This is a genomic window from Litorivivens sp., from assembly GCF_041624475.1.
Taxonomy (GTDB): Bacteria; Pseudomonadota; Gammaproteobacteria; order Pseudomonadales; family Spongiibacteraceae; genus Litorivivens.
Genome location: NZ_JBFJUX010000002.1, coordinates 1 through 57,671 on the forward strand (window position 1 = coordinate 1; position 57,671 = coordinate 57,671).

The 57,671-nt window shown below is 54.4% G+C and carries 34 protein-coding genes, 2 tRNA genes and 1 pseudogene (1 of these 37 running past the window's edge); 20 read left to right on the forward strand and 17 right to left on the reverse strand.

The window, feature by feature from the left end; translation table 11 throughout:
* Positions 1-374, forward strand: a pseudogene (locus ABY734_RS02775) (patatin-like phospholipase family protein); the annotation flags it as partial.
* Here ABY734_RS02775 and ABY734_RS02780 read toward each other — a convergent pair.
* Positions 371-1,105, reverse strand: coding sequence for a molecular chaperone (locus tag ABY734_RS02780; RefSeq protein WP_372777449.1), 735 nt, complete (start codon positions 1,103-1,105; stop codon positions 371-373). The pseudogene ABY734_RS02775 and the gene ABY734_RS02780 sit on opposite strands and share 4 nt — an antisense overlap.
* A gap of 241 nt (positions 1,106-1,346) precedes the next feature.
* Here ABY734_RS02780 and ABY734_RS02785 point away from each other — a divergent pair, with 241 nt between their 5' ends.
* The 3 genes from ABY734_RS02785 to ABY734_RS02795 all read left to right on the forward strand — a co-directional run bounded on the left by ABY734_RS02785 (position 1,347) and on the right by ABY734_RS02795 (position 4,886).
* Complete coding sequence (locus ABY734_RS02785) at positions 1,347-1,898, forward strand: hypothetical protein (RefSeq protein ID WP_372777450.1); 552 nt, start codon at positions 1,347-1,349, stop codon at positions 1,896-1,898.
* 128 nt (positions 1,899-2,026) lie between these two features.
* Complete coding sequence (locus tag ABY734_RS02790; protein ID WP_372777451.1) at positions 2,027-2,560, forward strand: hypothetical protein; 534 nt, start codon at positions 2,027-2,029, stop codon at positions 2,558-2,560.
* Between the two features lie 103 nt (positions 2,561-2,663).
* Complete coding sequence (locus tag ABY734_RS02795; protein WP_372777452.1) at positions 2,664-4,886, forward strand: TcfC E-set like domain-containing protein; 2,223 nt, start codon at positions 2,664-2,666, stop codon at positions 4,884-4,886.
* Between the two features lie 4 nt (positions 4,887-4,890).
* Here the strand turns inward: ABY734_RS02795 and ABY734_RS02800 are convergent, their stop codons facing one another.
* Entirely contained in the window at positions 4,891-11,946 is a 7,056-nt protein-coding gene (locus ABY734_RS02800) for a CocE/NonD family hydrolase (protein WP_372777453.1), read from the reverse strand.
* Positions 11,947-12,117: 171 nt separating this feature from the next.
* A complete protein-coding gene (locus ABY734_RS02805; RefSeq protein WP_372777454.1) occupies positions 12,118-12,552 on the reverse strand; it encodes a PaaI family thioesterase in 435 nt (144 codons plus the stop codon).
* Positions 12,553-12,661: 109 nt separating this feature from the next.
* On the opposite strand from ABY734_RS02805, the gene ABY734_RS02810 reads away from it, so the two are divergent.
* Together ABY734_RS02810 and ABY734_RS02815 are read left to right on the forward strand one after the other, a co-directional pair.
* Positions 12,662-13,525: an LLM class F420-dependent oxidoreductase gene (locus tag ABY734_RS02810; protein WP_372777455.1), complete on the forward strand. Its 864-nt coding sequence runs from the start codon at positions 12,662-12,664 to the stop codon at positions 13,523-13,525.
* A gap of 53 nt (positions 13,526-13,578) precedes the next feature.
* Positions 13,579-13,914, forward strand: coding sequence for a TfoX/Sxy family protein (locus tag ABY734_RS02815; protein ID WP_372777836.1), 336 nt, complete (start codon positions 13,579-13,581; stop codon positions 13,912-13,914).
* On the opposite strand, the gene ABY734_RS02820 is transcribed toward ABY734_RS02815, so the two are convergent.
* The 3 genes from ABY734_RS02820 to ABY734_RS02830 form a co-directional block, all read right to left on the reverse strand.
* Positions 13,911-14,552, reverse strand: a complete 642-nt coding sequence (locus tag ABY734_RS02820) for a TetR/AcrR family transcriptional regulator (RefSeq protein ID WP_372777456.1) — start codon at positions 14,550-14,552, stop codon at positions 13,911-13,913. The two genes, ABY734_RS02815 and ABY734_RS02820, sit on opposite strands and share 4 nt — an antisense overlap.
* Positions 14,553-14,743: 191 nt before the next feature.
* Entirely contained in the window at positions 14,744-15,235 is a 492-nt protein-coding gene (locus tag ABY734_RS02825) for a response regulator (RefSeq protein WP_372777457.1), read from the reverse strand.
* Between the two features lie 157 nt (positions 15,236-15,392).
* Positions 15,393-15,977 carry a hypothetical protein gene (locus ABY734_RS02830; protein WP_372777458.1) on the reverse strand — a complete coding sequence of 195 codons (585 nt, stop codon included), beginning with the start codon at positions 15,975-15,977 and terminating at the stop codon, positions 15,393-15,395.
* Between the two features lie 186 nt (positions 15,978-16,163).
* Between ABY734_RS02830 and ABY734_RS02835 the strand changes: the two genes are divergently transcribed.
* Both ABY734_RS02835 and ABY734_RS02840 read left to right on the forward strand, forming a co-directional pair.
* The gene (locus ABY734_RS02835) at positions 16,164-18,695 is read left to right on the forward strand and encodes a TonB-dependent receptor (protein WP_372777459.1); all 2,532 of its coding nucleotides are present in this window, start codon (positions 16,164-16,166) and stop codon (positions 18,693-18,695) included.
* 51 nt (positions 18,696-18,746) lie between these two features.
* The gene (locus ABY734_RS02840) at positions 18,747-20,210 is read left to right on the forward strand and encodes a M20 family peptidase (RefSeq protein WP_372777461.1); all 1,464 of its coding nucleotides are present in this window, start codon (positions 18,747-18,749) and stop codon (positions 20,208-20,210) included.
* Here the strand turns inward: ABY734_RS02840 and nhaC are convergent.
* Positions 20,205-21,695, reverse strand: a complete 1,491-nt coding sequence (gene nhaC, locus ABY734_RS02845) for a Na+/H+ antiporter NhaC (protein WP_372777462.1) — start codon at positions 21,693-21,695, stop codon at positions 20,205-20,207. The two genes, ABY734_RS02840 and nhaC, sit on opposite strands and share 6 nt — an antisense overlap.
* A 152-nt stretch (positions 21,696-21,847) precedes the next feature.
* On the opposite strand from nhaC, the gene ABY734_RS02850 reads away from it, so the two are divergent.
* From ABY734_RS02850 to ABY734_RS02860, 3 genes are all read left to right on the forward strand, one after another.
* Positions 21,848-22,600 carry a glutathione S-transferase family protein gene (locus ABY734_RS02850; RefSeq protein ID WP_372777463.1) on the forward strand — a complete coding sequence of 251 codons (753 nt, stop codon included), beginning with the start codon at positions 21,848-21,850 and terminating at the stop codon, positions 22,598-22,600.
* A gap of 83 nt (positions 22,601-22,683) precedes the next feature.
* Positions 22,684-23,457, forward strand: a complete 774-nt coding sequence (locus ABY734_RS02855; protein ID WP_372777464.1) for an SDR family NAD(P)-dependent oxidoreductase — start codon at positions 22,684-22,686, stop codon at positions 23,455-23,457.
* A gap of 247 nt (positions 23,458-23,704) precedes the next feature.
* On the forward strand, positions 23,705-24,733 hold the full coding sequence (locus tag ABY734_RS02860; protein ID WP_372777466.1) for a GAF domain-containing protein: 1,029 nt from the start codon (positions 23,705-23,707) through the stop codon (positions 24,731-24,733).
* A gap of 95 nt (positions 24,734-24,828) precedes the next feature.
* Here the strand turns inward: ABY734_RS02860 and ABY734_RS02865 are convergent, their stop codons facing one another.
* The 7 genes from ABY734_RS02865 to ABY734_RS02895 all read right to left on the reverse strand — a co-directional run bounded on the left by ABY734_RS02865 (position 24,829) and on the right by ABY734_RS02895 (position 44,243).
* On the reverse strand, positions 24,829-29,115 hold the full coding sequence (locus tag ABY734_RS02865) for a hypothetical protein (protein WP_372777467.1): 4,287 nt from the start codon (positions 29,113-29,115) through the stop codon (positions 24,829-24,831).
* On the reverse strand, positions 29,108-34,732 hold the full coding sequence (locus tag ABY734_RS02870; RefSeq protein WP_372777468.1) for an SPOR domain-containing protein: 5,625 nt from the start codon (positions 34,730-34,732) through the stop codon (positions 29,108-29,110). The genes ABY734_RS02865 and ABY734_RS02870 overlap by 8 nt, the downstream gene beginning before the upstream one ends.
* A 47-nt stretch (positions 34,733-34,779) precedes the next feature.
* Complete coding sequence (locus ABY734_RS02875; RefSeq protein WP_372777469.1) at positions 34,780-35,676, reverse strand: hypothetical protein; 897 nt, start codon at positions 35,674-35,676, stop codon at positions 34,780-34,782.
* Positions 35,666-38,086 (reverse strand): hypothetical protein, encoded by a 2,421-nt coding sequence (locus tag ABY734_RS02880; RefSeq protein WP_372777470.1) that lies wholly within the window; start codon positions 38,084-38,086, stop codon positions 35,666-35,668. Before ABY734_RS02880 ends, ABY734_RS02875 begins: the two co-directional genes overlap by 11 nt.
* Positions 38,059-41,217, reverse strand: coding sequence for a poly-gamma-glutamate biosynthesis protein PgsC/CapC (locus ABY734_RS02885; protein WP_372777471.1), 3,159 nt, complete (start codon positions 41,215-41,217; stop codon positions 38,059-38,061). Before ABY734_RS02885 ends, ABY734_RS02880 begins: the two co-directional genes overlap by 28 nt.
* 12 nt (positions 41,218-41,229) lie before the next feature.
* A complete protein-coding gene (locus ABY734_RS02890; RefSeq protein WP_372777472.1) occupies positions 41,230-43,770 on the reverse strand; it encodes a hypothetical protein in 2,541 nt (846 codons plus the stop codon).
* 397 nt (positions 43,771-44,167) lie between these two features.
* Positions 44,168-44,243: transfer RNA gene (locus tag ABY734_RS02895), tRNA-Asn, on the reverse strand.
* 146 nt (positions 44,244-44,389) lie between these two features.
* On the opposite strand from ABY734_RS02895, the gene uvrB reads away from it, so the two are divergent.
* The 9 genes from uvrB (at position 44,390) to ABY734_RS02940 (ending at position 54,441) form a co-directional block, all read left to right on the forward strand.
* Positions 44,390-46,414, forward strand: a complete 2,025-nt coding sequence (uvrB, locus tag ABY734_RS02900) for an excinuclease ABC subunit UvrB (RefSeq protein ID WP_372777473.1) — start codon at positions 44,390-44,392, stop codon at positions 46,412-46,414.
* 18 nt (positions 46,415-46,432) lie between these two features.
* Positions 46,433-46,585, forward strand: coding sequence for a hypothetical protein (locus ABY734_RS02905; RefSeq protein ID WP_372777474.1), 153 nt, complete (start codon positions 46,433-46,435; stop codon positions 46,583-46,585).
* 184 nt (positions 46,586-46,769) lie between these two features.
* Positions 46,770-46,846, forward strand: a tRNA-Val gene (locus ABY734_RS02910).
* A 222-nt stretch (positions 46,847-47,068) separates the two neighbouring features.
* A complete protein-coding gene (locus ABY734_RS02915; protein ID WP_372777475.1) occupies positions 47,069-49,174 on the forward strand; it encodes a caspase family protein in 2,106 nt (701 codons plus the stop codon).
* A gap of 9 nt (positions 49,175-49,183) precedes the next feature.
* On the forward strand, positions 49,184-50,341 hold the full coding sequence (locus tag ABY734_RS02920) for an LPP20 family lipoprotein (protein ID WP_372777476.1): 1,158 nt from the start codon (positions 49,184-49,186) through the stop codon (positions 50,339-50,341).
* Entirely contained in the window at positions 50,319-51,356 is a 1,038-nt protein-coding gene (locus ABY734_RS02925; protein ID WP_372777477.1) for a hypothetical protein, read from the forward strand. The genes ABY734_RS02920 and ABY734_RS02925 overlap by 23 nt, the downstream gene beginning before the upstream one ends.
* 23 nt (positions 51,357-51,379) lie before the next feature.
* Positions 51,380-51,964 carry a hypothetical protein gene (locus ABY734_RS02930; protein ID WP_372777478.1) on the forward strand — a complete coding sequence of 195 codons (585 nt, stop codon included), beginning with the start codon at positions 51,380-51,382 and terminating at the stop codon, positions 51,962-51,964.
* Position 51,965: 1 nt separating this feature from the next.
* Complete coding sequence (locus ABY734_RS02935; protein WP_372777479.1) at positions 51,966-53,228, forward strand: murein transglycosylase domain-containing protein; 1,263 nt, start codon at positions 51,966-51,968, stop codon at positions 53,226-53,228.
* 25 nt (positions 53,229-53,253) lie between these two features.
* On the forward strand, positions 53,254-54,441 hold the full coding sequence (locus ABY734_RS02940; protein ID WP_372777480.1) for a hypothetical protein: 1,188 nt from the start codon (positions 53,254-53,256) through the stop codon (positions 54,439-54,441).
* 40 nt (positions 54,442-54,481) lie between these two features.
* On the opposite strand, the gene ABY734_RS02945 is transcribed toward ABY734_RS02940, so the two are convergent.
* The 3 genes in view from ABY734_RS02945 to ABY734_RS02955 are tightly spaced (at most 20 nt apart) and all read right to left on the reverse strand, a layout consistent with a single transcriptional unit that may run on beyond the window.
* Positions 54,482-55,234 carry an MOSC domain-containing protein gene (locus tag ABY734_RS02945; RefSeq protein WP_372777481.1) on the reverse strand — a complete coding sequence of 251 codons (753 nt, stop codon included), beginning with the start codon at positions 55,232-55,234 and terminating at the stop codon, positions 54,482-54,484.
* Positions 55,235-55,251: 17 nt separating this feature from the next.
* A complete protein-coding gene (locus ABY734_RS02950) occupies positions 55,252-56,916 on the reverse strand; it encodes a ShlB/FhaC/HecB family hemolysin secretion/activation protein (RefSeq protein WP_372777482.1) in 1,665 nt (554 codons plus the stop codon).
* 20 nt (positions 56,917-56,936) lie between these two features.
* Positions 56,937-57,671 carry the 3' portion of an OmpA family protein gene (locus ABY734_RS02955; RefSeq protein WP_372777483.1) on the reverse strand. The gene runs 300 nt beyond the window's last position, so the window shows 735 of its 1,035 coding nt (coding positions 301-1,035); its start codon lies off the right edge, out of view; its stop codon occupies positions 56,937-56,939.

Consider the following 57,671-nt stretch of genomic DNA (forward strand, 5'->3'; position numbering starts at 1 on the left):
CCAATGAGCCCGGCTACTACCGGGACGGGGGCATGATTGACTACCACATGGATTTGCCCCTGAGTCGGGATGGGCTGGTGCTGATGCCGCATTTTTCCAAAACGCTCCTGCCGGGCTGGCTGGACAAGTTCAGGGCCTCCCGGGCTTTTCAGCATGGGGACAATACGCTCGTGATTCACCCCAGCGATGAATGGATAGCGACGCTCCCGAACCGGAAAATTCCCGATCGAAGCGATTTCAAGCGCTACCGCACCGACGATGCCGCGCGCTTTCGGGATTGGTACACCGTGGCGGGGCGCAGCCAGGAGCTGGCTGATTTTCTGGACGAGCGGCTGGTTAGGCAGGATCTGGCTGACTACATTGAGCCGCTTTAGCGGCTCGCTTTTATGGTGCAGCTTTTCAACGGTTTGCCGCAAAACTCCAGCAGTTTCGCTTCGTCAGAGTCTTTGAAAAGAAAATGCACGTAGCGCGTGTCGGGAGCCAGTTCAAAGCTGTGGCTGGCGCCTTTATAAAGTCGTTTGGCGGGCAAGGGCTGGCAGTTTTCCTCAGACTGATCCGGACATTGTCGACCGGCATACAGCAGGAAGTTGCTGTTACCCGCATGCTCAAAGGTCAGCTTTTGTTCGCTTGTAGAGACGTCATAGCGGGAAATCGGCGCCGGCGGACGATAGATCACCAGTAGCTCGTAATGGAAGACCACTTTGATCATGCTCGTCTGGTCTGACTGATCACCTTGTGCAGCATTGGGCTTTACCCGGATCCGGTAAATGGAGTCCGTGTCTGCAGGCAGGTGAAGAAAAGACAGCCGGACTTTTCTGCGCTCACCGGGTGCGAGGGTAAACTGGCGCGGGGTTGCAAGCAGCCCCATCTCCCGAGGGTTATCGGGAGATATACGCTCTTCGTCCGGCAGGCCTGGGTTTACTACCCGAGAGACGTCTATTCTGACGTCTGATGGGCTATCTCCTTGATTTAAAATATGAAAATCGCTTCTCCGGGTCTCTCCTGCGACAACGTCGATAACGCTCCTGTCCACCAGAATGTCGGACGACACACAGTGGGAAAAGGCGAACAACAGGCAGGTCGTCAGAGTTTTCAGCTTAGGCATACTGCAATAATTTTATTCTAGGTTGGGAGGCTAAACGTTAGCACAGGTGGCGCGTTATGCCACTGTTGCACAGACTGTTGACATTGTGACGTACTTCCGTTACTTTTTCCGCGCTCCTTCGGGAGAGGGGACAGGTGTCTATGAGTAAGCCCTGTCATGAATGGCGGCCACTACATTACTCAACTTCTAAATAAACATGAATCCGCATGATGCGGTGTCATAAAATTTAAAGGGGTTGAATATGAGTGTGTCGAAGCATTTTTCTCGTGTTGTATTGCCTGCAGCGTTCGCTGCGGTTTCTCTTTCCGGTTTTGCTGCAACACAAGATGGCACCCGGGGTAACAGCTCTCAAGCTAAAGTCGATGTGAACGCTCAGGTTGCAGCCAAGGTTCAGATTACTGGCGCTACTGCCATTGATCTCGATAGCCAGCTGGCTAGCTGGACAGGTGGGGATGTATCCGGGCAGGACGCGCTTTGTGTCTGGTCTTCTACCGAAGCTTATAACGTCACTATCACTGATAATAGCACTGCGGCTGGATTTAACTTGACGGCTGCTGGCCAAAATGACCTTCCGTACTCGGTTTCCTGGGCTGATGAAAGCTCTCCCGCTGATATTATTACTTACGGTTCGGCTTTGGCGGCGCAAGGAACAACCGCCATCAACAAAAACTGCAGCAATATTACTGGCGGAACAAACGCGATCCTGGCGGTTACACTGGCGGAAGCTGATCTGGAGGCCGCCCGCGCTGCGGACTACACCGGCGAGCTCACCGTCGTCGTAGCGCCGGAATAACCTTATTTTCAGTTAGTTAGCTAGAATAAGTGGGGTTTTCGAGCCCCGCTTGAAGATGTTTTTCGCCTTGACTTCGCTGGGCGGGCTTGGTCTTATGGGGCTAACAGAACTGTTTTGGTGTGTTCATTATGCGTTTTCTGGAACGCACATTGTTCCTTGCGGTCTTCGGACTTGTTTTGGGCGTTTCTGTGTTACCACTGGGTGCACATGCTCAAGACAGCTCCGATTCAGTCAAGGTTCCTGTCAGCGCGTCGGTTCCAGCCAAGGTCAGCGTCACTCAAGTTCAACCCTTTGCTTTAGGTAACTGGGCTGGTGCGGGCGATCTGGAGGCGGAACAGCAGCTGTGTGTGTGGTCGAGTACGGGAGGTTATAGCCTCACCGCAACAACCACCGAAGGCGGCAATCGCTTTGGCATGCTGGGCCCAAAAAGTCGCCTGCTGGATTACGATGTGCTTTGGAATGATGGCAGCGGTTACCAGACTTTGTCATCGGGACAAACCTACGCCGGTCTCTCTACCAGCGCGAGTTCAATTGATTGTTCTTCGACTGCTGACGCCAGCTCACGGCCATTTATCAAGGTCTCGGTCGCTGAAGCAGACTTGTCAAAGGCAAAAGCGGGTTCTTACAGCGACGTGCTTGAAGTGCTTATTGCGGTGGAATAATCCGCTACCGTCAGCTTTATTCTTCGCTTTCTCCGCCCTGCTAATCTCCTCCCCTTTAAATGCCCTCGAAACCGCCTTTGTTGATGTTTACTATGACGGGCGATTGCTGGATTCCTTTCTGGCGGACTTCGACGAGCGCGTTATTGAATTTGCCGATTCCGGCGAGATTATGGCCCGGCTCCCGGAAACCACCAAGCCTCAAAGTGTGCAGGCCTACTTTGATCGTGCCATTGAGTTTGCCAATCCATCAGATTGTCACTCGGCCACGATCGGTGATTGTTTCGCCCGGACAGAGACCAACGTAATTGTTACGTATGACCCCGGTCTGTTTGCAGCTGTTATTCACCTGTCACCTGATGTTTTGCCTCTCTACGAGGCGGAATTCGATCATTTTCTACCCCCTTATACAGGCGGATTGTCCTATTTGGCGGATTTTCGCTCTGTTTACCTGTATTCCGACAGTGACTTGAACGGTTCTGCGAACTCATACAATCTTGCTCTCGACCAGGTGGCCAGTTTTGGTGATCGTCGCGTTATCGCGCAGCTCGGTGTATCGGATGGGGAAGATTACTATGCCAGGGAGGTGTTTTTCTCAGCCGATTCCCGGCGTGATCGTTTTATGCTTGGGCGCTATGAGTTGCCGGGCAACCGCTTAATGCCCGGCGCGATGATTTATGGTGGTGGCATCCATACCACTACAGATCTGCGGCTAGACCTCGACCAGAATGGCGCGACGCAATTTGACTACTTTCTGCCCCAGCGGGGCCGAATCGATATCTATCGCGATGGCCGGCTGCTCAGTACCCGCAACTACCCCTCGGGCAACCACCGTCTGGATGTCTCGGACCTGCCGAATGGCGCTTACGATATCGATATTCGTGTGGTTGTTGACGGTGTGGTGATCCAGGAAGAGCGTCGTTTTTTTACCAAGTCGACCACGCTTCCGCCTGTTGGAGAAAACCATATCAGTGCGGACGTGGGTATGTTGGCAAATCCTTCGAAGTTTGAACGCGTCAATAACTCCGAGTTTGCAAGGCTTGGTTATGGCTACCGCCTGAACGATCCCAGCTACGTCGACCTGATGCTGCTGGCTACCCATCCGTGGCAGGCCTTGCAGGCTTCCTATCGCTGGATCTGGCGGGATTTTATCGGCGTGGCAAGCGTGCAGCAGGCCGATGATGGCTACCGGGCATCGGTGCTGTCTGCTTCCTTGTACACGCAGAAAGGTTCTGTTGGTCTGGATTGGTTTAAGGGGCATGCCGGGCGTTCAAACGAGCTTATCCGTTTGCGACGGTTCAGCGTCGACAGCGAAGAAGTCGGCGCGCGCTATACTTTTTACCGGGCACCCTGGTCATTTCGGGCCAATGCCCGCTATCTGGAAACCGACACCAATCATGGTTTGGTAACGTCCTTGTCGGCAGGGTATTCGCCAAACTTTGGAAGTAGCTCACTGCAATTGTCCGGCACACTAAACTATGACGAAGTGGCACACTTTTCTGCGACCTTTGATCTTTCATTTCGTCTGTTTCGTGATCGCCGTTCCTACTGGGTTCGCAGTGGTTGGCGGAATTTCGGTGACGAGCGCGTGCGAACAGCGATTGGTATCGACGGTGAAGCGGCAAGGCGCGGTGCACTTGAGCGAGTAACCTACTCTGCACTGGTGGAACAGCGGGACGATGATAATTATATGGAGGGAGACATCGAAGTCGACCACAGTCGCTTTCGCCACGTATCGTCAGTCAGCCTGTTGAATTCAGACAGCAGCACAAAGGTGTACTCGGGGAGTTTAAACACCTCGCTGAATGCAACGTCGCAGGGAGTTCAGGTATTTGGAGGCAGCGGCGTGCGATCAGGGGTGCTGGTTTCACTGCCGGCTACACACCGTTCTCCCGCGGTGATCACTATCAATGAGGGCCGACATATTTCTGTGGAGTCTGGTTCCGTGCAGTTTATACCTTTACAACCTTATGAGGTTTACCGCATTGCAGTGCTGTCAAAAAGCGGAAGCCTGCTGGACTATTCAGGCCGAGTAGAAGAGGTGGTGCTTTATCCAGGGCATGTGCCGGTGCTGGAATGGATTGGTGTGCAGACGGTGTCGGTGTTTGGACAGGTGAGGGCGCACGATCACGCGAAAGGTAAAAGGATTACAGTGGTCACCAGTCGTGGCCGCGATCGTATTGAGAATGGTGGCTTTTTTGCAGTCGACGTGGCGAGTGATACTCCGCGAATACGGGTAGAGGTAGACGGCGAAGTGCACTGCGAGTTGGTCGTCGAGATTGAGGCCAACTCGCAGGGCGTTCTTGATCTGGGTGAGATCGATTGTTAACCCTTTAATTTTCGGGTGATACAGGCGCCACTATTGTTTGCAGAGGCGCTCTGACAATATTGGCATACGGAGTGCCCACATTTTTGGGCTTATCTGTAGGTACAATGAACTGCCACTGCTGGCCGTCAATTTCATTGATCGGTTTGCCCAGCACAAAGGCATTATCCACATCCCCGGTGAAGAAGTAGTGAATGCCGTGTGCGCCGTAGGCTCCCTGTTTTTCGCCGTCCTGGCAGTTGGCCTCGCCGTCAGCTGCCATAGCGTCGTAGGCATGCACCACCTTCGCTGAATCGGAGCGATCCCCGGGGTAAGGGCGGCGAACCGGGTCGTCACCGGTGCCATCGTCGAGACAGGCGTCGTCTCGGTAGTAGGGCACAACCACAGGTGTCATTAGCGACGTGGCTCCCTTCAACTCAAAGCTGTAGACCAGCGAGCCGCTGTCGCCTTTGCCGGATACCTGTTCCCAGTTGTCGAACGCCAGCGGCAGGTTGAAAGTTGGGTCGGCAGTATCGAAGAATACGGGGCAGCGGCCGCTCGGATAGGCTCGGGGCCCATCGTCGGTGAAGCAGAAATTGCCGATGGCCGGCACCGTATCCATTTGCCCGATGTCGTCGTTCTGACCGTCAATAGGCACACCCTGCGGGCGCAAGGCTGTGTAGTAGCGTCCGGGTTCGGCGGCTTCTCCAGGCTCAGGAAGCATCGCGCTGCGATTGTAATCCCAGGACGTGTAAAGACCGTCAGGTGGAATCGGGTGTACCCGCACCCGATAGCGGTAGGTAATGGCGTCGCGGTAGAAGGTCTCGGTTTTGGTTACGTTGGTGCCCGAGTCGGCGCCCCATGTCTCACGGATGCAGCGCACCGGTCCGCAACGTTCACCCAGCAGGGCGGCGTTGGCTTCCCAGTTCACCTGTTCGTCTTCAAAACCAACCACGGAGACCGTTGAGTCCGGGCTTTGCTGGAAGGCACGACCTTTCCATCGGTCGATCAGATCCGGACGGTTCTCCCAGTAGCTTTCGTCAGCTGCGGATTCGCCCGGTTTTCTGATTTTCAGGCTGCGCACCATCCAGCGACCGCTGGCGTACCACTGGTAGTTCTCAGTGGTGACGGTGACACCGTCGCGGGTAAAGCGGTCGCCGTCGCCAATTCCGTCATTATCGCGATCGAGCCCTTCCGCAACAGACTTTTCAGGCGTTCCACTGTTGGTCAGAGGGTCAAAATTGCGGCAGATGGTGCCCCCGAGGTTAGGACCGTAGTTGTCATTGCTAGAGCCGAGTTTTTCGGGATCATCAGAAGTAAAGAAACTCCGGTCGATCCACTGCTTTGCATCAGGGTCGCGAACATAGGAAATATAGGGTTCGAGCGGAGTCGGCCCAGTGCTGCGCAAGCCCAGATAGACGTACTTTACGCTGGACGGATCAAGCGGGTCGACGATGCGTACTTCCTGCAGGTCGCTGATATTTGGGGGCAGGCTGCTGTCTTTTTGCTGGCCTGCATCGGAGGCCATAAAGACAATTTCGTCATCGTTGTCGAGCCCGGCAATCGGGTCGGGGACCGGGCCGGTCAGGCCGCGATTACGGCGTTCTTCCTCTGATTGAGGCTCGTAGCCCAAATTGTCCCAGCCGTTTGGATCATAGGCGCGCTCACAGGTTCCTTTGGTCATTCCCCAGACTTCTTCACCAAAGTAGCTATCAGGGTCGTCATTACTGTGCCAAACATAGGTTAGCTCTTCGTCTGTGCCGGAATATACGGAAAAGGTGGAATTGGCATTGGCAAGGAAGTAGGGCATGCGCTCATCCACCTGCACCGGAATTTCGCGCCATTCGCCGTTATCGAAGCTCCAGCCAACAATCTGGTTAATCGGCTTACCTCCACCCTGTATGGGTTTCATTCCCGGTTTCCATTGGTGCGGATGGAGCATTGTGCCATTGTGCGCATTGCGAATATCGCTGCCGCCCGGGATTTGGCCCACGGTGGCGGTAAAGCCGGGGCAGGCTGCCCCCAATTGGCTGGGACATTGTTTTGTGTCTGCACCTGAGGGGTAAGGTTCAGGGTAACCATAGGCACTGGGAGCACTCCATTGCGGCAGTTTATCGCCGGTCAGGATGATTGGCTCAACTTCGCGATCAGCCGTGTGCAGTTCTGTCGCGACGGCATCCGGTGGCGTGTGTAGCCCCACCAGTGCAGGAATATCTGAAGGGTCATTCGCACCCAGTGACGTCAGGTTTGTTCCAAGATTGGCAAAGGCACTGGCGAAGGCGCTCCGGGCTTCTTCTCCATTGCCTGACAGCATATGAGTCAAGACCTGATTCATATCACTGCCAAACTCTGCAAGCATGCCCGTGATGCCGCTGCCATAGTCTGGTTGGTAGGCTGTTTCGTCGGCTCTGGTAAACCAGATGGGTGCGCTTACCATCAGTAGTTTTTGCTTGTTCTCTTCGGGGGGAAGATACTCCCCGCATTGGCCCTCTCCGCTTGGACAGATCGCAACGAAGTACCAGTCTTCGCCAAGAGCAGGCCCGTTAACGGTATGCTGGCCGCTGAAGGAACCATCGGCTGAGACCTGTCCCAGATTAATTGGGGTATCTGATTTGTTGACCAGCCTAACTTCGGCGCCTTCGGGTAGCCCGGTGGCTTCGACGTACAGGGTATGTTCGCTGCCAGAAGAATTGACGATTGCCCCCAGAGGTTTGCCCGTCTCGATGCTGTCGCCGTCGGCCCAGTAGAGCAGGCTAGGTGCAATTGCCGGCTGCCCCGGTTCGCCACTGATAGCATCGCCGCTAACGGCTATGGTGCGTCGGTTGGCTAGAGCGTGATAGTAATCCTGAGGCTTGCGGCCTCGAGTGAGTATCAGGGTTTTGCCATCGATCGTGTTGGCCCATTCGCGCTGGTGCTCGTCTTCCGCATCCAGGGCGCCAATATGCCAACCGTTGTTAAGAGCCTTAATGTAGTAGCTGATGTCCTCGCCTTCGCGTATTTCCATGCCTATAACGCGGGCATCAATCTTCTCGTCTACAAAGGCGAGATCATTCCAGTCGGCTGTTACGGCTATAGCAAGAGCCGGGTTGTTGTTGTCAAAGGGTGTGGCGGTAGGGTTACGGCCTGGATGGTTGAAGGTGACCAGAGCATCGGCACCGCCGCCCTCGCTGACGGGGGTGCGCAGCCACTCCCACATCTGTTCGAGGTCTGCGTAACTGCCATCAACCTTGGCGTTCACCACGTGGGTTGAGCCGTAGACGTTCAGGTGGTTATAGAAGTCGTTGGTCCACTCGAAACCGCGCAGTGCGGTGAAGCCGGTGTAGTTGCCTTCTTCATCGCGCTCGGTGGCTGCCATCGCCTGTTCGAGGGTGGCCTGCCATTTAAAATAATGATCGTTCTGATCGATATTGGCGCAGTCGAGGGCTGTTACGAGATTGGTCGCGCCACCATCCGCAAGCCAGTTCAACAGCGGCTCAGGTGACTGTGCATCGTTGCTGTCTTCCAGCGGATCGGCAAAGGGAGCGCAAACTGCTGCGGTGGTAATCGGTAGTTTTTCGTTGTCTGTGTGCTCTGACGACCACATGAAGTCGAGGATAACGCCGCTGTTGCCGCTGCCATCGTCGCTGGTGTTCTGGCCGGTTCGGCCCGCGAGAAAATAATCCAGCGGACGGGTATTGGGATCACCATCGGAGTAGCCGCTGTGTTCGTGCACGGCGCCCACTTTTAAGGTCAGTGGGCCGTCGCTGAAGCCGGCGTCGTAACCCGGGCTTTCAAAGGCAAACTGCTGGCAAAAGTCGGATTGCCATTGATAGTCGCAGAAGGTGCGAGCCAGGCTTGCCGCGGTGCCTGACACGGCACACGCGGGATCGGTCATGCCATCGAGATCGGTGCAACTGCCGCCGCTGTCGGCCACCGAGAGTGACACGGCGCCGTGGGCCGACTCACTGGTTATCGGTTGGCCGTCGTCATCGCTCGCGTAAAGAGGCAGGTCGATGGAGCCCGCAAGGTTGACCGCTTGAATGGATGGGTCGCGGGAGAATGAGGCCAGGTATTGGGGGTGGTAGCCGTAAACCAACAAAGCAATTTCATCACCCGGATTCAGGCGCTCTGCAACACCCACCATCTCAATATTGTCGTGGTGACGGATGCCGCGTACAGGCATGATCTGGTCATCGATCAGTTGCCAGCTATCACTGTCGGCCCGTTTTACACCCAGTCCGACAAAACTGATGCTGTCGCAGCCAACGCGTATACCTGGCACGCTGCCCATGGCACAGGCCGTGTCGTTGACGGTTTGCGGTGTGCTTACCGTCAATTGTGCCAGTGGAATGCCGGCGAGTATGGCGCCGTTATCGGAGGTGACTTGCACCAGCGGGAAAACGGAAAATGTCTGTCCGGCGTTGTAGAGCTGCTGGGCCAGGGCGCCGTTTGGAACATTGGACAGCTGAATATTGTCGACAGTAAACGCCTTGCTACCGATACCGGTGGTATCGGTACGGGTGGCCAGTAGGGTGCCCTGTGGTATCAGCACTGCATCGTCGTCATCCAGTGAAATGCAGAGCTGGTCTTGGGTATTGGCCAATAGGTCACTCGGTGGCCGTCCTTTGAGTTTCTCGTCAAACCAGGCTTTGGTGGCCTCGTTGCGATTAATGGCGCCGCAATTGCCGTTGCCGCCTTCTTCCTGGAATTTAAAGGGGCCGGGCGCAGGGACAAAGCCCTGCAGTATATGGCCTGACTGATGCGTCATTAAGCGAACATCGCCGCCCCGATCACGCAGACACTGGTAGTTCCACCAGGCGTCGTTAAAGTTAAAGAGGGTGTCGCGGAAGCCTTGGGTTAACAGCACATCGACCGGTGCTTGGCCGCTGCGGGTGTTGCTGCCGGGCGGGGTATCCGGGTTGAGGTTATTGTTTATGGCGCTCTCGCCGCCCGAATAGGGGCGGGTGGCTTCACCGTTCAGACCACACCAGTAAGTCGGGCTGTGGTAGCGGAACCATTCCAGCGCATTGCGCGGAAATTCGTTGGTGGAGGCGCCTCTGACAAGGGTTTCTTTGATATAGAGGTCAAGACCACGCGCCAGAGGGGATTCTTGATTCTGTAGGCCAGGGCGGTAGCTGCCGGCTTCGCCGCCGGCAACCAACAGCAGATCCCAAGCGGTTTTCAGGGTATCGCCGGGGTTGAGGCTGTAGCGCAGGTCGTGCCAGGTAATATCCGGTACCAGCGCATCCAGTCGATTCTTTTCGTCCACGGCGTGTAGCAGGAGCTGGTAGCCACCGCCGTAGCTGCTGCCCATGGCGCCGACCACCAGATTGTTGCCACCTCTAACGCTAGATCTTTTGCGCGGTTGAGCAATAAATTGTTGATTACCCTCGTTGCGCCAGGCCAGGTATTCGAGATGCTCCTCGGCCCAGTCGAGAATCTGGATCAGATCCAGGCCTTCGAAGTCCGGGTCCATCACGCGCACGGTGCCGCTGCTGTCGCCAAAGCCGCGCTGGTCAATGCTGATAATGGTGTAGCCAGCCGCTCTTAGATCATCAAAGCCGTCCTGGTTACGGCTGCCACCGAATCCGTGGCCATGCAGCACTAGGGGATGGGCCCCCTTGGCGGCATTGGCGCAGTCAAAGGTAGTCGGCTCCAACACTTGGAAGCTGATGGTCTCGTCGCTGCTGGAAGTCAGCGTGACCTGATAACTGCGTCCACCGTCGAGGTTGAAACCGCCGACACAGGAGGCGTGTTGGGATTGCGACACGCTACAGCCGCGCGCATTGCTGGATTCATTTTGCGGGGTGTCGGTGCATTGATCTCCGTTATCGCCGACGCCGTCACCATCGCTATCACTGCTCTCATTGGGGTCGAGCGGGAAGGCGTCGTCACCATCATCTACACCATCGCCGTCATCGTCTGGGTCGGCGTTGTTGCCGATGCCGTCGCCGTCGGTATCGGTGGTTTCTGAGTCATCGTCCGGGAATGCATCTTCATCATCGTTAACGCCGTCGTTATCGTCGTCTTCATCGGCATTGTTGCCGACGCCGTCACCGTCCGTGTCGGTATCTTCCGAGGGGTCGAGGGGAAAGGCATCTTCTTCGTCCCTGACGCCGTCGTTATCGTCGTCCTCGTCGCAGACATTCCCGTCGCCGTCGCGGTCGGAATCAAGCTGATCTTCGTTTGCTGCAAGAGGGCAGTTGTCATCACCGTCGCCGATGCCGTCAAAGTCTGTGTCGGGCAGTGTTGGGTCTGTTCCCTTGGCCACTTCGGCTTCGTCCAACAGGCCGTCGTTGTCATCATCGAGGTCACAGGCGTCACCGCGTGAGTCGCCGTCTGTGTCGAGCTGGTCTTCATTGGCTGTTGCGGGGCAGTTGTCCGTACCGTTGGCGATGCCGTCGCCATCATCGTCGGCGGCCAGGGTGTCACTGTCCGGGCAGCCGGCAAAGTTTTCGTTGCCGGCTGTCGCGGGGCACTTATCGATCGCGTCGTTAACGCCGTCATCGTCGCTGTCTACGCCGCCGTCGTAATCGATACGGCCGTCGCGTATATCCGCAAGAGTAGAGTCTAGATGTGCTCTAGCATCGCTTTGGCTGACAAGCTCTCGGGCGGCACCTCCGTTGGCGGTACGCGCAAAATCAGCAAGATCTCCGTTGAGATTGGTGAAATCTACGGCACCGGAGAAATTTTCTGCAGCAGCCCGTACGCTCTCACTTAGCTGGATACCATTTGCCGGGTTGCTGTCGGTATCGAGGGTCTGTAGTAAGCGGGCAATGCCAATAGCGGCGTTGCCGAAGTCATTGGGAGTAATAAAATCAGTGCTGGGAGTTACCTCACCGAGGGTGATGCTTCCCAGAAAAAAAGTCAGGGTCTCGCCGTCGAGGTAGCTGAAGGAGCCGATAGCCGAAGTCTGAAAGACTTCATCATTGTTGGGTCGTCTGTAACTGAGGCCTTTTACCGGACCGTCAACAAATTGACCGGAGTTGGTGCTGGAACTGCCGCCGCTGCTGACGCCACCACCACTGCTGGAGCTGCCACCGCCACAAGCTGCGAGTGAAATAGATAGACCCAGAATCCCTAGATGACTAAAGAATCGCTTCATGCTTGCCTCTTGAACTGCATTATTATGGTTTATTTTTGCAAGGTCGCGTCTGATCACTGCAAATGGCGTACAGATACGTTCAGAGTTGACAGTGCTAGCATTCTACACCAGCAGTGAGGGGGTGCAATTTCAATCTGTTAATGCGCCTCTGGCGAGGGCGGAGGCACCTTCTCAGGTGCCTGGTGGTTGCTGTTCCAGCATCTTCAGGGTGGCGGTAGATGAGAGCACAATGCGGTCATCTACCTGAAGGGTCGCTCTGACAAATGCCAGTTTGCGTGTGCGTCGGATCAGCTCGCCGCGCCCCACCAGAAGTTCTCCGGCCTTGGCGGAGCCGATAAACTGGTTGTCACAGGTAACGGTCAGACAGCCCTGCTGCTCGTTTTCCAGTGCGGCCAGGCAGAGGGTGTAGTCGGCAAAGGCCATCAGCACGCCGCCGTGGGTGATGCCGAACAGGTTGCAATGCTTTTCGGTCAGCCGCAGGGCGGTGTCCGAGTCCGGCGCCATGTTGCGGCAGAAAAAGGGCCCGATATTGTCTTCGGCCTTATCGCCGGCCCAATGGCGGTAATCTGTGGGTATATTAAAGTCTGCGGCCACAATCTGGCTCATAGTGTCTCCTTGATAATAATGTCTACGCCAAACGGGCGATCCTCCGTGTGGTGGATGGTGCCAGATATCGCTCCGTCGCTACAGTCTAGAAAAACAGGGAGACGTAAATATGGATTTTTGGCAGGTTGTCAGTTGGTGCGAAACCGAGCAGATACCGGATATAGCCGTGCACGCCGAGCAGCTTGGCTTTAAGGGGCTCATTCTGGCGGAGCATATCTATTATCCGGCGAGTACACGTTCGCGTTACTACTACTCCTCGGATGGAGTCTCGCCGCAGAATCCGGATATGGAATTTCCTGACCCTTTGATCAGTTTTGCGGCGGCTGCGGCAGTAACCAAAACACTGCAATTCATGACGGGTATTTATGTGCTGCCGCTGCGTCACCCAATCGAAGTGGCGAAAAACGTTGCTACCTTATGCAAACTCAGTGGCAACCGTTTCGCGTTGGGTTTTGGCGCAGGATGGCTCAAAGAGGAATTTGATCAGCTAGGTGTCGACTTCAGTCGTCGCGGGCGTCGAACTGATGAGATGATCGCCGTGATGCGCCAGCTTTGGTGCGGCAAGGAAGTCAGTTATAAGGGCGAGTTCTTTGATATGGAGCGGGTGAAGATTCGTCCGATTCCCGACGGCAATGTGCCTTTGATTGGCGGTGGTCATTCACCTGCGGCCCTACGGCGGGCTGTGGATCAGTGTGATGGTTGGTATGGGCCGGGCAATACACTGGCCGAGTTGGAGCAATTTCTACCCGAGCTGCAGGCGATGCGGGCGCAGTCTGTATGCGCAGAACAGCCCTTTTCTGTTATCGCGCCACTGACAGAAGCACTTGCGCCGAACGTTGTTGCGAGGCTGGAAGCGCTCGGAGTCACAGGCACGGTAAACTATCCATTCCTGTTTGGTATTGGCCCGGGGTCGACGCTGGACGACAAGAAGCGGTATATGGATGATTTTGCCAAACGCTTGATTGCAGCTTGATGGAGCTTATAGCTCGTAACTCTTGAAAGAACGGAGTGCCGACTGTGTCTGAAATGCTGGAGCTGATTTGCGACGCTTTGGAGCCGATGGGCCCGGTCACGGCGCGCCGGATGTTCGGTGGCCACGGCTTGTTTATCGATGGATTGATGTTTGGCCTGGTTGCCGACGATGTGCTGTATCTGAAAGTCGACTCGATCAACTGGCCGCATTATGAGGCGGCGGATTTGCCGCGTTTTACTTATCAGCGGCAAGGCAAAACGATTGCTCTGTCCTACGCGGAAGCACCGGCGGAATGTCTGGAAGATTCCGAGGTTGCGCTGAGCTGGGCAGGAGCAGCGCTGGCTGCGGCGATGCGCAACAGAAAACTCACTGGCTCACAGGCCCGTTAGCGCCTGAAGGGGAGCACGTTGTCGCCCTGGGGTTTCACCAGCAGGGTGGACAACAGGAGCTTCAGTCGGTTAGCGAACAGCACTCTATCGCCGGTATATGAGCCAACTAGTTGCGGCACATTGTTGTTTGGCGTGGTGAGATAAAAGCTGGTCATACCGGCAATCAGCGACATGCAATCCACCAGCGGCACAGGATTAAAGACGCCTTCCTTAATGCCTCGGTCAATCAGTTTCTGCCAGCGATCAATGGTCTGAATTGCGGTTTCAGGCGGAATCTCTTCGCTTTGGCCTGAAGCGACGGCGTAAAGGGAAAGGTAGATAAAATCAGGGTTGGCGAATGCGTAGTCTACCCATGCATCGGTCGCGAGGTGGAGCAGTTCTATCGGGTGAGTGCCGGGTTGCTCGAAATAAGGCGTCAGCTGGCGATCCTGCTCTTCCATGGCCTGTTGCCATACCGCCTGGTAGAGCGTTGATTTATCCTTGAAGTGATGAAACAGGGACGGTCGCCGGATACCGACGTCAACGGCAATATCGTCGAGTCTGGTACCCGCATAGCCATTGCGAGCAAATTGCTTGCGAGCAGCCTGCAGTATTCGACCGCGGGTGTCATTGGGTTGCTGGGGTGGCGTGTTGTTCATGGCAACTTCAATAGCAGTGTTGCTGAACGTTAGCGGAAAATCACAGGCCTAACAAGCGCGCTGCTTTAGGCAATTCCAGATACGGGAAGGCGGACTATTAGTGCCGCACACATAACCTGTAGCCGATAACTGTATCGGCACAGCATGAGATGCTATGTCAGAGCTAAACCTGCCGTTCTGACCTGAGGGCTTCACTGGAGCAGGCGGGAGTCTCCGGGAGTGGTTTGTCTGGACGCGGCTCCGCCATCAAGCACGGATTCAAGGTCGCGAATGGCCTCCCGAAAGTCGCTCGGATTGTCAGTTTTGTGCAGTATGCCATACGCACCAATCACGCCTGCCTGTCGCCGGTCGTGGTCAGACAGACTGTGGGACATGAGAAGGCACGGAGTACGCTGATAACGCCGATCCCGTTTGATGATCTTCAAGGCCTGCAGTCCGTACAGTTTCGGCATGAAGAGATCGATGAGAATAAGGTCGGGACGGGGGATTATGGGGTTGGGTGCGACTGGTCGCCCGGATACAGGATCGATACCCAGCGCCGTCAGCAGACTTTCCCCATCCCGCACATCGAAGACGTTACACTGGGCGTCAAATTGGGCCAGTCCACGAGTGATGATGAATAGGTCACTTTGATTGTCATCAGCGATAAGAACATTAAACTTCTTACGCTCTACAGCACTCACGAAAACCAGCCTCCAAGGTGCTTCTTTATAAGCCACCATTGAAGCAGAACGCGCCGCAGATTAATTTACGTAGATGTACTTAAAGCCCCGTGAAAAGTCACATTTTTCGCGGAAGGCGGTCAATGTAAACGCTGTTTTTCAGATAGCACAACAGCCTTCAGGAATATTGCTTTGCAAACCAGAAGTCGAGTACATCCGAGTCGTGGCGCAATGCATGCTCGTCGAGCCAGCGGTCGTAGCGCAGCTGATTGAAATCGTAGATCTTCACCCGGCAGTTGTCGGTGCCTTGAATGTGTTCGCTGACCCAGTCGCAGATGCTGCTGGCGATTCTGGCGGAAGGCAATATTGCCCAGGCTTCAGGGGCGTACATCGCCATATGGCGGTCGGACAGGAATCGCGGCAATACGGATTCACCGTACTGGCGCGTATCGGCCTCGATGGTCTTGGTCAACCAGTGTTCGTAGCGGCGCATACACTGGTACCAGACGAACATGGTGCCCGAGAGCCTACGTTGGCCAAGAGCGTGCTCAAGTTCCCGGTCCGAGAGGCTGGCGATCATAGCCATTACGGAGGCGGGAATTCGGTAACGCTTGAGCGCAAGGCGCAGGTCGCGACCGGTGGTCAATGGAATGACCCGGTCGGACTCAAGAGAGTAGAGTTCGGCGGCTGGCAGCAGGTTGTCTAGAATCATACGGCTGGGAGAGGTTAAAGGTTGTTCGATATGTGGTCGAAATTTAACCATGTGTGAGGCTTGGCTGCTATGACCAAAATTGCCAGGTTCCCGTAAATTTGGGCCAACTGGAGATAAAACCGCTGAAGCAAAGGGCAGTCACCGTAGCGGCAACTTGGCTGCAAACGGGTTCAAAGTTTGGTTTGGCCGTCAGTTTTCGGGATAATGTGTTCATGGTTAACAAATAACGAGAATTTTATGCCGCAAACAACGCTCTCTCGGGGGCTTTTCCCCTTACTGTCTGTCGTGCCAGCCCTGATCGGTCTTGGTTCCCTGAGCGCCCCGGTGGCGGCCCAATCGGAAGGGCGGGGAATGCTGGAGGAGGTTGTGGTCACCGCCCGCCGGCGCGCTGAAAACCTGCAGGACACCCCGATTGCGGTCTCGGCGGTGGGAGCGGATACCCTCGATCGGCTCGGCATCAGCGACATAGAAGATGTTGAAACCCTGGCACCCAGTTTGCAGTTTTCGCAGACCAACTACAAAGCCCCGGCGATCTTCATACGCGGCATTGGTCAGCGCAGTGGCAATCCGGTACTCGACCCCGGTGTGGGGATGTACCTGAATGGGGTCTACGTACCGCGTTCGGATGCCCAGTTGTTGGACGCCGTTGATGTCGAGAATATTCAGGTGCTGCGCGGACCTCAGGGCACGCTGTTCGGCAAGAACAATATTGGTGGTGCCATTCTGGTGGATTCCAAGAAGCCCCACTCGGATGAGTTTGAAATGGCCGCCAAGGTTACCGTCGGCACTGACGGTCGCAAGGATGCCAAGCTCAGCTCAAATCTGCCGCTGACCGATGATCTCGCGCTCAGGCTTGCAGTGAACTCAAAGCGCAGCGACGGGTCGATCGACAACGTCAATGCAGGCAATGCCCTGTTTGATCAGGATCGGATCGCCATGTCCGGTCGGATGCTGTGGTATGCCACAGAGACTCTGGAAGTGGATCTCTTTGGCTTTCTCAGCAGGATTGATGAGCGGGGTTCACCCTACAACTGTAAATTTCAGAACAGTGGCGCCATTCTCACCAAGGGTATTTATCGTGACCCTAACGGTTCCAACTTAAAAGAAGCCTGTGACAGGAGTGCGGCGCTAGCCGGCAATTTCGAAGTTGCTCAGAACGATGAGGATGCGCGCTACGCCGTAGATAACCATATGGCAGCGCTTACCCTGCGCTGGCCGATGTGGGGCATGGACGTAGAGAGCATCAGCAGCTATGCCTTGCAGGACAATATCGCCATCAGCGGTGATTCAGATGGTACTGCTATTCATATCGTGGCGGTTGGACCGGATGCAGGTCGTCAGGTTTTTGACGGTGCAGGGCTCAATTCGCCGGACCAGCAGCGCACCCAATTCACTCAGGAACTGAAATTTAACGGCAGCGCCTGGGATGAAACCCTTAATTACACCTTCGGTGCTTTTTTTGCCAGCGAGACACTGGATGACACTTTGGACGGGACCGACGTCGGTGACAATGGTCTTGTGGCCGTTGGTCCGGATGCAGCGGTAGAGCTGGGTGTTCCTTTGCCAAACAATGGCGTGCTGCCGGTACAGGCCAATGCTGCGCAGAATGCCAACTACGAGAATAAGACCAAGGCGATTTTTGCGCAGGCGAGCTGGGATATCGCCAGCTGGTTTCAGATGACACTCGGCGTTCGCTACACAGAAGAAGATCGCCGTAGTGAACACACCCAGATTACGCCGGACTATCAGGAATATGCGAATCGCTTGAATGCTCAAATCGGCAGTAACCCAGCCATCGTGCAGCCAGTTGTTCACTATCAGGACGGTATATATTCGCCAGTGTCCTTGCAGCAGTATTTTGCCTATCAGGCGCCGCAGGTGCCGCTGGTATTCGCAGACCCTCTTGTAGGCGATACGTCTTTCTCTGAGGTAACGCCGAACCTGACCCTTACCTATCTCGCAACCGACGATACGCTTGAAGCCCTGAATCTCGACAGCTTTATTGCCTATGCCACTGTCTCAAAGGGCTTTAAATCCGGTGGCCTGGATATCCGTAATACCCAGACCTCCGCCAATATCCAGCAGTTTGAACCGGAGCTGGTGACCAATAAGGAGATAGGCTTCAAACTGGATGCGCTGGATTCCCGGGTGCGGTTTAACGTTGCCGTTTTCCAGATGGATTACACGGATCTGCAAGTGGCGCTCTATGAGCGCGGAGCTACGGCAACGGAGGTGATTCAATTTACCGGTAACGCCGGTGAGGCAGTTGTCGACGGCTTTGAACTGGAACTTACCGCCTTGATCGGTGATTTCACGATTAATGCCAACGCCGGCTACACCGACGGCGATCTGATTGAATACAGCCTGGGTACCAACACCGCCAATGGTTTTGCCATTGTCGATCGCAGCGGCGAGCCCTTCCCGCAGGTGCCGCAAAACGTACGCGGTATGGTGCTGCGCTATGACTGGTATTCCGATTTCGGTGTGATCTCACCCCAGCTTCAGTACTACTACTCTGACCGTATATTTATCGGCACCGATTACCTGAGTGGTGACTACGAAAGTTCGATTATCAGTCAGTATGAATTGTTTAATGCCCGCCTGGCCTGGGAGGTAAATGACCAGCTATCGGTAACTGCCTTTGTTGATAACGTAAAAGATGAGCCTTACTTTGTCGGTGGTATAGCGGTCACCAGCGTTATCGGCGTAGCCAACAGAGTGCCGGGAACGCCCCGACAGGCCGGGCTGGAATTCAGCTATCGGTTTTAATTCCGCGCAAGCCGGACACTATTTTTTCGTTGAAGAGAATGCTTTTCACTTATGAAGCTATTAAAGTTTTTCCTGCTGGCTCTGATACTACTCACTGTGGTTGTGCTTGTGCGAACCGTCAGTTTCAAACCGGAGCTTTCTGAAGACGTTGCAGGTATTGAGCTGGGTGAGTGGGATGAGCAGGCATTAGCACAAGGCCTGGCAAAGGCGCTCACGTTCCCCAGTGTTTCTACTGCGGACTATCAGTCGTTTGACTATGAGCCCTTCACGGAGCTGCGTAGCTTTCTGAAGCAGCGCTTTCCCCGAACCTTTGCCGAGATTCCTCACGAGCTGATCAACGACGCGACCTTGCTGTTTCGCTGGCAGGGGCAAGATACCGAGCGCAATCCCATACTGTTGCTGTCTCATCAGGACGTCGTGCCGGTTATTCCCGGCACGGAAGAGGAGTGGACGTACCCACCCTTTTCTGGAACGATTGCCGACGGATACATCTGGGGTCGCGGCGCGATCGATGACAAGGCGGGCGTACTGGGCATTCTGGAAGCCGTCGAACGGCATCTGAGAGAAGGCTTTGTGCCGCCTCGTACCATCTACCTCGCTTTTGGTCACGACGAAGAAGTGGGGGGTAATCGCGGAGCCGTGGTGATAGCTGACACACTGAAAGCGCGCGGCGAAACGGTCGACTTTCTGCTGGACGAAGGCGGGGTGATCGCTAAAGGCATGATTCCCGGTGTGGACAAACGTGTCGCTCTGATCGGCCCCGGTGAGAAAGGCTATGTGAGCCTGAAGCTCAGTGCTCGCGGTACCGGCGGGCACTCGTCCATGCCGCCTATGCAAACGGCGGCAGGCAGTATTGGGCGCGCCGTGCACCGCCTGGAGCAGAATCCGTTTCCGGTTGATTTGGAGTACACCGTCGAGTTCATGCGTTTTCTCGGCGATGATCAGCCTTTCTATCAGCGCCTGTTATTTGCCAATGCCTGGTTGTTTTCACCCCTTCTGACATCGGTGTTGGAGAGCAATCCGGCGACCAACGCCGGCATGCGCACCACAACGGCGGTCACTATGTTGGAGGGGAGCGTGCAGGATAATGTCTTGCCGATAAAGGCGTCAGCGGTCGTCAACTTTCGTATTCTGCCCGGCGATACGGTGGAGTCTGTGATTGACCATGTAACCCGCGTAATAGACGACCCTGCCATTGAGGTGACTCCCTATGACGGTTTTGGCAGTAACCCATCGCCGGTGGCCGATACGGCGAGTGCGGGTTTTCAGGTATTGAGTGATGTTGTTCGCCAGGTAAGCCCGGATACGCTGGTTGCGCCGCGCCTGGTAGTGGCCGCGACGGACGCCCGGCATTTCAATGAGGTGGCCACCAACAGCTTTCGTTTTATGGGGGTGGAAGTCGGACCGCATGAATTGGCAGGGATTCATGGCACCGATGAGCGGGTTTCAGTAGCCAGCTATGCTGAAGCCGTAAAAATGTACTACGCCCTGATTGCCCGTTCGGGAGAGCTATAGAGCCCGCTCTCCCTCTCGCACTGGCACAGGGTCAGTGTGTGGCGGCTGTTCGCTCCCCGCAATATGTTCCACTTTCCAGCCAAAACGCATCACCAGCACTGTCATTAACGGGCTGATCAGATTAAAAAAACAAAACGGCAGATAGGTCAGGGTACCCACGCCGAGCACAGTAGCGTGGTAAGCACCGCAAGTATTCCAGGGTACTAGTACGGAGGTTACGGTGCCGCTGTCTTCCAGAGTGCGGCTCAGGTTCCTAGGCGTCAGCCCATACTTTTTATAAAGTTCAGGATACATTCTTCCAGCGATTAGCAAGGTCAGATACTGCTCCGAAGCGGTCAGGTTAAGAACGCCGCAGGTGCCGGACGTTGTGGCTACCAGAGACGTGGGTCCACGTACCAATCGGTTTAAGCCGGTCAGCAGGCTGCTTAGACAGCCTGAGGCCTCCATCAAGCCGCCGAATACTACGGCACATAGAATTAACCAGATCGTGTTCAGCATACCGGCCATGCCGGAGGTGGAGAGCAGGTCGTCACTGAAGGCATTGCCCGTCACGATACTGGTTTCAGACACTATCGTAGCGGTCAGTCCGCGGTAGAGACCGATCCAGTCTTCGGAGCCCCCAATCTGGTAGACCAGCTCGCTTTGAAACAATAGCGAGCACAGGGTGCCAAGCAGGGTAGCGAATAGCATCAGGGGGAGGGCGGGCATTTTCCGAATAATGGCGATGACAACCAAAAGCGGCACCAACAGCAGCCAGGCTGATGTGTGCACGCTCGTGTTGATGGCATTGATCATTTCGGCTGACTGGGCAATACGACCATCCGCCGTGTGGGTCAGGCCAAGAGCGATAAACAAGGCAAGTGCAATAAGGAAGGAGGGCACGGTGGTCAGAAACAGGTAGCGCACATGGTGAAACAGATCGACCCCACAGACGCCGGAAGCCAGATTGGTTGTATCAGAAAGCGGTGAAAGTTTGTCGCCGAAATACGCACCCGAAATCACCGCGCCGGCGGTCACCGGCAGGCTCATACCCAAGCCCTCGCCTGTCGCCATCATGGCGACACCAATCGTAGCGGCGGTGGTCCAGGAACTACCAACGGCCGTCGATACAATGGCGCAGACAAGGGCTGCGGCGGCGTAAAACCACGCCGGATCAGCCAGCTTCAAACCCATGACGATCAGGGTCGGCACGATACCGCTGACCATCCAGGTGCTGGCCATAGCGCCGATAAGCAGCAGCATAAGTATTGGCATCAGCGCAATAAACACCACTTTGAGCATGCCGTCCTGCAGGACGACCCAGCTAGCGCCATGCCGCAGTCCGATAAGTGCCGCCATAACGCCGGCGAGTATCAGCGCGATCTGGTTCGGGCCTTCAATGGCGCTGTCCTCAAAGAGGGCGACGTTGATCGCTAGCAGTAACAGCAGCAGTGCCAGAGGCAGCAGAGCAAGCTTAAGCGAGGGGGAGGTTGGGGGCGTGGGCATGGTTGAGAAGCCAGTAGCGTTTGTCGCAGTATAGCAGCCAGAAAAGTGAAGCCCAGATTGGAACCCGGTTCGCCTGTATGGATGATGCTGGTAAGGGAGTTCCGCTCAATACTGTGAGAGGATGAAACCGACAAATAAGAGCAGAGGTGCCTATGGATTACGTCAGTGTTGAGCAGGCCCGCGAATTGGGTGGATTGCGTCTGGTGTTATGCGCTGGTACGCCCGGCGTCTGGGGAGAGGCGATAAAAGCGGTGCTTGCCCACAAAAAGATAGCCTATACGCCGGTATTGCAGGAAGTGGGGGGCGAAAACTGCGCCTTGCGGGAATGGACCGGGCAGACCAGTGCGCCGGTTATTGTGGATGCAGACAATCGTCAGCACATACTCTGGGAGAGCATGGTTTTGCTGGCTGAACAATTGGCCCCAGAGCCGGCTTTGATTCCCGCATCGCCGGATCAGCGTGCTTTGCATTTTGGCCTGTTAAGAGAAGTTGCGGGGGTGGAAGGTCTTGGCTGGAACCGCCGACTGCAATCCATTGCCCTGTCTGGCGGGCCGTCAGCGAATCCGGTATTACAGCGCCTGGCGGACAAGTATGGCTATAGCGAAAAGGCCGTCGCGCGCTCAGAGGAACGGACCGTCGAAATACTGTTGCTACTGTCTGCTCAACTTCAGAACCACGGCCCCTATTTTTTTGGCGATCAACTTTCGGCCCTCGATTTTTACACCGCTATTTTTATTGGCGTTATGATCAATCCACTGCCGGATGACCTTATCCCCATGCCCAAAGGTATGCGCGCTGGCTTTGCTCATCCCTCGCCAGCGATAGTCGAGGCGCTCGATTCTCATTTGCTGGATCACCGGGATCGGATGTTTGAAAGGCATATCCAGACGCCGCTGGATTTCTAGCTAGACAGATAACGACATCGCATGTCGTGGTTGTTATCTCGGCAGGTTTCTAATATGGAGCTAAAATTGATAAGGAGCGGTGAATGAAAAATCTGTTTTCGATCGCGGGAAAAGTTGCGGTGGTCACCGGGGGGTCGCGTGGTATTGGCGCCATGATCGCCAGAGGGTTTCTTGAAAATGGTGTCAAAGTTTATATCAGTGCGCGCAAGGAAGAGGAACTCAAGGCAACCGCGCAGGAACTGTCAACACTGGGTGAATGCATACCGATAGTGGCAGACCTCGGTTCTCAGGCGGGAACGGAGGCCTTCGCAAAAGCCCTGCAGGATAGGGAACCGAAAATAGATATCCTGGTGAACAATGCTGGTGCCAGCTGGGGTGCGCCGCTGGATGACTTTCCCGAAAATGGTTGGGACAAGGTCATGCAGGTCAATGTGAAGTCGATCTTTTTTCTAACGCAAAAACTGTTGCCGCAACTGCGTGCAGCAGGCACGGGGGATGACCCTGCACGAGTCATCAATATTGCGTCGATAAACGGCATTACAAACCCGAAACTTGAAAACTACTCTTACTCTGCCAGTAAAGCGGCGGTGATTCAGTTGACCCGTCATATGGCAGCTGACGTAGCCAAGGACAACGTCAATATTAATGGTATTGCGCCTGGATTTTTTCCTAGCAAAATGACCGCCTACCTTATCGATGAGGTTGCTGAAACTGCGCCCACGGCTATTCCGCGTGGTCGGATGGGACAGCCGGAGGATATCGCTGGAACAGCTATTTACCTGAGCTCGCGTGCTTCGGCCTGGATGTGTGGCCACACGCTGGTGCTTGACGGAGGTTCTGTGGCGCAGGCGGGCTGACTCACAGAACGATAGCTGGGTCATAACGGTGGCTTGGACAATTTAACTCCTCTCGCAGTGGCGGCAGGGCTTGCTGTGTTGTCGCGGTGAGCTCTGATAGAACTGAATACCTTCGCTATGAAATAAAAAATGCACTACGATAACTGAGCTGTCGTGATACGTTGAGGATATCTTGGGTCGGGCAGGTTCGGGGCTCGCTGAAGGTGTACCTAACCCGCAATGGTGTCGTTATGAGGCTAGTAAACTTATGAAATCCGCCATTCCCACGCCTGACGAAGATAAGCGGGTCAAAGCGCTGAAATCTCTGAATATCGTCTTCTCACCGGCTGAAGAGCGTTTTGATCGTATCACCGCCCTAGCCAGTAAGCTGTTTGACGTGCCGATTGCCTTAATAAGTTTGGTTTCCGACGATATCCAGTGGTTCAAGGCCAGCTGTGGACTTGATGCGGATCAGACGGGAAGAGACGTCTCCTTTTGTGGACATGCGATTCATCAAGAGGATGCATTCGTTGTCGAAGATGCACTGTTGCATCCCCACTTCGCAGACAACCCGCTAGTCACCGGACCCCCGCATGTGAGGTTTTATGCCGGGCAGCCGCTGGCTTATCAGGGGTACATGGTCGGTACGCTTTGCCTGATTGATCATATACCCCGCAAGCTCGAAACATCGGACCTGGAAACGCTACGACAGCTTGGCAGCTGGGTTGAGAACGAGCTTAATGCGCAACAGCCGAAAACCGCTGACCGGGTTGTGTTGAATGAGCTCACCGAGTCCGAACGCGAAAAATTACAGGATCCTCAAACCCGAATGCTGAACCGCGCGGGGCTCCAGCGTGTTATGGGGCGCGTGTTGGCCGATTCTCGCTCGGAATCGTTAATGGCTGTGCTGAAGTGTGCTGAAGATAGAGGCGATTTGCCATTGGATATTGCCGCTACATCGAACCGTGAAACTGCGCGCCGCATACGAAGCCTAACGGGTATTGACGATATTGTGGCCCACCTTGGTGGGGGCGAGTTTTTTCTGTTTAGCCCTGATATTGATAGTGCTACTGCTGACTTGTTGTTGCGTCGACTTAGCGCCCGCCTCAACGAGACTGTCATGATAAATGCTCAGGCACTCGAGCTAAATTACTGCATTGGCGCGGTTAAGGGCAGAGTGCCTGCGGGTGCGTTGTTGGACCAAGTTCAGGAGAGGTGCACATCTGCGCTAGAGGCCACGGAGGCAGCTGCTCCCAGTGGACTTAAAGTTCTTGAATGGCCGTCAGTAGCACCATAAGTCTACAAAACCAACATTTGCGCCGTCTGCTTGTACAAAACATGGCCAGTAATGCCTGACTTCGTTATTTGCCGCAGAAAAGCCATCCAAAATCTTTAGGTGCTTGTGATCTGCTCTGTAGGCTTTCGTCGTCCGAGTTTACGAGCGCTGCGAAGCCAACGCAGCATTTCTGGTAATGCCTGCTGCAAACGCTGTTGTGCTCCGATGACGAACCATCCACCTTTTTGGCGTTTGGTCAGCTTCTGTAACTCTAAAGCAGCTTTGGCTACACTAATGCGCTCACGGCCTAGCTCTCGGTAAATCAGGTTGGCGCGCTGTCGCCGTGATATCGCATCGCCAGCGTCCAGCAGAGATTCGATAAAGGCCAGGCTGGTCGACAGTATGCCCGAAATGTTGGCTGACTCTGTGTTGCTTACTGTGCTCTGCAGCTGCTCTGACAACGCCTGCTCGATGACGTTGAGCTCCGCTTGGAAAAGCTCTGTTTGTGCGGCTGCAGACTCTCGAATAAGCGAGCAAACTTCACGCACTGTTTCTTCGCATAAGAGGTTGTATTCCTGGAAGCTGGCCAAGGTTCGCAGCCCCTGTTCTGCGGGGCCAAGGTCGCCCTTGCGGTAGGGGGAGGGTTTGTATTTGTCCAGACGCGCTTGTAATTCACTGCTTGCATCATCCCAGCATGCTGTCATCAGCATTGCGCATGCCCGCGCACAGCTCTCCCAGGCTTGCCAGGCATACACGTAGTCCAACCCGGTACCCTTGATGTTCTGCATGCCCATTATTCGATTCTGGTAGCCAGGTGGCGTATTGTCATAAATTTCCTGGATGATGTTATCGCCGGTGGCGTGCTCGTTCTCGATGACAATTACATGGCTATAGAACCAGCTCCACAGCTGGTCACGAAATTTATGATCAAGCGTCTCTGACGGTTGGGCGTGTTGCACCTCGGTGGCTAGCGCCTCGAAGCTTGCCAGTTCTTCGAGGTACTGGCTGAGAAATCGCGCGACATCATCGCCTACACTCTGCGAGTGCGTCGCGGCCACCGCTTTGGACAAGTCAGGCGGCGATTCTAACCAACGTTCAATATCGTCTGCTATTTCCTGCGCGCCGATGCCCTCCAGCATGGCAAGCAGGCGCAGGCGCACCATTTCTATGCTTGTCGGGATGCGGCGAGCATGTGCCTCAGCGGTCAGGATCTGCAGTGGTGTGTCGGCTTCCTCTGCATCAGGCCATAGTGTCTTGGTGTCTGCAATTTCCTGCCAGGCCTCTTTCATATAGCTCTGGAGACCATCCAGATTGGTTCCAATCAGTACATGTCTGTCGGCACTGACATCTTTGACGAGTATTGATGCAAATACTCTTGAGCGGGCGATTCGATCGGCTCGGTTATTAACCACGGTGGAGGTCCAAACTCCGGGGCTTTTCAGGGGATCGTGGTCTGCGAAGCCCATGCGCTGCCAATTTCCCATGCAGCCCAGCCTTTCGTTAGCGGACATGCCCATGACAAATTCGAGGCAGCGCGTCTGCCGCTGTGCCAAAGGATAGGACTTCAGTACTCCCAGATCTGGTATCACATTGTCCGCCATTTCTTTAAGAGCATAGTCACGGGGCACTCCGACCTGGGCAGCTGTAGCGCAGACCAGAGCCATATTGAGGGGATGCTCCTCGTAGGGGAAGCGCTCCAAAAGATCGGGTGTGATCAAACCCGCTTCCAGCCAGCCGGCCTGAATAAACTCGGTGCCAACCTGAGTTGCCTCCTGCTCCAGCAAGGGCGTCATCTGTTCTTCGGTGGAAATGAGTGTGCTGTTTTCAGGTACGAAGTTCTGCATGACCTGCGGGATGTTAATGCCGGCTGGCCCCTGTAGATCTTCGTGGTCGGGGTATGTGTTGCAGATCGTTGCCAGATCATCCTGCATCCATTGTCGTTGCAGTGTATGAACGTAGGAGGGGGTAAGGCCCATACACTCCCATAGAAACACTTCGCAGCCCAAATCGCGGGCAATCCGCATAACGCCGACTTGTTCCCAAATTGTTGCTTTGTCGTAGGGACGAAACAAAAACAGCTCGCGAGTACTGCCATAGGCATGGCCGTGTACAAACATTGCTTCACAACCCGTAGTCTTGGAAACAATATTCAGCCCCAGCGAGTTAAACAAGGCAGCTTTGAGTCTTTCAGTACCCGATTTTCCTCGTGTGCCCCAGCCGCCAATCACTAAGGGCACACTTCGTCGGTAAGCTCGCATTTGAAAGTTGACGAACATGTGTCGGCCGAAAAAGAGAGCGCCTATAGCAATCAGAAAAGCAACAAGTTCACGGAGTGAATTCTGGTAAATAGATACGAAGTACTCAGCAAAGGACTCTAAAATTTGCGGAGGAATCACAACGACACTGGTGCCGAAAAAACGTTTTACGGAAGGGTCCTCTGAATAACGCAGTGAGCCCTTGGTGTCATGACTGCTGAATTCGATGCCAATGCCATATTTCCGCAAGGCTGCAACATAGCCACGAGGTGATTCCGAGCGTCGTGAATGCCAGTTTCTCAGTTGCGATAGGTGAGATACGTCGCGACTAAGTTTAATGCGGGTGTTCAGCCGTTTTAAAAGAGAGTGGGGAGGGTTTATCGTGGTAACTCCTTCACTTGAATACAATCGCATCGGGCGACTGCTCAACCCGCAGGCAGAAATGACCTGATCGACCAGAGGTAGATAGGGACGCCAGCCGCCTTCCTCGTTATTGAAAAGTGGCTCGCCAGGTACTTTTGTCTCGCTCAGTTCCGCCATGATCTGACTTTGTGCTTGAACGCGTGATGGGTAATGTCGGCCTATTGTGTGCTGGAAGGCCTGTCGTTTGTCGCTTGAGGGATGACGGGTTTCGTGTAGGAAACGCCAGATGCGGAAACCAAAACGATCGTGTTTAAGTATGCGCGCGCGCCCATTTTTTAAGGTCAGGTCGAACCCACAATCACGTTGTGCTTGAACGGCCAGCAGACGGGCCAGGACATCTTCCGTCAGTTCCGGGTCTACCTCAAGGTATAAGGTTTCGCCAGAGCGCAGTGCGGCAACCTGTTCTCGCAGCTCAGTTAACGTTTCATAGCGCTGTGTACTCCGTTGCGCCCACAGCGTTTCAAGCGTCTCCCGGGACCAGCGCCGCACCGTCAGCGCATCGTGAGACTCGTGGAGTGCGTTCAGGGGGCCGTTTAGGGCCAGTTCCCAACTGGATAAAGTGTCTCGCTGATTGGAATTGATGAGTGCTAGATGTGAGGTTGCTGTTTCCCGAAGTGCAACACGGACTACAAAATTGCTCCGGTCCTTCTTCAGAGCCAGGGCAATCGTGGTCAGACAGACTGGGAATAGTTCTGGATTCGTTACAAGCTTACCAATAGCGAGTACAGCCGCAGCTCGAACGGATGGTTCCGAATCTTCCGTTGCAAGAACGGGCAGCAGTGCCATAACCTGATCACTCGGCAATTCGGGTAATGCGAACGCGACCGCCTGTCGAACGTGCGCTGAGGGGTCGACCGCAGCCTCATGGATCAGCAGACGAGCTTCCGCTGACTGATGAATCACGCGCTGCAAAATACCAACTGCGCGAGCGCGCACAAACATGGCGTCCGGTAAATCCGTATATTCAAAGCGTCTGCGCACAGCTCGACATAGCCATTCCACGGACACCCTCGAAAGTACGGACAGAGCGGCAGACTGTAGCCAGGGTGACGTTCGCGAATCGAGAGCTGTTTGCAGTGTCGTTTGCAAGATAGGGCGTCCAAGTGTGGACTCGCGATCTACCACAGGTAGACAGTTTGTCAGCTGTTCCAGCGCTTCGTAGGCTGTCAGGCGCACGCGCTGTTCACCCTGGTATTTGAGTTGGCGCAAGAGTACTGAGCGGATCTTAAATCTACGCCATGTATCGGCGAAACTTTGCGGGTCGTTTTGGATTACCCGGCTTGCCAGGCCGGCAAACCGGTCGATGCATAGCGCCAGCATGCGCTCTTGCTCCGCTACGCGCCTCTGATAGCGTTCGGAAACCGCATCGGCACCAAACCATAGCTGAAAGGACGCTTCATCACGCTTAAGATCACGTGAGCTTGACCCGAGGTCGCGAGCAAAGTTGAGGATATGCTGATTGCGTTCCAGCTCCGTGGCTGCACGTGCATAGCGACCAGAGAAATCGGCCGAAGAGCGATGCAGCGATTGAAGTTTTTGTTCCGTGCTTTCAATGAGCAGGGGGATGAATGTTAGAAGTCCTGTGTCAGCTGAGAGGGCGCGGTCATTCTCTTTTAGCCAGGCCTTGTACAGTTTGGTTATCTGGGTCAGCCTGCTGCGGTGGATACGCTGCCAGCTTTCGCTCAGACCAGTGTTCAGGGCCTCTGAGATATTTTCTTCAGTCATTTAGCGTGCCCATAATGTTGTTTTCGAGACTGCCTAGGGCGCGTCGTTTTCGCGAGTTAATAAATGGAATTTCTCCACCGCGGAAGTCTTTATAGTGACGACCGTTGGCGAATGAATACTCAATCCTCATAAAATAGGAATGGTCATCAATATCGGTATCTATTCGGGCGCCTAGGCGAAGCGACCATCGACTGCGAGATGACACCCAACGGTCGTAACCAACAGAAAGCATTGCACTGCGACGTGTTGCGCCTCCTGTTCGATCGGCATCGTCTAAAAGTTCCTGCCAGCGACCTTTAAGCTCCAGGTCGAAATCGCCTAACAGCTGTCGCCAGCGCAGGTCGAGGCGTGCATAGTCGAGACCTGAATCGTGCAGTGGATCATTGCTCGCAATAGTAAAATCTGCGTCGAAAGCCGTGTCCATCCAGGGTAGATAGTCAATTCCACTTGCCAGCCAAACTGCTCGTGGGTGATCCTGCCGATAAGGGCTGAAAATGCTGCGGTCAGCGACTTCGCCTGCGGCGAGATCAGGGGTGGGGACATAGCGCTGAACAAGCGTCGCCTCAAATCGCGTTGACCATTTTTCGTTCCAGTGCCATGGGCGTGAGGCGGCCAAGGACAGGTCGCCGCCCCATATTCTCGAATTCAGGTTTTGTGTATAACCGGCGAACTTTCCGGTAAATGCCCATGGCGTATCGTCTGGACGCCAATCGGTCGCGGCTCGCAGGCCAAGCGTAGTCGTGCCGTCACTGCGAAAACGAGCAAGAGGTTCCAGTTTCAAGTCAATGTGGTCGGTGTCAAACTCGCGCCGGTAAGGCGTTATGACTTCAAAATACCGGTCACGTTCGGCTTCTATACCACTTTCCTCTTCTGCGCCGAGGGATACATAGCCAAGCGAGGTGCTCCAGGTGCCATCCTCCTGGCCGCCCAGAGGCAGTTGGTCAATAAGTCGAAGCGGGGAGGCGAGATGGCCACTCGTATCGATGCTCTGGCCCGGTAAGCCAGCTATAACCGTTGGTTGGCGTCGGGAGGGTGTCGTTTCTCGAGTTATTGGTGATTTCACCAGGTGCCGAATACGCACTAGCGATTCTCTGGTACCTTGCGGAGGGCCGACGACGATGCGCTCCTGATTTTCAGGAATGTAACGGTACTGCGTGCTGATGCGCTCTCCGAAATATTGATCGATGGCAAGTAATGCCGGCCCCCGAACCTGCATTTCCAGAGGATTATCCTGGCGCGTGATATGGTAGTCGCGTATTGCTTCAGGGCGTAGCCATTGGTTGAGTGTTTCGTCAAATATTTCCAGGGCAACAAACTGGTTTGTGTACGCTGAATCTAGTTTGATAGAGAGTACATGCTCGTCAGGCGCAAGATCCAGCGTTGCCAATACCGACTCGCCAGCTTGATTGAGGCTCAACGTTTTAGCAGGCGAGTTATTCAGTTTGATACTGAGTTCCGCTGGTACTGCCCGAGTCCAGGGCATTTCGATAAGTCGCGCGCGTATTCTCAGCCGCGCATCACGCAGCCGCCGTAGCTGCAGAGTCAAACGGTCGCCCTGTCGCAGCACGTGATGCTCGGAGATGTCGGGTGCCATGAGCGCTTGACGTATGCGCAGGCTACTATTTTCCGGGCGCCACCCTGAATAGGCGAGGCGTGTGATCCCCAATTCGCGATGCATCGCGTTAACCTGCCACCATTCGAGATTTCGGCGCAGTTGCCCCAGGATCGCGCCTTCGTCTGGTAAGGTTGGATAACTGACCGCAAGCGCTTCGGCCAAGGTCGCAGCCTCCATGCCGTTGTCAGCGTGCTCGGCGTGCCAGGCTGCGCGCATCATCGCTTCGCGGCGGAGCGCGGGATTGTCAGGGTTAGCTGGCCATGCGGGCTGTTCATCGATCGCAACGGGTGAGTTCCAGTATGGCCTGGCTTTGAGGATTGGCCAATGAGTCGCCACAAGAGGCGGCGAATGGCTCAGTTTGGTTTTCGGCAGGGGGATTTCATCAAGCCGCGGTGAGACATTCCCGTATTGCGTTATCTGCCGTAGGCGAGGGTGGGCTAAAGAGTAATCATCGACAGGGAGTTTTAGCAACCAGTCGCCTTGTGTGGCGCTTTCAAGGTTTTGGCTGTTCACGTCGGGCAAGAGTGGTAGGCGCAGTGCCGGCTGGAGTATTTGCGGGCGCACGAACAGTTCGAACCGTTCTGAGTGTATGGCGATAGCATGTTCGCCCGGCCCGAGATCCAGCAAACTGGTTTCTGCCTGGCCCACGCCTGAGCCTGTACCAGTCAGCGGTGTCCATCCGGGAGCAGCACGATTGTTGAAAACGGGTACAACTTTATGTGTGCCATTATGGTGAACGCTAATCCAGCCATCTATTGGCGTATTTCCTTGGTGTAGAGGGCGCATTTCAAGGCGAAGCAGAGCGGGGCCTTCAATACGCAGGTTTAGTGGCTGACGCGAGTTTGCCCGATAACCTGCCAGCAGCTTATCTGTCCTCGCCATATGAGACATGATTACGCCGGCGCTGTCGGTGACAATATCTTCGCGGGACTGCCACCGCCAGGGGCCGGGCGACTGTATCAGCCAGCTGCGCCATGAAGCTATGGCATTCGCTCTTTCCTCTTCTTCAGGTGCCGACAGAGCACGGGCGATCGCCAAGCCCTGATTCAGGTGGGTGAGTTCCGCTTCAGCATTGGTGCTACTCCAGGCTTGTCTTGCGGCCGATAGATCCAGTGTTATGGCATTGCGGTAGCCAAGCCAGAATGAGCGACGTTCGATCGTAAGGTTTTCTATTAAGTGATCAAACAAATACCAGTTTCTGGTCTCAATACTGGCCACGATCATTGCTTCGCTTGGCTGCTCTTCGGGCGACAACAGCATAGCCAGATCGAGACCGAGATCTGCATCGCCATCGGCGATTAATTGGGTCGCCAGTAAACCAATCCAGTCAACGGATCGATTGTCACCCCGACGAATGAGCGAGGCATACAGGCCCTGAAGCTCAACATTACGACCGGCAATTCGGTATTCATTTTCCAGTTCTGCGATTGCCCAGTCCCGCAGCTCCGATTGCCTGGTAAATAGGGCAATGCCGCGAAGGATGCGTTCGGCCAAGGCCCTTTCGCCGGCCTGTCGCAATGCGCTGATCTGAAGCATTAGCGCCTGCTCGCTCCGGGGAGAGTCGAGCCAGCGATAGGGGCTGCCGAGTAATTCCAGGGCATGCGTCGGGTTGGCTGTATGCAGTGCAGCGCGGGCTTTATTCAGTACTGTCGAATTATTGCTTTGATCAGTTGGCGCGGGCTGGTGAGCCTCAACCGCAGTTTGGTAATGCTCGGCAAGATCATCAAGCATGCTTAGCAGCGGAAACCAGTGCTGGGCCAATGTGGCTGTTTGGCCGGTTGATTTGGTAGCGGCCTCCACGCGGGCAGTAAGCCCCGCAGGGACGATGGTGTATTCCATACCCTCAACGTGGTGGGTGTTACGCCACTCAACTGCGGCATGCCGTTCTTCAAAGGGACCGGCTTGTACACTCCAGAGGTGTTTGTTATCGCTGGTTAGAGTTTCCACAAGGCGGGCGGATACCCCTGAATCCTGAAGTTGGCGGATGCGGATTTGTGCTGCGTTGCGATTTGTATAGGTGCCGGCTGGGGCATACCACGCTTCTGTTTCTTCTGTGTCTGGCCGACCAAGCAAGTCAAGAAATAGGTCCAGGCGTGTTTCCGCGGGTAGTGCTGCCAATAACTTGAGATACTCCGGTTTGGTCAACTGGTCCGGTTTCGCAACTCGGTAGCGGAAGGCGAAACGCAGTTCGGCGACGGCTGGGTCGCTAGACCATACCTTAAACCCTTTCGCATTCGCTGGTAGTGGCAATTCCTGTTGTGCAGGAGCGACCCAGGGCAGCGATGCCGTTTCCATATTCAATCTAGCCCGGGCGAATAGTCCTTCGATTCCCTCGCTCGATGCATTCAGCAGCGCAAGCGCAGCCTCCAGCTTGGACGGCAGGCGTTCCAAGGTCGGGAATTCGAATGCCGGATGGACGATCATGCGGCGCGCTTCCTGCCCTTGTAGTTGTATCCATAGTGCTACGGGCCGAGCCAGACGGCGCGTGTCAGCCATAATCTGCAGATCGCTATGCGCGCTGCGATATGGCAACTGGTAAGACAGCGACAGGGGCTGCCGGGGGCAGTCATGACAACAGAGCGAACGGTTTTGGTCGCCGTCGCAGGAATTACCTGGCGCAGAGAACAGCGCGGAGCTAAGCCCCTGAAGCAATGAGTCGACGTGCAGAGTGCTTGTGGTGAAGGCTTTGCGTGGTGTGGCCAGAGGCACTGGCGCGTAGGGAATGGCTAGCGACCACCCCTGTTGAGCATTCGAGGCCATCGAGTCAGGTGAAAGATTGCGAAAGAAGCTGTGTCGGCCGCGCCACTCCTGAGCAATATCAAGGAGATCGGGGCGAGCTGGTGCACTTGCTGGAATGCCTTCGAGACTCGCAATTGCCTGCAAGGCGCCTTCGCTGCGAGTATTTTGTGTTCGCAGTCGATCGGCACTATCCATTATGGCCTGCAGCCGTGAATAGGTTTCCTTAACCGCAGCTGATTGTGTTTGACTACCAAGTTGTGCCGCGGACAGTGCCGGTGAGTTTATTGCCGGTAGCAGCCAATTGCTTTGGCTCTGGGCTTCAATCCTGAGCAGTGTCGCTGAACTGACGTCAACATGCAGCTGGAAGTGCCCGGCCGGTAAATCAACATAACGGGTCTCAAGCTGCCCGGTGGGCATCGCACAACCGTCGACTTTGACTGGCGCGTGATAGGCTGGTGTCGTGTCGTAGTCGAGAATTTTTTGCCAGCCGAGATGGGCGCCGTCACATTCGCCTGCGTGGCAGTCTTTGCCTGTGGCGGCAGTCGATAGGGGGTGAACTCTCAGTTCTACCTGATAGTGATCAACCGCTTGGGGGCTGTTGCGCGCTTGTTGCGGCGCGGAAAAACCACGCTTGGCATAACAGATAAGCGAGGTTGGCCACTGTGTAGTTGGGCCTTCTGCCGGTGGATAATAAAGGCGGGTTTGGACCTCTAGACGAGTGGGGCCCTGTATTTCGGCTGTGGTTCCCTTGCCGGGCACGAGAGCCGCATAGCGGCGATGTTGTCCTGATTGTTCGGAGACGCGTACCAGCGGAGCATCCAGACCTATCGGCTCTCTTTGTGGGGTAAGCACTGGAGGTGATTCACGCCGAGAATGGAAAAAGCGCAGCGCGCCGCCTGTCTCTCGGCCATCGCGTACCAGGAAGATCCGCTCTTGGCCCTTGTCGTCGGTGACGATAATATCATGGCCATCATTGGCACACTGGGCTGCGGACTCAATAAAGAGGCCGCTACCGTTACCTTGCATAACGGTGACTCCGGATAAACAGTCGTTCGATTTTTCGTCGTGAACTCTAAAAGCACTGTTGGCGTGTAATCGAAAAATCCACTCATCTTGGTTGTTTGTTAAGGGTGCCGAGGTGTTCTCAGAGGCCATAACGTTGCGGCGAAGGGGATCATTTTCCAGTTCATCCCAGCGAAGCGTATGGGGATAGGATTCTCGCCACAAATATTCGAAGGAAAGCCGATCGCTACGCTGTGGCATCAAGTCTGCTGCCAGCAGGGGTTGCGCCGCAAGTATCCCGAAAAGGATTAGTAGGCTGTGGCGAGGCATTGATAAAGCGTCCGTCTGAGCGATGGGCTTTGCAGCAGCTTTTCTCGCAGGCTTCGGTCTATCTCGAGGTGAACAAAGCCATCTTGCCGCTGTTCCATAAAGAGTCTGCCTTGGCTGTTGGTTGTACCGCCAAGCTCCTTGACCGTGTCGGGAAAGATAAGAACACCGCGTATCTGTCTATACAGGCAGTTATAGATGGAGAACACCGGTGCCGAGATAAAATGGCGGCCGCTACTAATAATGATTGTTGATTTCTGGGCTCGGGAGGTTTTGCGTTTATCCGCGCTGTAACCGTGTATCTGGATCAGTCTCGAATTTTTTAGTCCGCGGGCTTGCCCGAGCGTGAAGGCTTGCAGGAAGCTGCGGTCAAGGTGGGCCAGGTCCGCATCACCAGGTCCCGGTTCGTCATCGATTCGGCGCGGTGTCGTATTCCAGGCGACAGCTCTGGGGTTGTTTTCCTGCGCAAGTTTGGCGGTGAGGCGGCCGGTTCCCCAGTCATCTCGGCGGTGTGGCGCCTGCAGAACCAAGCTGGAGTCAGGGTTTGCCGAAAAGAGAAACGCACCTCGGCCCCGGCGATTAATTTCTCGGATCAGCCACCACCGCTTTTGCTCGTGGCACAGCTCTACTAAGTCAAAGCCCAATGCTTGCCAGTCAGAGCGGTAATCAGCGATTTCTTCGGGGTTGCGAAAATGGTGCTCAAACAAGCTGGCTGCCGAAGCGATGTCGATAGCGTCCGGTTGGACATAATCTCCTCCAGCAGTTTTCTCTATTACGTCGATCAACGGTAGGGGCGAGCATGGCGGCAAAGATTCAGCAGCCAGGGCGCAGGTGCTGGTAAGAGCCAGGCTTGCCCAGTGTATTGCTCTAAAAATCATTTGAGGGGCGATCCTTTCTCGATGTGCTTTGCTCGGCCAACCCGGGAGTCAACTCAAAGAGAGAAACATAAGCCGTGTCGGCGCCATTCAATTCCAACACAAGTGTAGTATCGGTGTTGCTGCGGTCGCTGCCAATCGGCAGAAAGCCAACTCCTGCGTCTCGCCAGGCTCCCTCGATCTGCTCATGGGCAATTGATGGATCCTCGGCCGATGGCGTGAAGCGAAAAATCCGGTCAGCAACGGTCCAGTCAGGCAGTTGTAACTGGTCGGACAATTTGGCTGGCGATGCAGAGACAACCAGATCCGCAGATGAGCTGGACACCGGCAGAATAGCGCGAATCGAAAGCGTTCGGTTCTCCGCGCCGGCGCCTACTTGGTAGTGCAGTTTTTCTCCACGGTTTATCCGCTGTGCGTAAACCTTAAGGAAGCCTCCCTGACGATCGGCAAGCTGATTTACCAGCCAGTTGCCTTTTGACGAATCGGAAATTCGGATACGGTGCCTTCCGGGCGCAAGCGGCGGCAGTTCTACGGTTCCCTGCCTGGGCAGGGGCCGAAGTAGCGGAATTGATAAGCCATCCACTTGGATATCGCTGTTGGGCGAGGCGTGCTTATACATCAGTTCGACCCGAGGCTCAGCGCCATCGGGTCTCGGGGCGATCTGCAGGTGCTGGGTCTGGTTTGGCTCAATACGGAAAAAGATGTTACTCAGCGCGTCGGAGCGGGTGGCGGCAAATTCATCGCGGGGCAGCAGGAACCAGGCACCGGGAGCGGCTTCCTCGGGATACCACTGCTGCCAGTTAAAGTTCCCCGCAAGTATGTCGGGGTCGCGCTCTGGTGTTTGTGGTTGACGTCGAATCATCAGTCTCTCGGGTGGCACTTCCCAGTCAGGTTGTAGCGAAAACCATAGCGGTTGCCGATCGGGATCTTCGGTCCAGGGCTGATAGTCAGCGGGTACTCTGGTTATTTGTCGCAGGTGAAGCGGGCGAGTGTAAACGGACGCCCACATCGGATTCGGTGCCCTCAGGCGCAATAGTCGGGCCTCTTCAGGTGCCAGTAGGTAAAATGAATGGGCCTCGCTAACCCAGCTATCGTAAGGCATATCGTCCCGTATGTCGGTGTGCAATATTTTGGGCTCGAAGGTCACTGTTCCGCGTTTAATTGTTTCTGCGTTCTCGTTTAGCAGCTCCCATTGCGCTGTAAACGAGCGCGTCAGCGGCGGGTTTGAGCGAAGGTCTATTTTGCGCAGATCAACTTTTAGCGGCGTGGATTCCCCTACAACATGAGAGAGGGGGTATGTAAGCGGCTTGTCTTGGCTAAAGCCCCAAACCAGACTCCGCAAAAGTTCTGGCGTCAATTCCTCTCCAGTCTCACCATCATAGGCGCGCACCAGAGCAGGTTTGTCTGTATTGACGGTGATCCAGCCTTTTTTCCAAGGCCTCTGCAAAGACTCCTCGACGACTGCAATCTCGTTCTCCGGCGGTGAAGAGTCTCCCTTTTCATAAGTCAGCTTCGCGGTGACCTTACTTGAGCCATCTACCGCGGTGATTTTTATTTTTACGCTACCAGAGGGCGTTTTTAAGGGAAGAACGGTGGTTTGCTCAGGCCCGCTTACCAGTCCAAAGCCCACAAAATCATCGTGCCAGCGTGTTAGTTCATCCTGTGGTTCGTACTTCAAACGGGCACTGATATAGTCCTGACCCTCCACACCCTGTGGACCGACCGGCGTCCATCGGCTAAGGATGAGGCGCTGCTTAATCTGCGGCTCCAGTAGATCCGGCGGGAACACGAGAGGAGCGGAGAGTTGATATCTTGTCGACGCGCTGAGCCTGATCCACTCGCGCTCTGCCATTGATTCGGGCAGGCGCTCATGAGTAAAGACGCGGACTATCACTGCGTCAACGCCGGGAGAGGGCAGCATCCGCAAACGCAAGGCCCCGCTAGCCGGAGTAGTCAAGGTCAGCGATTGTGTAGTGCTGACCACCGACTGGTGAGGTGCCAACAGCCGTGCGGCCGGTACTGCCTCAGCCTGATGCGGTGAGCGCAACCATACGACGCTGGAGGCGAAGTAATGTTGTTTAGGTTTTTTCTGTCCCGGCAAGGTATATTCTATTCCGAAGTTGATGTCAGTGGGATCCTGATCGGGCTGGTTCTGCGGAATAGCAGCCGTTGCTAAAATACTGACGAGACCATCCGGCGGGTTAATTTCAAAGTGAGTCCACGTGTCAGTGGTTAATTTGAAAACTGTTTTGGGCGCGCCTTGCTCATCCAGCTCAGCCAGCCGGGCTATCATATTTTCCAAGGCGTCAGACTGCCAGGCTGTGGCAATTGCCCAAGCCAGTAGTGCGAGAGCCAGCACCAGCAGGTAGGGTGCGCCGGCCCGGTCTATTCTGACGGTGCGAATATGAGCCATGCGCTTGAGTCTCTCATAAAACTGCTGATAATTTCCGGGTTCGCTTCTGATAACGCTACCGCCTGCCCCTGATTCAGGCGTAGCGGGTTAATTGTCCATATCCCGGCCAGTCGTTCGCTAGGATCATAAACGGCTATATAGGAATTCAAATTCTCGCGATCGAGAACTCGCTCAAAGCGATACTGAGGCCAGCGACGAGTCAGTCGATAAAGTGCGACAACATCCGCTGCGTGCTGGTAACTTTTTAAAGCTTCAATCATCTCAGCCGGTAGTGGTCGTTTTGGTGGGCTACTCTGATGCGACTGAATTAATGTCTTTAATGCTATGTTCCGCTCTTCTATCCCGACCGCAGCGAACAACCTTTGCTCCACCCTATTGGACGTGTATCGCTTGAAACTACTGCGCACGGATGGAGACAGCCGTATCAGGCTGAATTCTGCCGACGGCCAGATTTGAACCTGTTGAGCGATCGGATTATTAGTCAGAGTTGATGTTGCCAGCGAAGGTTGCGTATTGGCGTATGCAAGGTTAAGCCCAAGGTCCTTTAAATGTTTAAATATATAATTCGACTGCGGGCCAGCAGGATAGCGGTCAGGCAACAGGACCGCGTCAACATCGAGTGCAAACGCTGGATCGTTAAAAAAGTACCCACGAACAAGCAGTGTGTGGCTGCCACCATTATTGTGTGCTTCCAGGAATGTTTGGTTGGCAAGGGTGAGCAGCGAATCGGATTCCGGTAACAGTACGTCCGCGAGTGCATTTGGGTTGGCATGTCGATGTGCGGTGGCAATAGTCAGTGCCCTTGCCCCTAATTGCTCGAAAAGGGTTAATGCGAGTTCTCCGCTGCCAGGTTCGCTTTGAGGGTAGGGAACACCAACGTGAATAGGGCGAGCGGGCCCCAATCTGACAATGAGTACACCCCAAAACCGTTTGCTGTCTTCAGCTGTTTCGGATAGGAGCACATATTCTTCATTGGTTGTGGCTTGGATCAAGTGCACTAGGTTATAGCCGACGGTTGAGGCAGCGCGGTTGAGTACTGCGAGACGAGTTTCACGGTCCGGTTCATCCTTCAACAGTGGTGCTTCAGCCAATAGCGGTGAAATTACCTCTTCATCTAAATAAAGAAGTTCGTCCGTGCCTGGCGGGCGGTAGCGATTGCTGCCACGTTCCGCAAAACGCCCGGGTGTCTCGAAAACCCACTCGGCGAGGTAACCGTCGATTCGCTGGACTGTTTTCAGTTGCTGCACACTGGAAAGACCTTCGCGAGCAATGATGGCCTGCCTCAAATCCCGACGAGTAACCATTAACTCGGCTATGCCAGATAGCGTCGATTCGCGTGCTGCGTTTTGAAATTTAGGCGCGCCCCATATCGTTTGCAGACCGTCGAAAAGCTCAGTTAAAACTCTGACATTGAGCCCGTCTGGTAAAGCGCGTTTTACCCAGAGTGTTGGCTTGTCTCTTTCATCGCCGTGCAGTGCACGTGAGCGAACTTGTAGAATCTGGTCGCTGCGCATTCCCTTCCGAAATGCGGTAAAGATGGATTCGCGGGCAAGAAGCATGTCAGAGCTATTGTCAGCGTTGATTTCCGAGCGAGCGGTGGCCAGTGACAGGCCTTTTGCACCCAGCGTTGTCATCAGGAGCAGGGCGTCATCCGGGCGCACTCGCTCGTTCGAGGCCCTGGGCCACTCGAGTATTAGTTCTGATTCGGCCTGCCGATCGATAACGAACGAACCCCAGCCTCGGATAGGTTCTTTCTCGCGAATGTAGAGATAGCGCTGATCAAACGTAGTGACCTGAAAACCTAAACTATCCAGTGCGCCGATGGCTTTGTTTTCGGCTTGGATTGGTTCGTTCGCCAGCTGGTAGATAGCCTGTCTGAAAGTGCGTATTTCATGGGGATAAGGTCGCGGCATTTGTCCGAGTGATCGGGCCTGGTAGTATAGAATGGCGTCGTCGCGCATCTGTTGTTCCAGGCTGATATCAGGGCTCGCGGTCTGAGCGCTGAGTACAAATTCCGGTGCAAACGATGGCTGATCTTCTCGGTTTAGAAGCTGTATGGCAAAGCCGATGATTGTTGCGATGATAACTGCCGTGCCTGAAGCCTGGATGGTCGCACGGGTCATTTGTACGGCGGCTCCTTTGTCGAACATCTTTAGTGCCAGTAGTGTAGACAAGAGGTAGCCAAACCCGAATGTGTCAGTGACTTTTGTGTCCGGGAAAAAGATCGGGACAAACCAGCCCGCAAGGTAGCGATATAGGAAGCTTATATTAAACAGAAACAGTATCTTTCTTGCGCCTTCGATATTCATGTTTGCAAATAACGAAGTCCCGACCAAATACCGGGCGAAAGTCAAAATGACATAGGCTTCGGCGAAGGTGAAAAGAATCTTGGACGGTTGGTACCACTGCAGTGCCAGAAGCGCAGGTAGCAAAATACCGTTAAAGTCCCAGCCGTAGAGGAGATTGAACCTGGACGCGATAAAGGCGGCCGTTAGCAAGACAATGTAGGATTTGGGGGAGGCCAGTATTGATTGCGCTGCAGCTTCATACATGTAACCGATATTGCTGATGCTGAAATTGGTGTACTCCATCAGTACAAAGCGCACGATCAACCAAGTTACAGCAATGCCTACCCCTAGCGTAAACAGCCCCCGGCTCAGTCCGGGCTTCCAAAACTGGTTTGCTGTGAGCGCGATGATGATTAGCCCAAATGACTGCAAGTCATTCCGCAGATCGGTTTCGGAAAGCCCGAGTTTTTTCAGATACTCGTCGAGTGAAGGAATAATTGCGCCGTCGAAGGCGATGCGCACGGCAACACTCACCAGAACGATAGCGAAAAAGCGATCGCGACCAAATAGTGATGACCATAGCCCGAGTCGCCAGGCTTTTTCGGAAAAAATGTATACGATGAGATAAGTCAGCGCGCCTTCAAAGACTATGAGCGCTGCACTCCAGGGCTTCAGTATAAGGATTGGGACAAGGTAGCCGGGAACAACGAGACCTGATAGCAACCACCCATAGCGCAGGTTAAAAAACGCCATTACAAAGACGCCCACCCAGACGGTGGTGATTACGGAGCCGGCCAGGCTTCCTTCGGGGAAAATTGGAAGTGGAAAGATCGATTCCAGCATCGTGGCGATCGCCTAGTCCGCTTTGCCGGTGGCAACGCCGTCAACCAGAGGGAGGCTGAGGTCGAGTTGTAGCCCTTCGCCAACATCAGAGTAGCCAGATAGCGTTGCTTGTATTCTACCGAGACGTTTTGCGAGTTTGCCGAGTTGTTTCCATTGTTCTCCCTGTTCCTCTGTATTTCCCGCAAGCAGGTCCTGCAGGGCATCATTAGGCAAACCTACACCCTGTGACTCAATATGAAGGAAAAGCCGATCCCTGTTGATATCACTCCAGAGGCTGATCTCTATAAGGCTGTGGTCATAAGCATTTTCTATTAATAGGAAAAATAGTTCTTTCAGAATGTCGCTCAGGCTGGAGGGACCCGTCAGCACGAAACAGTTGCGAACGCTTGGGGAGCGTTCGATTCGTAAATGACGGTCTGCGATAAGCGAAGAAAGATTGTCCAGCGTGGCATTCAGCATCGAGCAAAAATCAACCGGCACGTTGGCGGAGACTAGTCTCGTCTGGGGGGAATTTGCTACGCGCTGCAGCAAGTCGACATCATGCTTTAGCTGCTCCAGAGCTGATTGCTGCGTTGAGTCCAAATTCGCGAGGCGTTGCGTGGTTGACTCAATGCTTTCGGCCGTCCGGGCGATAAAGTTCTGTCGGTGAGCGAAGATCTCCCAAGCGTCGCTGAAGTCTATCAGTTCGAGAAGTACGCCTACCAAATCAAAAGGTGCGAGGCTGGCACTATCCGCGACGCCGCTGCTCTCGGTGATTGGGTGAACATAAACGTAAAGACCGCGGTCTTTTTTTCCGCTCAGCGGAACTGGGCTTGAGGCTGTCGTTTGTTGCATCAGCACTTGATCCATCAGACCGCGCGCAGCCGCCGGATCTTCAAGTAATTCACATAAAACCTCATAGGCCGACAACTGATAGATTTTCAGGTTTACGTCTCTTGCGAAGGCTTCGACTGGAGCGTTAGCCTGAATCAGGTTTCCGAAAAGGTCGTAAAGCAAATATCCCGTGCTAAGGCTGGCATTGGCCTGCTCCATCAGGGTCAATCGCTTCTCAAGCATTGTGACGCCCTGGATCAGGTTTTGAGTCAGAGAGCGGTGAGTCCGTGCTGCGTCGGTCGTGATGTTTGGATTGACGCGAGCCTGGCGCTGTTCCTGCCATTGCTGTTGGTGAAACAGCAATTCGCCAACCTGTACACGAACCTCTTCGGCAATTCTTTGCCAGCTGTCGAAGCTGGCTACTTTTTGCGTTTCTACTGAAAACGCCCAGAACCCGTAAAGGCGTCCAGCGAAATCCAGTGGGGCGATAAACTGGGTTTCGCCTTCGGGGATATTCAGGAATGGCCGCTGTAACGCGATAATCCCGCCTGCCTGCAGCGCTTCTTTATAGGGGGATCTACCGTAGTCGCGTCGCAGCTCCAGTATTTCATCAAGGCTGCAGCCCTGAGCCGCGATCTCGCGAATGCGTTGCTGGCTGGGGAGGCATTCGAGGTAGGCCTGCCGCTTTACATCAAAGACTTCTTGGGTGAAACGCATAATGACCCCCCAGGGGTCATTGGACGCCAGCACATTAGCCGGTGTCAGGCGCTCGCGAACCCGGTTTAGGACGTCGAGCATCACATATCGTAAAGCTCGTTCGTCGGCACGCAGAATCGCACTTGCGGCAAGGATGGCTGTCAGCCATTGAGCGAGATACCAATCAAATAGCGGAAGGGACGCCTGAAACTGAAGTCGTGATAGCCAAGCAGCTGTTAGTAGTACGGTGCTGATCAGCAGGTCCGCCAGCAAAGCGCCGCTCAGACTAAGCAGCCAGTGCAATACTATTGTTATTGCAACAATTAATAAGGCAATCGTATAGGCGCCAAGTTCTGGCACCGGTTTTGTCAACTGCCCTTGGGCGACAGCTTCTATTGTGTAGGCGTGCAATTCAGCGAGTGTCATGCCCTTGCCCCCGGCGACATCAAGCGGTGTGGTATAACCCGCTTCCCCAGGCCCTAGGGCTTCACCTATCAGGACAAGCTTGCCGTTAAAGAGAGCGTCAGGAATTCGGCCGGCAACGACAGCTTCGGCGGTCACTACAGGAACCCAAGCCTGCATGCCGAAGCCAACATGTACGATAGAAGTGTCCGGCCAGCTGTGAGCGGTGTCGAGTCGGGCGATCATGGAAGGCCCGAATGCTTGGGACGAGGGCGCTGACGGCTGAACGCCCCGTACGATACCCCCCACCACCAGTGCTTTGGGCAAGGCCAATGGTTCGGGATCTCGTGTCGCCGGGTAATCGACGCCTTCAGATAAAGCCAGTGCCAGCGAACGTAGCCGCGGTGATTTAGCGACGTTGTCGCAGCCTGCCGGGCAATTTATCAGAACCAGTTTGTTTGGGGTGGCGGCTTCAAGCTGTCCAATCAGACCGTCCCAATTTGAATCAGAATTATTCCAGAAGGCTGGCGGAACGGTGACGACGACTGTCGAAGACTCAGAAGGGGGCCCGCGACCAGGCAAGCGGGCGATGCCATCTTGCCACCACTGATTCAAGCCATCGGACAGTTCCAGTGTTCGCAAGCTAGCTAACAGGACGATCAATATAACGGAGCAAAGTGCCCAAAGCTTGATTAGTTCCCGAAGCTGATGGTTTTGCATCCTAAACGGGCGACCTTTCGCGAATTATTAATCACTTGATTGTGGCAGAATTTTGATAAGTAGCAAGTAGATAGCTTTAGTATTCAAAGTACGTTGTTAATTTGGCAGTGTGCTTGCTGTCGATTATTTTCGTGCGAGTGGGCTAGTGTTTTTGGCGGTTGCGCCCTGTTGCGCGGCTTTGGCTTTCGCAGGGAAGTTGGTGTCAATCGGGTTTCGATTGCTTAGGAGGGGCGTTAGTGCTGTGCTTATTAAATGTTTAGTCTTTTTTCTTCATGCAAACAAAAAGGGCCTACGGTTTCCCGTAAGCCCTTGTTTTGTTTGGCTCCGCCTGCTGGGCTCGAACCAGCGACCCAATGATTAACAGTCATTTGCTCTACCAACTGAGCTAAGGCGGATTGGTGCTCTCCGTCAGGAGAGGTGGCGCATATTAAAGGCCTTTTTTTACATCGTCAACCGCTGCCAAGCCGTTTTTTCAGATTTATGGCAATTGGCTAAGTCGTCGGCAGGGTAGTACCATATTTCTCTTTATGCTGTTGAAAATATGAGCAAATCCTTCACGGTTACGTCCAAATTCCAGCCCGCTGGTGACCAGCCCAAAGCCATTGAACAGCTGGTGGAGGGAATCAATGCAGGGCTGCATGCGCAGACGCTGCTGGGGGTAACCGGCTCGGGCAAAACCTTCACTATCGCCAATGTGATTGAGGCAATTCAGCGCCCGACCATTGTGATGGCGCCCAATAAGACTCTCGCGGCCCAGCTCTACGGCGAATTCAAGGAGTTCTTCCCCAATAACTCGGTGGAGTACTTCGTTTCCTACTATGACTATTACCAGCCTGAGGCCTATGTACCTTCCTCTGATACATACATAGAGAAGGACGCCTCGGTCAACGACCATATCGAGCAAATGCGACTTTCGGCCACCAAGGCGTTGATGGAGCGCGAAGATGCGCTGATTGTAGCGACAGTTTCTGCTATCTACGGTCTGGGTGATCCAGAACAGTATTTCAAAATGGTGCTTCATCTGGACCGGGGGGAACGCATTGATCAGCGCAAGCTGCTGCGCCGGCTGGCGGAATTGCAGTACACGCGCAACGATGTGGCCTTTCAGCGTGCGACCTATCGGGTACGAGGAGACGTCATTGATATCTTCCCGGCGGAATCGGAGAAAGATGCCGTGCGGGTTGAGCTGTTTGACGATGAGATCGAGAGCATTACCTTGTTTGACCCCTTGACCGGTGAATCACTGGGCAAGCTGCCTCGCTATACCATTTTCCCCAAAAGCCATTATGTGACACCTCGCGATACCTTGCTCAAGGCGATAGATCGTATTGAGGAAGAGCTGAAAGAACGGTTGGAGGTGCTGCGCAACAACGACAAACTGCTGGAGGCCCAGCGCCTGGAGCAGCGTACCAAGTTCGATATGGAGATGATCCGCGAGCTGGGCTACTGCACCGGTATTGAGAATTACTCGCGCTACCTTTCTGGGCGTGACCCCGGTGAGGCGCCGCCGACCCTGTTTGACTATCTGCCGCACAATGCTCTGGTGGTGATGGACGAATCCCATGTGGGCATTCCCCAGATCGGTGCCATGTATAAGGGGGATCGCTCGCGCAAGGAAACGCTGGTCGATTATGGCTTCCGTCTGCCCTCGGCGCTGGATAATCGCCCGCTGAAGTTTGAAGAATGGGAGCGGCTGATTCCCCAGGCGATATTTGTGTCGGCAACGCCAGGCCCTTATGAGGCGGAACACGCAGCGCGGGTCGTAGAGCAAGTGGTCAGGCCTACCGGCTTGATCGATCCGGAGGTCGAGATTCGGCCAGCCTCAACGCAGGTCGATGACCTGATGTCGCAAATCAGTCAGCGGGTTGAAGTGGGTGAGCGGGTGCTGGTCACGACCCTCACAAAGCGAATGGCTGAGGACTTGACTGACTATCTCAGCGAAAACGGGATTCGCGTGCGTTATCTGCACTCGGATATCGACACCGTTGAGCGCGTAGAAATCATCCGTGACCTGCGTCTGGGGGAGTTCGATGTGCTGGTGGGTATTAACCTGTTGCGCGAAGGGCTTGATATGCCGGAAGTGTCGCTGGTTGCGATTCTCGATGCGGACAAGGAAGGATTCCTGCGTTCGGAGCGGTCCTTGATCCAGACTATCGGGCGGGCTGCCCGAAACCTGAATGGCAAAGCCATTCTCTATGCAGACAATATGACCGGCTCCATGGAGCGGGCGATATCTGAAACCAATCGTCGCCGTGAAAAGCAGATAGAATTTAATAAAGAGCATAATATAACGCCTGCCGGTGTGAAGAAGGCGGTGGCTGATATTCTTGAGGGGGCCTTTGCGCCGGGCAGCAAGCGCACTCGGAAGGGCGGCGGTCGTAAGGCCGCAGAACCGGGCGCGGATTATGGTGTGGACGTAAAGTCCATGAAGCCTACAGAGATATCCAAACTTCTCAAGAGTCTGGAGCAGCAAATGGCTGAGCACGCCAAAAATCTTGAGTTTGAGGATGCCGCCCGAGTGCGAGACCGGCTGGCAGATATCAAACGCGATCTGTTTGTTGAATAACGATTACGGGAAAACAAAATGATCAAGCCCATGGTGCTGCTGGCTTTTCTGTCGACCGCGAGCCTGCTTGCCGGATGTTCTACGAATAACACGCTGTCGGATGCGGAGGTCGAGCGTGAGCGCGCCCGGGCCAGTGAAGTTCATCGCGAAATGGATAAAGAAACGCGCTGATCCGCCTGCGAGGTAACTTGTGGGGGCAGGTGGTTGTTTCGCCGGGTAAGCGTGGCTATAATGCGCGTCCTCTGCAGGTGGGGCCATTCGAGCTTCCCGGCAGCGGCGCAGCCCGAAGGGGTTTTTCAGCCCTTAGGCTGAAAAAATGCAATCCACTCGGTTGCCGAGTGGACAACACTATAGTACGACCGTAGCTCAGCTGGTTAGAGCACCACCTTGACATGGTGGGGGTCGGTGGTTCGAGTCCACTCGGTCGTACCAATCTTTCTCAAAAGCGGCTCACCTTGCGTGGGCCGTTTTTGTATCCGCTGAAAATTCCTAAAAATACATTATTCTCCGGTAAATTCTTTGTAATTCAATGTCTTGCGTGAAAGACATAGATGTAGGCCTTGTGTGCTAAAGCGGCGGGTATGTGATAAAGTCACAAAATTGCTATGTCTGCGCTTCAGCGGGCATTCAGGTAATGCAGAACGGACAAGAACAATGAGAACGAGTTGGTGGTGTGGGGCAAGTCTGGCGCTGGTGCTTTCTATTGCTGGGCCGGTGCAGGCGGGATTGTTTGACTCGCTCAAGAACTCCCTCGGCGGGGGCAGTCAGGCCGACGACAGCGGCAAGTCACCTGAAGAGCGGGCGCTGAGTTACTATCGCAAGGGTAAGAAGAGCTATGAGTCGGGCGATTATCAAGGGGCCCGGGAGCATCTGTCCAAAGCGCTTGAACTGTATTCCTCTGACGGCAAAATCCGGATTGTTAAAGACCAGCAGGTAGAGTGGGTGGAGACGCCGCGCGGCCTGGAGCGTCGTGTTGTCTCGGATTCCACTGCCTACGATTACTACCCCAACCGTTACATGGGCTACGTTAGCAACGAGTTGGCCCGAATTGAAAAAGAACGTCAGCAAGCCTGGACGGCTGAGCAGCAAAACCAGCAAGCCCAAATGGCCTTGCAGGAAAAGTTTGCCAACCCCCCGCATCTGCTGATTCGTTACGACCTGATAGACAGTAATCGCGACAATATCCTTTCGGCCAAAGAGTCGGCGAAGGTCGTCGTGACCGTGGAAAACGCAGGCAAGTCAATGGCGGAGTCTGTCGAGGTCGCTATCTGGAGCAGTACCAGCAATGTGACACTGGGCTGCTGTGATACCCGGCGCAAGCTGACCATCGGGAACATAGCACCCGGGCAGTCCGTCATTGAAACCCTGGAAATCATTGCTACTGAGAAAGTAGCGACAGGCTCTGAAAAACTTAGCCTGACCGCCACCGAAGCCGATGGCTTTGGTCTGCCGGAGGAACTGCAGTTTGCTTTTGCGACACAGGAATACATGCCGGCAGCGTTTGCCATTGTTGATCAGCGAGTGAGTCATCTGACCGGCAATTCCTACGAAGTCAGCTATACGGTGGTCAACCAGGGCAAGGGCCCTGCGGTAGATGCCGTTACCCAGATTCGCGCCGAGAGCAGGGATATTTTGCTGCTGGGCGACTCCGAGGTGTCGATCGGGCAGTTGGCGGTTAATGCCAGTCAGCGTGTTTCCTTTACCTTCGCGAAAACCAATCGCCTTAAATCCGGCGATCGCCTGCCGGTTGCGCTGCGCGCCATTGATAAGAGCGATGAAAGCACCCAGAAAGAATTTACCCACGCCATGGTGTTGCCCGCCGGCGGGGCGCCACAGCGTTACGCGGCTAACAGCTACCAAGCGCCCACACCACTGGCACCAGCGGCATCAGCCATTGCCATTGAGCCGGTGGATACGGATATTCCAGAGGGTGTGGAAAAAATCCAGTTTGGCCGGGCTTTTGTGATCGGTAACGGTCGCTATGCCAAATTGGATCCAGTTGATTTTGCCGAGAATGACGCCAGTGTTGTGGCGCAGTATGCGAAGAAAACACTCGGCTTCAAGAAAACCAAAACCTATCTGAACGAAGATACTTTCGGCCTGCGCGACATCTTTGGCACCAAAGAAAAGAGCTTTAAAGATGGCGATCTTTACAATATGGTCAAGCGCGATTCAGAGCTTCAGCCCAACCCGCCGGTGTTTATCTATTACTCCGGCCACGGAGCCCCCGGCCTGAGCGATGGCAAGGCCTATCTGGTGCCGGTTGATGCGCAGATGGAACGTTTGGATCAGCAGGGCTATCCGCTGGAAGATTTGTATGCAGCCATCAAAAATCTTCCAACCAATAATGTAACGCTGGTGCTGGACTCCTGCTTTTCCGGAAACACTGATACGTCCAGCGGCAAGAAAACCAAGGCGCTCTATACGGGGGTTAGCCCGGCGGCCTTTAAAACCAATGAGCTGAAGCCCGACAACATATCAAATCTCACGCTGTTTACCAGTGCCTCGGCCAGCGAAGTCAGTTACTGGCATAAAGAAAGCCGCCACGGTCTGTTCACCTATAATTTTCTGCGGGCCCTGCGCGGCAGTGCGGACAACTGGGTGAAAGGCAACAAGGATGGTGTAGTCAGCGCTGAGGAAATTCAGAATTTTGTCAGTTATGAAGTGGCAGAGTATATCGACCAGACTGACAAGGGCAGCAAGCAGACGCCGGGCCTCAGTGGACAGACATCCAAACCTTTGGCTATTTTGAAGAAGTAAGGACGCTTAGTGAGGAAAGTTTTAGGCGCGCTGTTGCTTGCAGGCATTGCGTTGCTGCCTTCTTGTGGCTTGCTGGGCTCTGACTCTGCTGAGTCAGAGGTTTCATCAGAAACCCAGGTGCAGCAGTATCGCTCCTTCTGCATAGATAAAACGCCCAGAGACAGCGACCATCTGGTGGTGGGTGTCGGAGTGGGTGAGTCTCTTCCCAAGGCCCGCCAGCAGGCCTTGTCAGAAATCGCACAGAAGCTCTCCAGCCGTGTGTCGGTAACCACCAAAAGCACCACCCGGGCCATCGACGACTACGAGTCGGAAACCTTTGACCAAGACGTGTCGATTGAGACTGACGTTGCCATTGATGACGCGGTAGAACTGTGCCGGGATGTCGACGATCCTCGCGGCAAAGTCTATGTAGTCTATCAGTTGGATAAGCGCCCACTGGTTCAAAAGGTGTATTCGGATCTCGCTGGACGATGGCGGGGCGATTTGCCGCAAAAAATTCATTTCAAAGGCCCATCGATGCTGGTCAGCTCGCACTTTGTATCCGAGCTCAGGGAAAAGCTGGAGCGACAGGCCGGTACACAGGAAAAAACCGTCGTTATAGATTTAAAACGTCGGAACAATCGCTGGGTGTTGAGTGTTAACGACAGTGCAAATTATACGGTTGCGGACCGCAAATTCCTGTCGTTTATCGCGCCGGATTTTCGCGGCGCTGTCAAAGCGCTGGACATAGACATTGCCTCCGGCGATGCGCCGCGCCCGCCCTCGGATTTCCGCTTCGCCCGCAGCGTACGCTTGAAGCACGGTGATGATTTTCATTTCTGGATTGCATCGCGCCGCAGCGGCTACTTCTCGCTTTTCAATATTTATGAAGACGGACGCATCGCGAATTTGCTCGAGAACCGGTTTATTCAAAGCGGCTCGACGCTTCAGTATCCGGAAGGTGGTACCTTTACCTCGCTGGTGTTGGAAGACGGCAAAAGCACCTACGATGTTTACATCGGCGTGCTGACGGAAAACCCCATCGTGCTTTCAGAGTTCGCCAAACTTGAGAATCAGGGTGGATTCCTTGCCGGCGACGACTACTATCAGTTTGATCAGTTTCTTCGCTGGTTTGATTTTGTTGACCCTATCGGGGTGTCTACGCTTGAGGCTCGGACCGATCCTTAAATATTGTCAGCTGGTGTGCTGGCTTTTTGTCACGCCAGCGCTTGTTGCGGAGCCCTGTTGGCTGTCGCAGCCGGTCACGAGTAAGTACAGTGGTTACATAGGCGTAGCCGAAAAATTTGATTCAGATGGCAAAATCGCGCTTGCCTCCAGCCGGCGCTCGGCATTGCGGCAACTCTACGCGGCCATGGGTGATACCATGCCGCAGAATATTCTAAGTGATAAAGAACTCGCTGAGATGCAATCGCTGGAGTTGCAGGGGCAGAGTTACTATTTTGCCAAAGACTTTGTGGGGAGAGGCGCTGTTTTTTCTTACATTTCCAATGGTGTTCCATCCGAGACCGCGTGCGCGGTAAATCGCTGTCGCAGCGAGCTTTGCGAGCCGACCTGGTTGTGCGGTCAGTCTGCCGACAGCGATGTCGCAGAAGTGCTCGGCGTGGGTGAATGGCGAATATCCGACAAGCAGCAATGGATGGACGCGGTCAAATCTGCCAGTGATACCGCGGCCTATTGGGGTATAGCCGACGTAAGCTCGGACTATCGGTTGCTGCGCGCTTCCGCTGTCCAACAATATCTTAGCTTTGTCGATCACGATATATCTGTTGAAACTGACGTCAGGGCTCTGCCGCCTCTAACACTGGTGGAAAGTTGTCGCGATGGTTCTACACTCTATCAACGCTGGCTTTACGAAAGGCAAACGCAATTTAAGCAGAAGCACAACTCCGCGACGGGCCGGGCGAGTGTAGCATCGTATACCGCTGCCGGTACCTTGCAATCCGTTATTGATTTGGCAATACGCAAAGCTTATGCTGATTTGGCGCAGAACAAAGATGTTCGCGTTAAAACAATTCAAAAAGCAGTATCCGGGGAAAGTGCCGGTCGAGGATACTCGATGGAAGCTGTTTCACTAACCAGTCGTCACCGCCTTTCGGCAAGTCTCTCGAGATTGTCCATCACTCCGCGTGTGGGTAAACCCTACGTTGTGGAAGTCGAATTACAGGAAAACACTGTTCATTAAAAAACGCACTCAAGGAGAACAATATGAACAAGGTAGTAAAAGCAGCTTCACTGGCAGCAAGTGTTTTACTGGTCGCCTGTTCCGGCTCACCCGAGAAGCCCGAGCAGCAGGCCAGCAACGTACCGTACGACAACCGTCCCGACTGGGTGAAACTGCCGATCGTTGAAGATGGCCTGGCCAGCACGCAGTGTGTGGCGAAGAAAGGCTCGTCCAGCATTATGCAGGCCAAGGCAACGGCACTGGCGCGCGCCGAAATTGCCCGTCAAATTGAAGTTAAAGCCACCGCACTCGATAAAACCTATCAGCGTCTGACAGAAGCTTCTGTCGGTGATTCATTTGGTTCATCTTTTGAGAGTGTCTCAAAAACGGTTGCTAACCAGAATCTGTCCGGCACCCGAGCGGTCAAAGCAGAGTATGTGCTCGGCATTGACGGTCAGCCTGAATACTGTGTGATGGTTACCATGAGCCCGTCGCTGACCAAGGATCTGTTTAACGATCTGCTGAAAGAAGCGAATGCGAACGTTAACGCTCAGAACGAGGCCATTCTTTACGAAGAGTTCAAGGCGTTTAAAGCGCACAACGAGCTGGACGAGCTGACGGCCGAGTAACGTGGCGTTCAACGCGAAGATGCTGACAGCGCTGCTGGCCCTTGTGCCAGTGGCGTCTGTGTCGGCAGACGATATCTGGGGTGAACTCGAGCAGGAAGCCGGGCAGTTGGGTGATTCTGCACAACAGCGTGCAGAAAATGCGTCCAAAAATCCCACGGAATTCGAGTTGTACAAAAAACGCCAGCAGGAAGAGTTTGCGGCCTATCGCAAAATCTTCGAAGAAGAGCTGGAAGAGTATCGCAATGCGATCAAGAAGCGCTGGGATGATCCGGAGATCAGCTCGCGCAAGGTATGGGTGTCTTATACCGACGACTACGCCGTAAAGCGGGCTGTCGATTTTGAAAAGAATACCCTGACGATTTCTGCTCAGGGCCTTCATGGTAATCAGAAAGCAGCTTATAAAAAGTTTGAAGATCAGATCCGTCAGGTGTTGTCGACAACAGTGGCGGGCGCCTTTGAGACCGACCAGTTTGCCAGCTCTGTAGAAGCCAGAATCAAGCGCGAAGGCGTGAAGGCAAAAACCAGCAAAGTGCCAAACCAGTCTATTTTTGGTCTCAGTGCCTCGGACAAGCAAAAGGCGGAAGCGCTGGAAAAGCGTGTCAAAGAGCTATCCAGCAAGCTGAAACTACAGCGTAGCGAAGATGGTAAGGCAGTTACCGCCAGCGTTGATATATCCAAAGTGTTGAAACCTGCCAAGCCATCGTCTGGTAGCATTGCAATGCCTGATCGTGCAAAGGCATACGCCGATCGCATTGTGGCGGAGGCTGAGCGCAGGGAGCTGGAATCCAGCTTGGTACTGGCGGTTATTCAGACGGAATCGGCATTTAACCCGATGGCTCGATCCGGTGTACCGGCCTATGGCCTGATGCAGATCGTACCAAAAACCGCAGGCCTGGATGCGACAGAGTTTGTTTACGGCAAGCAGACCCTGTTGGCACCGTCGGCGCTCTATAACCCGGATCAGAATATCGAGCTTGGCGCAGCTTACCTGTGGATATTAAACAATCGCTACCTGAAGAAGATTGAAGATCCGCTTAGCCGTTATTACTGTGTGATTGCCGCGTACAACACCGGCGCGGGTAATGTGGCGAAGGCCTTTACCGGCAAGCGCAACGTCAATCAGGCGGCGAAGATCATCAATAAAATGACACCTGAGCAGGTTTATAATCATCTTGTCAAAAACCTGCCTTACGATGAAACCCGAAATTACCTGAAAAAAGTCGTCCGCCGCGCGGATGGCTATAAAAGAGCATCACAAAGCTAAATCAGCTATCACTGAGGAGAACCAAATGAAAAACAACAGACTTCTTGCCGCAGGCCTGATGGCCGGAGCGACGTTGGGGGCGAGCAACAGTTTTGCGCTGGAGCAGTATTTTAATACACCGGGTACTCGCGCTATGGGCATGGGCGGGGCTTTTATTGCGACAGTCGGTGACAGCACGGCAATGTGGTACAACCCCGCCGGCCTTGCTAAAACGTCTGGCATGGATATTACACTGGAAGTAGGTGATGTTATTGAGAGGCTCTCAACGCCGGAGATTAACGCTACCTGTACCCCGACTTGCGGCGATATCTTCGATACTGATTCGAATATTAAGTATCTGGCATTTTCTTCTAGCGGTATGGGTTTCGCCTATTTCGCTCCATACAAGTTTTACAATACCGCGGTGTTTAATGTTTCAGGCGGGAGTTCGGGTCAGTTTGTCGATATTGAAACCGAGTACACTGAATTCAAGTGGGGTATGGGCGGCGATTTCAACGAAAATGTTCGCTGGGGCTTCACTCTGGATATGCTAAGCCGCGACGCAGATCTTTCCGGTGGCGGCGCCGATGATAACCTGTCAGAACTTGAGTTCGGGTTTTCTTTGGGCATACAAGGCGATCTTCCGCTGGAAGGTATTCTGCCGAAAGGTCATAAGTTGAGCTATGGTGCAATCTACCGGTCGGGTACTGATAGCGAAGTTGAAGACGATGTAACCTTTGATGCGGTTAAAGGTGTTCCTGGTCGTCCACAGGCTTTGAACTATGGCTTGGGCTACAGTGCTCCTCTGCCAACAGTTGGAGGCGTGCCTATGTTTCTGACTGCAAACCTTGAATTCGACAACCTTGAATATGAAGATATTCTGAACGGTGTTTCTGGTGGCGGTGGTAATACTAACGCTGAGAGTAACCTGGAAGAAGAACGCGTTGCCTGGGGTTTTGAGGTTCAGCTTTTCCCGTCATTCCTTGAAGACAAAAAGGGGTCGTTGTTCGTGCGCTTTGGTATGTCGGAAACAGAAGTTGACGCAGTTGATAACCAGGCCGCGACTTTCATCAATGATATTGAAAGCACAACTTATGGTTTGGGGTTGAAATTGGGTAGCTGGGTATTTGATTATGCTCGTGAAGCCAGAGATCTTCAGGTTAACCCCTTCTTTGTCAACATCAGAGATCAGGAGGTTGATCTGGATACTTTCTCGATCTCCTATGCTTTCTAAATTTGTATAGTGAACGAAAGGAGGCTTCGGCCTCCTTTTTTTATTGTCTTACTAAAATATCATCGCCAACGCTTATATCACCTCGATTTACCACCTTCGCATAAACTCCCATATTCAAATGCCCAAACTCCCGCTTTAGCCCCTGCAGCGTCTTATCGCGTATGGCTGTTTTCGGGTCGACATTAATGGCTGCACAACGGTCAGTGATTTTGTAAACCAACAGTTCAACCCCATTGATAGTCAGGGTTTTGTTTAACCAGCTTTCTTCCTGCCATGCTGGTATGCCATCCAAATAGATATTGGCGCGAAAGCGACGGTGATCAACGTTGTTACCCAGCGCCTGTTCCAGCGCGCGGACACTGTTCAGGTTAATCAGTGATATGCAGGGTGTTGAGAGGTCGGTGTAACTGATGCCTGGGCCGCTGATCAGGCGAGCGCTGCCCTGAATCAGATTGCCCATAAATACGGTTAAATACTGCTCACAGGCGCTTTTTCCTGTTTCTGTGTCGAGAACGAATATCTCGCTTGAGCCCTTATGGCTGAGGGTAAGCTCAAAGGTGTTCGGGTCGAACTGCGTGCCGAGTTCCGCCAGCCGTTCGTACTTCATCTGCACAACTAACTGTTGCTTGCGCAGGTGTTGCGGATCGTTCGGGTCAAAGGGTGTGCGGTCATCGGCAATGGCAAAGTGGCGATCCAGTGGAAAGCCGCTGGCCGCTGCCAGTGAAACAGCGTCGAGCGGGACTCCCTGCAGGCCTTTAACGGGATAATAGGCGAGGTGGGTGATGCGTGGCATGCTTTCTTTGATCAAAACTAGAAACTGGCTTTTACAACAACAAAAAAGTCGGCTTCCTGTTCTTCGGTACGTTGTTTGCTGGTGTTGCTTTCCGTCAGGGGAGTCGCGGCAATTGCTGTCACTTCGAGGTTGCTGCCAATTTTCAGAGAGGCGTTAATGCCTGCATCCTGCAAGGTGCTGTAGCGATTCAGGTTGATCGCGCCGGTACTGTCGGCGCCTCTGGCGTCTTCAAATCCGGAAGCGCCGTACTCGTAGAACAGGCCAGCATTGAACGTAAGGTTACCGAACACCCAATTGCGTGAAATGGCAGTTTTGGCGTGGTAGCCGCTGTCGCCCACCAGCACGCCGGGTAGATAGGCATGCATGCGTGAGGCACCACCCAGCACCCATTGCTGCTGTTGGGGGAGCTGGTCTCTGGTGAACTGGGAGCTTGCGGTGAAGCTGAGGTCCCAGTTCTCTGAGAGCGTGTAAGCCGCGCCAAAACCGGGCTTGATGATTGTGTATTCTGCCGTGCGTTTGCCTATAGCAACACCGTTTGCTTCGGGGGCCGTGCCGAACGTGCCGCTATCACTGCTAAGGCCGTGTTTCACCCGGAGGCTGGCTTGCCAGTTCAAGGGCTTGTTGTTGAATTGATTGAGGCGCTCGTAGCGAGTGCCTATTTCCAGCGAGGTGTAGCGTTCATCCTGCAAAGCCGCTCCGTTGCTGCTGAGCAGTTCGGAATCTACGGCTTCCAGTCTCTGTTGCAGCGTCCAGCGATAATCGGTGTCGGCGAGAATAAGTTGTTGTCCATTGACGGCAAGAACATCGATGGTCGCATCAAGCTCTTCGGTTTGGGGCGGATTGCCAGGTGCGCTAATCAGGCAGACAGAGCCAGGCAAGCCCAGCGAACAGGCGTCAGAGCTTGCTGATGTTGTAAATATCCGGATGTATTCGGCGCGGCGTGCTTCGATGCTAAAAAGGCCCCAGCGTGAGGGGTAGCTGTAGGCCAATTGTGTATTGCGGTAGCCTTCTCCGTCACCTACTTCGCCCCAGTCTTCAATCGAGGTTTGGTAGCGCACTTGCAGCTGGCTGCCGCGATCAAAATTGTAGCCGAGCGCACTGTCGAGGTAATAGCGGCCAACAAAGCGATTCCCCTGATTGCCGAGCTGGAGAGCGCCATTCCAGCGTGTTCTGCTGCTGTCTGGGGTTTCGCTAAATTGGAGGTTAAGCGTATCTGCCTGCGAGGTTTCCTCGTAGCTTACGGCGTAATCGCGTCCGGTGCGCCGCGAATAGAGGTTGGCATTGGTTTGATAGCGTACAAATTCATTGCGGGTTGGTGTGCTATCACCTTTCCAGCCCCGAAAGAAGTGCGCGATATTGCTATCGCCTTGTATTTCACCCACGCTCTTTTGCACTGCAAGCACGTGAATGATGCCGTTGATGGGGCGGGCATAGAGGTACTGCACCAGCAGGTGGCCTTTCTGCCGGGTTTTGTTGTCCATCAGCAGGATGGCTTCTGAGGGGCTTTCGGCCTGCTCAAAGATGGCCTCCAGCTCCGCAAAGGTCAGATAGTGGTCGCCACTGACCTGTACTGAAAAGCTGCCTACTGCGCGGATGTAAGCGCCGCGTTGACGTTGCACATCCACGACGTAGCCAGGGTTTTCCAGGCTGGGGGGCAAGCTGGGCGGGAGATCAATAGCCATAGGGTTCGTGGTTGCTCGTTTTATTCTTCGGGATAAATAACTTCCAGGGTGTAGCCCGGATCACTGTTTTCGCTGTCGGTATTTTCCTGTTCACGCGAGGCGGCACCGGATTCTTCGAGAAAATCGAGCACCTCGTTGTAGCTTTCTTCTGCAGATTCTGCCTGCTCTTGCCGGGCGCGTTGTTCGGCTTGCTGTTGCTGCTTGATTTGTTGCTGTCTGGCTGCCTGTCGTTGCAGCTCCTGTTCGCGTTCGCGCATAGCCGCGCGATGGGCGGCAAATTCATCCGGCCGGGCAAGAGTAATCTCAATCCGCCGGTTAATCTCGGCTACGCCGGCCAGTCTCTGGCCCATGGTGGTCTGGTGAGGTATAAGGGGGAAGGCCTCGCCGCGGCCGACAAAGGCCAGTCTTTGCTTGCTAATCCCCTTGCTGATCAGGTGCTGATACACGGCCTTCGCTCGGGCCTCTGAAAGCGCCAGGTTAGTGGCCTCGCTGCCATCATCGTCAGTGTGAGCCTCAACAACGATATGCTGAGCATCAGTGGCGAGAATCAGCTCGACAATGGGGGCCAGAGCCGCTTTGGCTGCATCGCTTAGCTGCGCTCTGCCAGCGGCAAAACGCACGCCTGTGAGGATAATCGGATTGCCAACCTGCAGGCCGCAGCCGCTTTCCAGTACGGGCGAGTTTTCCGTGGAGCCGAGACAGACATCGCGAATATCGCAGATGCCGTCGCGATCGCTATCAACACATTCACCGTC

Coding starts and splice junctions, on each gene's coding strand:
- ABY734_RS02790 (WP_372777451.1), top strand. CDS start 2,027: ATGCGTTTTCTGGAACGCACATTGTTCCTTGCGGTCTTCGGACTTGTT.
- ABY734_RS02915 (WP_372777475.1), top strand. CDS start 47,069: ATGAGAACGAGTTGGTGGTGTGGGGCAAGTCTGGCGCTGGTGCTTTCT.
- ABY734_RS02860 (WP_372777466.1), top strand. CDS start 23,705: ATGAAATCCGCCATTCCCACGCCTGACGAAGATAAGCGGGTCAAAGCG.
- ABY734_RS02940 (WP_372777480.1), top strand. CDS start 53,254: ATGAAAAACAACAGACTTCTTGCCGCAGGCCTGATGGCCGGAGCGACG.
- ABY734_RS02835 (WP_372777459.1), top strand. CDS start 16,164: ATGCCGCAAACAACGCTCTCTCGGGGGCTTTTCCCCTTACTGTCTGTC.
- ABY734_RS02815 (WP_372777836.1), top strand. CDS start 13,579: ATGCTGGAGCTGATTTGCGACGCTTTGGAGCCGATGGGCCCGGTCACG.
- ABY734_RS02865 (WP_372777467.1), bottom strand. CDS start 29,115: ATGACTGAAGAAAATATCTCAGAGGCCCTGAACACTGGTCTGAGCGAA.
- uvrB (WP_372777473.1), top strand. CDS start 44,390: ATGAGCAAATCCTTCACGGTTACGTCCAAATTCCAGCCCGCTGGTGAC.
- ABY734_RS02850 (WP_372777463.1), top strand. CDS start 21,848: ATGGATTACGTCAGTGTTGAGCAGGCCCGCGAATTGGGTGGATTGCGT.
- ABY734_RS02870 (WP_372777468.1), bottom strand. CDS start 34,732: ATGCCACAGCGTAGCGATCGGCTTTCCTTCGAATATTTGTGGCGAGAA.
- ABY734_RS02885 (WP_372777471.1), bottom strand. CDS start 41,217: ATGCTGGAATCGATCTTTCCACTTCCAATTTTCCCCGAAGGAAGCCTG.
- ABY734_RS02810 (WP_372777455.1), top strand. CDS start 12,662: ATGGATTTTTGGCAGGTTGTCAGTTGGTGCGAAACCGAGCAGATACCG.
- ABY734_RS02855 (WP_372777464.1), top strand. CDS start 22,684: ATGAAAAATCTGTTTTCGATCGCGGGAAAAGTTGCGGTGGTCACCGGG.
- nhaC (WP_372777462.1), bottom strand. CDS start 21,695: ATGCCCACGCCCCCAACCTCCCCCTCGCTTAAGCTTGCTCTGCTGCCT.
- ABY734_RS02830 (WP_372777458.1), bottom strand. CDS start 15,977: ATGGTTAAATTTCGACCACATATCGAACAACCTTTAACCTCTCCCAGC.
- ABY734_RS02840 (WP_372777461.1), top strand. CDS start 18,747: ATGAAGCTATTAAAGTTTTTCCTGCTGGCTCTGATACTACTCACTGTG.
- ABY734_RS02880 (WP_372777470.1), bottom strand. CDS start 38,086: ATGGCTCATATTCGCACCGTCAGAATAGACCGGGCCGGCGCACCCTAC.
- ABY734_RS02945 (WP_372777481.1), bottom strand. CDS start 55,234: ATGCCACGCATCACCCACCTCGCCTATTATCCCGTTAAAGGCCTGCAG.
- ABY734_RS02950 (WP_372777482.1), bottom strand. CDS start 56,916: ATGGCTATTGATCTCCCGCCCAGCTTGCCCCCCAGCCTGGAAAACCCT.
- ABY734_RS02930 (WP_372777478.1), top strand. CDS start 51,380: ATGAACAAGGTAGTAAAAGCAGCTTCACTGGCAGCAAGTGTTTTACTG.
- ABY734_RS02785 (WP_372777450.1), top strand. CDS start 1,347: ATGAGTGTGTCGAAGCATTTTTCTCGTGTTGTATTGCCTGCAGCGTTC.
- ABY734_RS02800 (WP_372777453.1), bottom strand. CDS start 11,946: ATGAAGCGATTCTTTAGTCATCTAGGGATTCTGGGTCTATCTATTTCA.
- ABY734_RS02780 (WP_372777449.1), bottom strand. CDS start 1,105: ATGCCTAAGCTGAAAACTCTGACGACCTGCCTGTTGTTCGCCTTTTCC.
- ABY734_RS02875 (WP_372777469.1), bottom strand. CDS start 35,676: ATGATTTTTAGAGCAATACACTGGGCAAGCCTGGCTCTTACCAGCACC.
- ABY734_RS02905 (WP_372777474.1), top strand. CDS start 46,433: ATGATCAAGCCCATGGTGCTGCTGGCTTTTCTGTCGACCGCGAGCCTG.
- ABY734_RS02820 (WP_372777456.1), bottom strand. CDS start 14,552: ATGAACAACACGCCACCCCAGCAACCCAATGACACCCGCGGTCGAATA.
- ABY734_RS02805 (WP_372777454.1), bottom strand. CDS start 12,552: ATGAGCCAGATTGTGGCCGCAGACTTTAATATACCCACAGATTACCGC.